General features: G+C 70.6%; 48 protein-coding genes and 1 pseudogene (1 of these 49 running past the window's edge). 36 read left to right on the forward strand and 13 right to left on the reverse strand.

The window, feature by feature from the left end; genetic code table 11:
• The 8 genes from AB0A74_RS00005 to AB0A74_RS00040 form a co-directional block, all read left to right on the forward strand.
• On the forward strand, positions 1-1,436 hold a 1,436-nt coding region (locus tag AB0A74_RS00005; RefSeq protein WP_358246637.1), incomplete at its 5' end, for a ribonuclease domain-containing protein.
• Complete coding sequence (locus AB0A74_RS00010) at positions 1,433-1,903, forward strand: barstar family protein (RefSeq protein ID WP_358246638.1); 471 nt, start codon at positions 1,433-1,435, stop codon at positions 1,901-1,903. The genes AB0A74_RS00005 and AB0A74_RS00010, both read left to right, overlap by 4 nt.
• Positions 1,904-3,791: 1,888 nt before the next feature.
• Positions 3,792-3,929 (forward strand): hypothetical protein, encoded by a 138-nt coding sequence (locus AB0A74_RS00015; protein WP_358246639.1) that lies wholly within the window; start codon positions 3,792-3,794, stop codon positions 3,927-3,929.
• Complete coding sequence (locus AB0A74_RS00020; protein WP_358246640.1) at positions 3,926-5,728, forward strand: hypothetical protein; 1,803 nt, start codon at positions 3,926-3,928, stop codon at positions 5,726-5,728. The genes AB0A74_RS00015 and AB0A74_RS00020 overlap by 4 nt, the downstream gene beginning before the upstream one ends.
• A 142-nt stretch (positions 5,729-5,870) precedes the next feature.
• The gene (locus AB0A74_RS00025) at positions 5,871-6,383 is read left to right on the forward strand and encodes a DUF6884 domain-containing protein (protein WP_358246641.1); all 513 of its coding nucleotides are present in this window, start codon (positions 5,871-5,873) and stop codon (positions 6,381-6,383) included.
• A gap of 149 nt (positions 6,384-6,532) precedes the next feature.
• Entirely contained in the window at positions 6,533-7,783 is a 1,251-nt protein-coding gene (locus tag AB0A74_RS00030) for a hypothetical protein (protein WP_358246642.1), read from the forward strand.
• A 236-nt stretch (positions 7,784-8,019) separates the two neighbouring features.
• Positions 8,020-9,438 (forward strand): hypothetical protein, encoded by a 1,419-nt coding sequence (locus AB0A74_RS00035; protein WP_358246643.1) that lies wholly within the window; start codon positions 8,020-8,022, stop codon positions 9,436-9,438.
• A gap of 250 nt (positions 9,439-9,688) precedes the next feature.
• Positions 9,689-10,549, forward strand: a complete 861-nt coding sequence (locus AB0A74_RS00040; protein ID WP_358246644.1) for a bifunctional DNA primase/polymerase — start codon at positions 9,689-9,691, stop codon at positions 10,547-10,549.
• A 674-nt stretch (positions 10,550-11,223) separates the two neighbouring features.
• Here AB0A74_RS00040 and AB0A74_RS00045 read toward each other — a convergent pair.
• A complete protein-coding gene (locus AB0A74_RS00045; protein WP_358246645.1) occupies positions 11,224-11,655 on the reverse strand; it encodes a hypothetical protein in 432 nt (143 codons plus the stop codon).
• Between the two features lie 885 nt (positions 11,656-12,540).
• Positions 12,541-13,248 (reverse strand): hypothetical protein, encoded by a 708-nt coding sequence (locus AB0A74_RS00050; RefSeq protein WP_358246646.1) that lies wholly within the window; start codon positions 13,246-13,248, stop codon positions 12,541-12,543.
• Between AB0A74_RS00050 and AB0A74_RS00055 the strand changes: the two genes are divergently transcribed.
• Together AB0A74_RS00055 and AB0A74_RS00060 are read left to right on the forward strand one after the other, a co-directional pair.
• Entirely contained in the window at positions 13,223-15,490 is a 2,268-nt protein-coding gene (locus tag AB0A74_RS00055) for a hypothetical protein (RefSeq protein ID WP_358246647.1), read from the forward strand. The two genes, AB0A74_RS00050 and AB0A74_RS00055, sit on opposite strands and share 26 nt — an antisense overlap.
• Complete coding sequence (locus AB0A74_RS00060) at positions 15,487-15,933, forward strand: hypothetical protein (RefSeq protein WP_358246648.1); 447 nt, start codon at positions 15,487-15,489, stop codon at positions 15,931-15,933. Before AB0A74_RS00055 ends, AB0A74_RS00060 begins: the two co-directional genes overlap by 4 nt.
• 95 nt (positions 15,934-16,028) lie before the next feature.
• Here the strand turns inward: AB0A74_RS00060 and AB0A74_RS00065 are convergent, their stop codons facing one another.
• Both AB0A74_RS00065 and AB0A74_RS00070 read right to left on the reverse strand, forming a co-directional pair.
• Complete coding sequence (locus AB0A74_RS00065; protein ID WP_358246649.1) at positions 16,029-16,331, reverse strand: hypothetical protein; 303 nt, start codon at positions 16,329-16,331, stop codon at positions 16,029-16,031.
• A 551-nt stretch (positions 16,332-16,882) separates the two neighbouring features.
• Complete coding sequence (locus tag AB0A74_RS00070) at positions 16,883-17,299, reverse strand: hypothetical protein (protein ID WP_358246650.1); 417 nt, start codon at positions 17,297-17,299, stop codon at positions 16,883-16,885.
• A 381-nt stretch (positions 17,300-17,680) separates the two neighbouring features.
• Between AB0A74_RS00070 and AB0A74_RS00075 the strand changes: the two genes are divergently transcribed.
• The 8 genes and pseudogenes from AB0A74_RS00075 to AB0A74_RS00110 all read left to right on the forward strand — a co-directional run bounded on the left by AB0A74_RS00075 (position 17,681) and on the right by AB0A74_RS00110 (position 28,731).
• The gene (locus AB0A74_RS00075) at positions 17,681-18,421 is read left to right on the forward strand and encodes a hypothetical protein (protein ID WP_358246651.1); all 741 of its coding nucleotides are present in this window, start codon (positions 17,681-17,683) and stop codon (positions 18,419-18,421) included.
• A 763-nt stretch (positions 18,422-19,184) separates the two neighbouring features.
• Entirely contained in the window at positions 19,185-21,005 is a 1,821-nt protein-coding gene (locus AB0A74_RS00080) for a hypothetical protein (RefSeq protein ID WP_358246652.1), read from the forward strand.
• 1 nt (position 21,006) lies between these two features.
• Entirely contained in the window at positions 21,007-21,714 is a 708-nt protein-coding gene (locus AB0A74_RS00085) for a hypothetical protein (protein ID WP_358246653.1), read from the forward strand.
• Positions 21,715-21,720: 6 nt separating this feature from the next.
• Positions 21,721-23,778, forward strand: coding sequence for an ATP-binding protein (locus AB0A74_RS00090; RefSeq protein ID WP_358246654.1), 2,058 nt, complete (start codon positions 21,721-21,723; stop codon positions 23,776-23,778).
• The gene (locus AB0A74_RS00095) at positions 23,775-24,614 is read left to right on the forward strand and encodes a hypothetical protein (protein WP_358246655.1); all 840 of its coding nucleotides are present in this window, start codon (positions 23,775-23,777) and stop codon (positions 24,612-24,614) included. Before AB0A74_RS00090 ends, AB0A74_RS00095 begins: the two co-directional genes overlap by 4 nt.
• Positions 24,615-24,640: 26 nt before the next feature.
• On the forward strand, positions 24,641-25,138 hold the full coding sequence (locus AB0A74_RS00100) for a hypothetical protein (RefSeq protein ID WP_358246656.1): 498 nt from the start codon (positions 24,641-24,643) through the stop codon (positions 25,136-25,138).
• Positions 25,139-27,141: 2,003 nt separating this feature from the next.
• Positions 27,142-27,531 carry a hypothetical protein gene (locus AB0A74_RS00105; protein WP_358246657.1) on the forward strand — a complete coding sequence of 130 codons (390 nt, stop codon included), beginning with the start codon at positions 27,142-27,144 and terminating at the stop codon, positions 27,529-27,531.
• A gap of 585 nt (positions 27,532-28,116) precedes the next feature.
• Positions 28,117-28,731 (forward strand): annotated as a pseudogene (locus tag AB0A74_RS00110) (transposase).
• Positions 28,732-29,225: 494 nt separating this feature from the next.
• On the opposite strand, the gene AB0A74_RS00115 reads toward AB0A74_RS00110, so the two are convergent.
• The gene (locus AB0A74_RS00115) at positions 29,226-29,819 is read right to left on the reverse strand and encodes a hypothetical protein (protein ID WP_358246658.1); all 594 of its coding nucleotides are present in this window, start codon (positions 29,817-29,819) and stop codon (positions 29,226-29,228) included.
• Positions 29,820-30,159: 340 nt separating this feature from the next.
• Between AB0A74_RS00115 and AB0A74_RS00120 the strand changes: the two genes are divergently transcribed.
• A complete protein-coding gene (locus AB0A74_RS00120; RefSeq protein WP_358246659.1) occupies positions 30,160-32,946 on the forward strand; it encodes a BTAD domain-containing putative transcriptional regulator in 2,787 nt (928 codons plus the stop codon).
• A gap of 261 nt (positions 32,947-33,207) precedes the next feature.
• Positions 33,208-33,615, forward strand: a complete 408-nt coding sequence (locus AB0A74_RS00125; RefSeq protein WP_358246660.1) for a hypothetical protein — start codon at positions 33,208-33,210, stop codon at positions 33,613-33,615.
• A gap of 36 nt (positions 33,616-33,651) precedes the next feature.
• Here AB0A74_RS00125 and AB0A74_RS00130 read toward each other — a convergent pair whose 3' ends face one another.
• Together AB0A74_RS00130 and AB0A74_RS00135 are read right to left on the reverse strand one after the other, a co-directional pair.
• Positions 33,652-34,533: a PhzF family phenazine biosynthesis isomerase gene (locus AB0A74_RS00130; RefSeq protein ID WP_358246661.1), complete on the reverse strand. Its 882-nt coding sequence runs from the start codon at positions 34,531-34,533 to the stop codon at positions 33,652-33,654.
• A gap of 204 nt (positions 34,534-34,737) precedes the next feature.
• A complete protein-coding gene (locus AB0A74_RS00135) occupies positions 34,738-36,165 on the reverse strand; it encodes a leucyl aminopeptidase (protein WP_358246663.1) in 1,428 nt (475 codons plus the stop codon).
• A gap of 68 nt (positions 36,166-36,233) precedes the next feature.
• Between AB0A74_RS00135 and AB0A74_RS00140 the strand changes: the two genes are divergently transcribed.
• The 4 genes from AB0A74_RS00140 (at position 36,234) to AB0A74_RS00155 (ending at position 40,243) form a co-directional block, all read left to right on the forward strand.
• Entirely contained in the window at positions 36,234-36,881 is a 648-nt protein-coding gene (locus AB0A74_RS00140) for a PAS domain-containing protein (protein WP_358246664.1), read from the forward strand.
• Between the two features lie 121 nt (positions 36,882-37,002).
• Positions 37,003-38,508, forward strand: a complete 1,506-nt coding sequence (locus AB0A74_RS00145; RefSeq protein ID WP_358246665.1) for a serine hydrolase domain-containing protein — start codon at positions 37,003-37,005, stop codon at positions 38,506-38,508.
• 14 nt (positions 38,509-38,522) lie between these two features.
• On the forward strand, positions 38,523-39,593 hold the full coding sequence (locus AB0A74_RS00150) for a histidine kinase (RefSeq protein ID WP_358247012.1): 1,071 nt from the start codon (positions 38,523-38,525) through the stop codon (positions 39,591-39,593).
• On the forward strand, positions 39,590-40,243 hold the full coding sequence (locus tag AB0A74_RS00155; protein WP_358246666.1) for a response regulator transcription factor: 654 nt from the start codon (positions 39,590-39,592) through the stop codon (positions 40,241-40,243). The genes AB0A74_RS00150 and AB0A74_RS00155 overlap by 4 nt, the downstream gene beginning before the upstream one ends.
• 15 nt (positions 40,244-40,258) lie before the next feature.
• On the opposite strand, the gene AB0A74_RS00160 is transcribed toward AB0A74_RS00155, so the two are convergent.
• Positions 40,259-41,071, reverse strand: a complete 813-nt coding sequence (locus tag AB0A74_RS00160; protein WP_358246667.1) for a TetR/AcrR family transcriptional regulator C-terminal domain-containing protein — start codon at positions 41,069-41,071, stop codon at positions 40,259-40,261.
• A gap of 34 nt (positions 41,072-41,105) precedes the next feature.
• On the opposite strand from AB0A74_RS00160, the gene AB0A74_RS00165 reads away from it, so the two are divergent.
• On the forward strand, positions 41,106-42,824 hold the full coding sequence (locus tag AB0A74_RS00165) for a right-handed parallel beta-helix repeat-containing protein (RefSeq protein WP_358246668.1): 1,719 nt from the start codon (positions 41,106-41,108) through the stop codon (positions 42,822-42,824).
• A gap of 261 nt (positions 42,825-43,085) precedes the next feature.
• On the opposite strand, the gene AB0A74_RS00170 is transcribed toward AB0A74_RS00165, so the two are convergent.
• Together AB0A74_RS00170 and AB0A74_RS00175 are read right to left on the reverse strand one after the other, a co-directional pair.
• Positions 43,086-43,487 (reverse strand): Imm1 family immunity protein, encoded by a 402-nt coding sequence (locus AB0A74_RS00170; RefSeq protein ID WP_358246669.1) that lies wholly within the window; start codon positions 43,485-43,487, stop codon positions 43,086-43,088.
• On the reverse strand, positions 43,478-44,269 hold the full coding sequence (locus AB0A74_RS00175; protein WP_358246670.1) for a DddA-like double-stranded DNA deaminase toxin: 792 nt from the start codon (positions 44,267-44,269) through the stop codon (positions 43,478-43,480). The genes AB0A74_RS00170 and AB0A74_RS00175 overlap by 10 nt, the downstream gene beginning before the upstream one ends.
• 512 nt (positions 44,270-44,781) lie before the next feature.
• Between AB0A74_RS00175 and AB0A74_RS00180 the strand changes: the two genes are divergently transcribed.
• The 3 genes from AB0A74_RS00180 (at position 44,782) to AB0A74_RS00190 (ending at position 47,513) form a co-directional block, all read left to right on the forward strand.
• Positions 44,782-45,297, forward strand: coding sequence for an OsmC family protein (locus AB0A74_RS00180; protein ID WP_358246671.1), 516 nt, complete (start codon positions 44,782-44,784; stop codon positions 45,295-45,297).
• Positions 45,298-45,365: 68 nt separating this feature from the next.
• Positions 45,366-46,622 carry a serine hydrolase domain-containing protein gene (locus AB0A74_RS00185; protein WP_358246672.1) on the forward strand — a complete coding sequence of 419 codons (1,257 nt, stop codon included), beginning with the start codon at positions 45,366-45,368 and terminating at the stop codon, positions 46,620-46,622.
• Between the two features lie 33 nt (positions 46,623-46,655).
• On the forward strand, positions 46,656-47,513 hold the full coding sequence (locus tag AB0A74_RS00190; RefSeq protein WP_358246673.1) for a MerR family transcriptional regulator: 858 nt from the start codon (positions 46,656-46,658) through the stop codon (positions 47,511-47,513).
• On the opposite strand, the gene AB0A74_RS00195 is transcribed toward AB0A74_RS00190, so the two are convergent.
• The gene (locus AB0A74_RS00195) at positions 47,455-47,979 is read right to left on the reverse strand and encodes an alpha/beta fold hydrolase (protein ID WP_358246674.1); all 525 of its coding nucleotides are present in this window, start codon (positions 47,977-47,979) and stop codon (positions 47,455-47,457) included. The two genes, AB0A74_RS00190 and AB0A74_RS00195, sit on opposite strands and share 59 nt — an antisense overlap.
• A gap of 186 nt (positions 47,980-48,165) precedes the next feature.
• On the opposite strand from AB0A74_RS00195, the gene AB0A74_RS00200 reads away from it, so the two are divergent.
• The 7 genes from AB0A74_RS00200 to AB0A74_RS00230 all read left to right on the forward strand — a co-directional run bounded on the left by AB0A74_RS00200 (position 48,166) and on the right by AB0A74_RS00230 (position 55,657).
• On the forward strand, positions 48,166-48,945 hold the full coding sequence (locus AB0A74_RS00200) for a TerC family protein (protein ID WP_358246675.1): 780 nt from the start codon (positions 48,166-48,168) through the stop codon (positions 48,943-48,945).
• 211 nt (positions 48,946-49,156) lie between these two features.
• On the forward strand, positions 49,157-49,750 hold the full coding sequence (sigK, locus tag AB0A74_RS00205) for an ECF RNA polymerase sigma factor SigK (protein ID WP_358246676.1): 594 nt from the start codon (positions 49,157-49,159) through the stop codon (positions 49,748-49,750).
• Entirely contained in the window at positions 49,747-50,502 is a 756-nt protein-coding gene (locus AB0A74_RS00210; RefSeq protein ID WP_358246677.1) for an anti-sigma factor, read from the forward strand. Before sigK ends, AB0A74_RS00210 begins: the two co-directional genes overlap by 4 nt.
• Positions 50,503-50,537: 35 nt before the next feature.
• Positions 50,538-52,139 carry a molybdopterin-dependent oxidoreductase gene (locus AB0A74_RS00215; RefSeq protein ID WP_358246678.1) on the forward strand — a complete coding sequence of 534 codons (1,602 nt, stop codon included), beginning with the start codon at positions 50,538-50,540 and terminating at the stop codon, positions 52,137-52,139.
• Positions 52,140-52,319: 180 nt separating this feature from the next.
• On the forward strand, positions 52,320-52,712 hold the full coding sequence (locus tag AB0A74_RS00220) for a hypothetical protein (RefSeq protein ID WP_358246679.1): 393 nt from the start codon (positions 52,320-52,322) through the stop codon (positions 52,710-52,712).
• A 43-nt stretch (positions 52,713-52,755) separates the two neighbouring features.
• Entirely contained in the window at positions 52,756-54,909 is a 2,154-nt protein-coding gene (locus tag AB0A74_RS00225; protein WP_358246680.1) for an NB-ARC domain-containing protein, read from the forward strand.
• A 109-nt stretch (positions 54,910-55,018) separates the two neighbouring features.
• On the forward strand, positions 55,019-55,657 hold the full coding sequence (locus AB0A74_RS00230) for a carbonic anhydrase (RefSeq protein WP_358246681.1): 639 nt from the start codon (positions 55,019-55,021) through the stop codon (positions 55,655-55,657).
• 40 nt (positions 55,658-55,697) lie between these two features.
• On the opposite strand, the gene AB0A74_RS00235 is transcribed toward AB0A74_RS00230, so the two are convergent.
• Positions 55,698-56,666: an L-threonylcarbamoyladenylate synthase gene (locus tag AB0A74_RS00235; protein WP_358246682.1), complete on the reverse strand. Its 969-nt coding sequence runs from the start codon at positions 56,664-56,666 to the stop codon at positions 55,698-55,700.
• A gap of 220 nt (positions 56,667-56,886) precedes the next feature.
• On the opposite strand from AB0A74_RS00235, the gene AB0A74_RS00240 reads away from it, so the two are divergent.
• Complete coding sequence (locus AB0A74_RS00240; protein ID WP_358246683.1) at positions 56,887-57,381, forward strand: hypothetical protein; 495 nt, start codon at positions 56,887-56,889, stop codon at positions 57,379-57,381.
• A gap of 76 nt (positions 57,382-57,457) precedes the next feature.
• On the opposite strand, the gene AB0A74_RS00245 is transcribed toward AB0A74_RS00240, so the two are convergent.
• On the reverse strand, positions 57,458-57,671 hold the 3' end of the coding sequence (locus AB0A74_RS00245) for a GAF and ANTAR domain-containing protein (RefSeq protein WP_358246684.1). 536 nt of this gene lie beyond the right edge of the window; the window shows 214 of its 750 coding nt (coding positions 537-750); its start codon lies off the right edge, out of view; the stop codon is at positions 57,458-57,460.

The following is a 57,671-nucleotide window of genomic DNA, read 5'->3' on the forward strand; positions in this document are numbered from 1 at the left end:
CCGCCCACACCGCCGCCACCGCCCCCGACGCCGCCGCCGAAGCCGACCACTGGGCCACCCAAGCCGCTGCCAGCGCCGCCGAAGCCGACCAGTGGGCCGCCCAGGCCGCCGCCAGCGCCGACCAGGCCACCGCCAGCGCAGCCCAAGCCCGCGCGGCCGCCGCCACCGCCACCGCAGCAGCCGCCACTACCCAACACTGGGCTGACACCGCCGATGCCTCCGCCGCCCAAGCTGGCTACGCCGCAGCCACCGCCGCCCAACACGCCGCCCAAGCCCGCCACGCCGCCACCACCGCCCAAACCGACGCCGATCACATCGGCCACGCCTACGTCGACACCCTCCTCGCCGGCTACCAAGCCGAAGCCGCCGCCGCCGGGAAACAGGCCCTCACTCAAGTTCGCACCACCCTCGCCGACAGCCGCGAAGGCGTCGACAAACTCCGCGAAGGCCTCGTCGAATCACTGGAACAACACGGCGTCACCGACGACGTCCGCGCCGACCTCGAACACGCCCTGGCCACCGTCGAACACCTGCTACGCCTGATCGACCAGGTCCGCGACGGCAGCCTCGACGACATCCGCGCTCACCTCGACGAGATCCTGGCCATCACCGCCCAGGCCTCCCGCGCCCTGCCCACCTACCCCGAGGCCATCCCCGACGACGTCCGCAACGCCGCCCCCACCGTCCGCCAACAGTGGCTCTACCAACGCTGGCAAACCCTCGCCACCACCCCCGGCAAAGCCGCCACCGCCACCCGCTTCGGCGCCGCCTACTGCACCGAATACGCCGGCCGCGACAAAGTCTGCACCGACAACCCCGAAGCCTTCGCCGAACTCGTCCTCGAAGTCGGCCTCGCCTTCTTCCCCTACGGCCGACTCGCCAAACTCATCGGCGACATTGGCTACACCGCACTCGCCGGCCGCGGCCTATTCGGCCGGGCCCTCCAGGAAACAGCCGCCAGCAACGCCCTCCTCCCCGGAATACAGCTCGGGGCAAGCACAGGCTCAGCACTCGGCCTTCTTAAGCGCACTCAGGAGGCCGCAAGCGCCTCGCAGGACGCGGGCAGGTTGATTCCCGGAGCCGTCCTTGGTGACTCTACGAAGTTGACCGGCTGGAATCCCCAAATTCTTCCCGACGAGACGGTTCGCGTAATCCGAGATGTTGAACGATTCGGCGTCGAGGCGCAAGGCGCTGGAGAACAGTTCGCCGGGCCCAGCGTGTGGAAAGAATTTGCGAATGATGGAAGAAGTGGTGGATATCGGCTACCTTCAGTCGACTCGACGGGGCGTCGCATCTCATACCGAGAGCTTGGTACGGTACAGTCAGCCTCGAACCCGAGGCCCGGTGGGGAAAGAATTGTGACCGGGTCTGATGGCTCGATATACTACACCGGAACACACTATCAGACCTTTATCGTCGTTCGGAGTGGATCGTGATCCGAGATTCCTGGTGGACCAGCGCCTCGCCTTTCGTTCATGTGATCGCACGAAACGCTCCCGCATTGTCCTTGGATAAGAACCCGCCAGCGGGGCTCAACCACGTTGTAAGGGTTGACGGGGCCCTGATGTCCGATGAAGATCAGGTTTTCGAACAGCTGTCTGACGCGTACGGGTTTCCCTCCTACTTCGGGTGGAACTGGTCGGCACTGAACGACTGCCTGGGCGACCTCAACTGGATCAAGGCCGACAGCTACCTCCTCATCTGCAACAATGCAGAACGAATCCTGAAAGCTCACGACGACGAGTGGGAGACGCTTATCTCAACCCTAATCCGAGTGTCACGGAACTGGGCTAACCCACTCGGCAAGAGGTACGCAAAAGAGGTGCCTTTCAATACTATTATGCTGTGCGAAGCGGATGTGTCCGACGTGATGACCGCGAGGGTGTCCACAGTGCTAGAGTAAATGCACGGCAAGAGTGGTAGGGGTCACCGCGATTTGTTCGATAAAAGTGATCGGTAACCGTCTTTGATTATAGAGTAAGATTGAAGGTGGTGAATCGAGAACGAGGGCAAGGAGTGGTAGTGGACGGCATGGAAACCATTACCTAGATTCATATCGGCGACCACGTCACCACCACCACCGGAACCGGCGCCAAACACTTCGTCGACATCACCCTCGACACCGACATATGTTCGATTGGCGCGCGTTGGGCCGACCTACTCGGCGATGTCGTCGGCGAAGGGCAGGGGCACGTCTGCTTCCGGGATGCCGCGGGGCGAGTCCAGGTTCTCTGACGAACCCATCTCCGTAGTCGAGGGCGCGAACCTCCTGTAGGGCGCGGAACTTGGGCTTGTCGTTGTTGATGATGATCAGTTGGAACGGCCGTTCGAACCGTCCATCGCCGATGGTGTTGCGTGTTTGGAGGGCGTCGAGGAACTTCGGGTACACCTGCCGGGCCAGCTCCCGGTCCAGCGCAGCAGCAGTTCCACGTCCTTAACCACGGGTGGACGGCTGAGCGGAACCGGCCAGTCACCGAATCGGACGAAGATTAGGTAGAGCAGCGTAACGCCACACCTCACGATCATTCCGTGGAGGTCTAGCGTGAGCGATCGTCGCAGCTCAGCATGCCAGTGCCGAGGTTTTGACACCCCACGGCGCGTTGCACCCAATCAGCACGGTGTTGATCACGCAACGAACGCCTTCTGCTGGAGCGCTATTCCACCTCATCGTCGGCCGTGGCAAAGCGCGCCGCCGCCGGGTGACAGCGGGGTACCGGTGTTGGCAGCGGGCCTGACGTCGCCGCCCTTCAATACGTCGCGGACCCATCAGCCAACGAGTCGACGTTGACCGTGCCGACCTGATCCAGTCGGCCCAGCCTCCGCCGAAACCCGAGCCCGGCCGATCTCCGCAGACGAAGCGCGTTGAGCAGGGAAGTCCGCTGCACCGGGCCGGTAGTGCCGCCCCTGTTCGGCGGGGCGTGCGCACTCTGCGGCACCTCCGGGGAAGGGACAAGCCGCGAACTACACGCGGCTTGTCCCTTCCTCCGGCGGCACCGCCGTCCGTGCGCGCCCCGCCGAACAGGGGCGGCACCACCGATCCGATCCGGTGCCGCGGGTCGAATCGGCCTCGACGGAAGCGACGCCCGCCACGACTGACCGCGCCGCAACGACGACCGAGGTCACCGGTTCCGTGCTGGAGCAAGCCAGAGAGCGATCCCGCGTCGATCACGACGCAGTGAGGATGCCTCCGGGAAACCGCAGGACATGCGGTCGACGTGAAGGCGGGCAAGCAGATCACCCCTGTACGGCCTGACGCTCGCACGGTCCACCCGCGTAGCACGACGCGCCGGACGTGCCGCTAACGCGAAGCATCGAGGGACGTCCCACCGCGAGGGTTACACGAGGCCGACGAGGCACGGCTCGCCGAGTAGCCGAGCCCGCCCCCGATCAGACACCGACCCGATCGCGCAAAAGCGGTGCCCGCAGGCCGAACGCGCCAAGGCCAAAGACTCGATGCTGCCTGCGCGCGCACCACTGACGAGGTGCCGGCCGGCGACCGGTGACCACCCCGCGACGCCACTCTCCGCACCGATTTGTCCCGCTCGAACTCGCCCCATTCACCGCGCCGAACCGCCCGCGGCGCTCGGCTAATCGCTTTCACGTCGAACACCCGGTCAACGACCTCCCACGGGACCACGCCACGTGTCCCCACCTCACCGGCACCGCAGACGCCACTCGGGCGCGACCACAGCGGTCCCCACCCCATCAGCAGGCACGCACCGACCACGGCCCGTGCAGGCCATGGCCGCACTCACCCCTGGCCCCGGCCCCAACACGAGAGGAACATCTCCATGCCCGCCCTGCCCGACTACCACTTCGACCACGCACAACGGCTCGACCACCGCTGCCAGGCACGGGCGAGCAGGACCGCCACGGTCACGAAGCCCGGCGCCGACCGGGCCACGGTCGTCCTCCGCAGGCACTCATGACCGACGTCCTGTTCACCCTGCCCGATTTCCACGACGCGGACGCCGAGTGGATGGTGTGGGGCTACGGCATGGGCGCGGAATCGACGGCCGGGCTGGTGCGCACCCTGGAAGAGCCCGAGTTCCGTCCGCCGGAACTTCGCGACGACCTGTCCAACCTCGTCGTGCTCATCGCTCAGACCGGCGACGAGTGGAGTTCTCTGATCGCCTTGGTGGAGAAGTACGTACTTCCGTTGCTGCGGGACAGGAACGTACGCCTGGTCGAGGTCGCCCGAGCCCGGCCGCAGAACGGTGGCGGCATCGTCGTGCTCCAGGACACCCGCCAACCGCACCGGCTGCACGCCGACCCCGACGAGAACGACTTCTACGCCCTGAGCGAGGAACACCGCGTCAACGGGGTCCTGCCTCAGCGCGGTGGAACCCGGAAGTGTTCGCTGAAGGCCAAGGGCCACCCGTTGGACGTGTGGCGCTCCGCAGAGATCGGTGCCACCCGCTACCTGCACGCCATCGGCTTCAACGCCCAGGAGGAAAGCCGGATCGAGGGCGACAAGGCGATCACCCTCGGCGGGCGACGGCAACCGATCTACCCGATCCACGCCGCAGGCTGGTCACGGCAGCAGTGCCTGGAGTACCTATACGCGCGCTTCGGCATCACGTGGCACAAAAGCTTGTGTCGGCAATGCTGCTTCGTCTCACGCGCCGGGTGGCCCGAGCAACGCGAGCGGTTCGTCCGGCTGCCCGAGGAGGCCGCCAAGCACGTGGTCGACGAGTTCGTCGCCATCGCCCTCAACAAAGACGCCGCGCTGTTCGGCCCCGGCAACAGCCTCGCCGACAGGCTGCGCGCCGACGGAGTCCGCGAGGTACTCGACCTCGCGCACAACCACATCAAGCACGCACGGTGGTCGCTGTACCGAGTCCGCCGCATCTACTCCGGCCCCGGCCAAGCGTGGCGTTCGGTCCACGCAGTACACCACGGCGACCGCGTGGCCATGGAGCATCTCCTGGCCGACCTCGCTCACCGCATGGAGCTCACCCTGCGAGCCGAGGACGAGCACCCCCGACTGTGGCTGGCCGAGCGACAGCCCGACACCTATCCGGCGTTGGAGGAGTTCTACGTCGCGGCACCAGCCCAGGTTCGCGACAAGGCGCGCCCCGCCTTCCTCCAGCGCTGGTCCCGGCACGCCCCGCAGTCACTGACACTGCGGGAGGCCGACGCTATCGCGAGGGTCGCCGAGCTGACCCTGCACCCCGTGCTGCTGGCCCTGTGGAACGCCGCCGTCGCCTACCCACCGTCCAACACCGACCCGGACGCCCACGCCGCCCACCTCCACCGGGCAGCCGCAGCGCTGACCGCGACCGCGCTCACGCATCCAGGCAACACCGCCTCAGCCACCGCCGAAGCACAGGCCGCGGTGCTCCGGGATCGAGCACGCCACCTGTCCACTTCCGGCAGCCGAGAAGCACGACTGAGTCCCTGCCGGGCCTTGGCTCCCGCGAACCGCATAGGCGAACCCAACCTCGCCAGGGCCGAACCGGCCCGGCGATCGACCAGAGCAACAGGCCGTGATTTCCCGGTGAGGAGTCACGGATCACGCATCGGGCCGCCGCAGGTCCGGCGCGCTGAGGCGATGGTGCGCACTCTCCCCCTACTCGCGGGCGGGATGTCCAGCCACATCACGACCGAACATCCCGCCCGCGGCGTGACGCAGGAGCGCGCCCCACCACCCCGGTGGTCACCTCATCGTCGGCCCGGTACCCGCAACACGAGCCTGCGGCCGGGGATCACCCAAGACCGCACGTAAGCAAGAGCACCGCAATGCCCACAGGAACCCCTGACCTTCCGCCGCGTGGTGCCGACTCTCGCTGTCCGCGCGGTGGACACCCCCGACCGGCACGCCGCTATCGGCAGACGCCCGGCCCGGCCGAGAAAGGCGGATGAGACCCATGCCCGACACCGCACCGACCGATGTGCCGCGACAGTTGTTCGTGGTGCCGTGCGGCCGCGCCAAACTCGACATCCCGGCACCGGCCAGGCAGCTCTACACCGGGCCGATGTTCCGGTTCTGCCTCGCCGTCGTCGAGCAGGAAGCAGCTCTCGTCACTGAAGCAGGCATCCCCGCCAGAGTGTTGATCCTGTCGGCACGTCACGGACTGCTCGATCCCGATACGCAGATCGCACCTTACGAGCAGACGATGACGGCACCGGGAGCGGTCACCGCCCGGCGGTTGGCCGATAACTCGCGGCCCTCAACGCCGATCACAACTCCGAGATCATCGCCTTCCTGCCCGCGGCATACCTGGCCCGACTCCGCAACGCCGTCGAACTGGTCCAGCGACGCCCGGCACGCCATGCACCTACGCGACGCCTACGACGCAGCGCCCGGCATCGGCCACCAGCGGCGAATCCTGAGCCAGCTGCGCCTGTCACAGGCAGCTCGACGGCCTCGGCTTCGGTGAACACCGGACCCGATGCCACCACACCGAATCATCCCCTCGGCGCGGTCCAACAGGTCACAGCGAATCAACGCCCGTGCACCGATCCCCGGGTTCACGCCGCCGAACCGACTGGCCGAAAGTCGACCAACCCTACGAAGAAGGAGCCCTTCGTGTCTCTGACCAGCACCGTTCGCAACGCCACCTTCGACCACATGCTGCACATGGTCAAGGCCCAGCACGCAGCCAAGATCGACGTGGTCGCCCCGGCCACCGCGTTGCGGGCCCGCAACGGGGCGATCGAAGTGTCCGGCGTGGAGCCCGTCGTCGACGACCACGGGGTCACCCTGGTCGACGGGCTGTACGTGCCGACCGCCGCCGCGGACGCCACCATTGCCGCCAAGCTGAACATCGGCCAGAAGTACCTGCGCCGCCTGCGCACCGAGCGGCCCGATCTGTTCGACCTCAACATTAACGGGTTGCTGCACGGCAAGTCCAAGCGCACCGCCGCCGGCGCGACCAGCGTGATCCACCCGGCCGACCCGCGGTCGTTCCTGCTGAGGCTGTTCCGCGGCCAGGACGGCGAGCCGGGAGTGCTGCGCGCCATGCTGTCGGACCGGTTCGGAATGATCGACAACCTCGACCTGCTCACCGCCGTGCTCGATGGCATCCGTCAGGCCGATGTGCAGGTCGAGATCCGTTCCTGCGACCTGACCGACTCCTCCATGCACTGCAAGGTCTACTCGCCCGCCGTCGAGCGACTGGCACCGCGCTTCCTGGCCGGCTACCGCGACCCGTTCGCCGACCCCGGCCTGGCGGCCGACCGGCAGCGCGTCACCACCGACCTGGAAGCCGGACGTCGCATCGCCGCCGCCGAGGGCCTGGGGTACGAGCGCGGGACGGAGCCGGTCGTGTTCGCCGGATTCCGGTTCTCCAACTCCGAGATCGGCGCCGGGTCGGTGACCTTCAAGCCCGAGCTGTACGTGCGGATCTGCCGCAACGGCCTCACCCTGCCCGCGCTGGCCTTCCGCAAGGTGCACCTGGGGCAGAAGATGGAGGACGGCGCGGTGAGCTGGTCGCAGGACACGATCGCCAAGCAGTTGCACGTCATCGCGGCCCAGGCCCGCGACCACGTGCGACGGTGGTTGTCGCCGGAGTTCCTCGACCAGCAGGTGGAGTTGTTGGAACAGCAGGCCGGGGCACCGGTCACCGAGCCGCACTCCACCGTGCGGGTCCTGGGCCGGGAACTCGGCTTCACCGAGACCGAACGCGACGGCGTCCTGAGGCACTTCATCGCCGGAGGCCAGCCCACCGCGGCCGGCATCGCCCACGCGATCACCAGCTACAGCCAGACCGTGGCCGACCCGATCCGCGCCGACGCACTCGACGACCTCGCACTCCGCGCGATGACCCTGGCCAAGTAAACCAACCTTGTCGGCCGCAAGCCGGCCAACTCGACCACCGGGACCGCATCGATCGCAGGGCCGGCACGGGTCGGACGGCGGCTAGGCGGAACCGCGCACCTCCCAACCGGCCGTTATGTCGGCACTGCGATCACAGGCTCGAACACCAGCACACGCCACGCGAGCCGGCTTCCGGCTCGCGTACCGACACCACGCCCACCCGAACAACACCACCACGACAGAGAGCACTTCCAGCCGTGAACACCACACCCGACTTCGATCCCCTACCCGTCACCGACGCCCCACTGCCACTCCTGCAGCGACGCGCCCTGATTCGCGAGGCGTCCACGCCAGCACCGTGGACCAGCATCAGCGAAGTGCTGCGTGCCCTGCGCGACGCCACCCCGCCCACGCCGGACTACGGCACCACGTCCTGGGAAACCGGCAGAGCACGCACGCTGAGCATGATCGGCTCCGCCACCAACCTGCGCCTGTCGCCCACTGGACACCTGCTCAGCTTCACCGCGCGGTCCACCAGCGCCACCCGGCTCGGTCGACGCCACGTCGTCCACATCACCACCGCCACGCACCTTCCCCGATTCGCCGACCTCGCCGAGGGATGCGCCGACGCTCAGCACGCGGGCTTGGACTTGTCCGACGAGGCGTTCGCCGACTACATCGACGCGCTGGAACGACTGCCCGGCACCACCGGAACACCGGTCGACTGGAGCTTGCCCCCGCAACAGGTCCTGAAGCAGGTCGCCTCCTGGCGCGATCTACTGCAGGCGACCAGCACCAGCACCGAACCGGACCTGGCCACGGGAGCGCGGGCACTGCACACCGCGGCGATGCTGCATGCGCTGGCCGCCGCCCCCGCCCGCGACGCCGCGAGCCACAGCGTCGTCACCCTCGTACGCACGCTGCTGGACGGACCGCTGCCCTGGGTGCACGGCCGCAAACCCGAACCGTTCCTGCGCTCGATCAGCGCCGCGCTCGCCGAACTCAACGGCGGTCGCAAAACCGGACGCGGTGACCAGCGCCCCACCGAAACCCGCGTCGAGGATGGCGTATCCACCGCGGTCATCGTCGAAGCGACGCTGACCGCCCTGGCAGGACGACCGTGGCGGGCCGTCCACGTGCTGCGCGACCGCGCCCGGCAACTCGACGACGCCGATGCCTGGTACAACCCCGCCGACCGCGCCGCGACGCTACGCGAGCTGGCACTGTCACTGGCCGAGCTGTTCTCACCCGCGCCGACCGAACTCCAACTTCTGCGCCGCGTCGGACCCGGCGACGTCATCGCGTTCCTGAACCAACCCACCTGGGCACCGCCGGTGCGGGTCCTGCAGGTGACCGGTCCGGTGCAGTACCTGTCGCTGGGCACGGTCGCCGGCGCCGAACGCATCGTCATCCCGGTCAACGACATCACCACGCTGCCCGTACGCGGCAGCGGGCTCCTCATGGTCGACCCGAAAGCGCGCCACATCCCGCCGATCGATCTCACGATCACCGACGGCCTCCTCGCCCCACACCTGAAGGCGGGGCACGCCGCCACCGACCTGTGGGCGATCCTGCCGCCCACCGTCGCCGGAACCCACCACGACGACATCATCGCCCAGGTTCGCGCGCTGTCACACCGTGCCGTCCACGAATTCGACAACGCCGCCCGCCCCTGACCTCCAGTTCCCACCGTGCGAACCAGTGATCCTTTGCCAACACCGCGTTCGTTCAGCGCCCTGGCCGGTTCGATCGCGGCCCACCCATCCCACGCTCGGCACGCCGAGCCGCCATACCCGGACCAAGCCCGACAAGGCGCGGTCCGACGTCACGGACACCGATGCGAAGCACAGGAAGGCAAGACCCGACTTGAATCTCGTCAGCACAGCACGTACTCCGAGAACACGCGTACGCGCTCTACCGCGACTGATGCGCGTCGCGCTCGACGCCGCACGCGACGGCCACCACGTCATCCCGCTGTGGCCACGCAGCAAAGTCCCCAAGGACAAAGGATGGGAGTCGGCCGCCACCCGCGATCCGAACCGAATCCGCGCGATCTGGCGATCGCTGCCCTACAACGTCGGCATCGCCTGCCGTCCCAGCGGGCTGTACGTACTCGACCTGGACGACTCCCACGGCCACGAACCACCCCCCGACTGGGCAGGTGCGCGACACGGCCGCGACGTCCTGGCCCGCCTGGCCGACATCGCCGGCCACCCCTACCCGGCTAACACCTACACCATACGAACCCCGAACAACGGCCTACACCTGTACTTTCGGGCGCCCGCCGAACCGGAGCTGCGCAACACAGTCGGGCGCCTCGGCTGGCGTATCGACAGCCGAGGCGCGGGCGGTTTCGTCGTCGCCGCCGGATCCGTGAACACCACCGGCATTTACCGACCAGTCAACCACTCGCCAATCGCGGCACTACCACCATGGCTGGTGCCCTTGCTATTCCCACCCGAACCACCAAGGACACCCCGCGCACCACAGAGGACACCACGCCACCCGGCCGCCTACCTCGACGCCGTCGTCGCCGGCGAGGCCGACAAGGTGCGCACCGCCCCTCCCAGGCAGCGACACCACACCCTGCTGCGTGCCGCCGGCCGACTCGGGCGATGGGTCGGCGGCGGCGAACTCGACGAGCACCACGCCCGCGCGGTGTTGCACGCCGCTGCCGCCGAGCACAACGGAGTCGACGGCTGGAGCGTGCGCGAAGCCGAAGCGACCATCAGCGACGGGCTCGCCTGGGGCAGCGCCCGACCACGCAGCCTGACCGATCACCGCTGACCCGCCGGCTGCCTCTACACAGAAACCGTGCCGGCTTTCCAATTCGATGCCACCTGCTAGCGGTAGCCGCCCGGTTGGGAGCGGGCCCGCGGTCGTGAGGTGCGCCGCACCGTACAGGACCTTGGGCAAGGCGGCACACTACGCCACACCACACACTGCCCCTGTTCCGGCGGACGCACCTCACGACTGCGGCTACCCCAACACGCGATGGGTGCAACACATTGACAAACCCGACCAGACTCGACGTCGGGTCTCAGACGAGGGCGTGGTCCACCTCTGGCCCGCCGACGCACAGCACCTCTTGCATGTCCACGCATCACGCTTATGGACTGTGGCAACGAAATCCGGGGAAGCCGTAGTCGCGATTGATCACGCATTCCGCCGCCCGCGGTTTGGATTGGCTGCCTCACACCTAAGCGGCAGTGTCTGTCGCAGCCGGCACCGGACGCGAAGGTCCGGTGCGGGTGTTGCTCGACCGCGCGGATTGTGCTGGCTCCGTCGCGCTCGGTGAGCGTACACGCGTCGATGGATATCGCACAGGTTGCGTGACTGCCCTGTTGCGCGTCGGCGGCGAATGCGTCCATGCTGACGGTGGCTGGCCTGCTTATGCCTGCATCGCGCTCGAGGGGCCTTCCGACCGACCGTATCGGACGCGACGCCGGGGCAGCCCCCGGTTAGGTCGACACCAAGCCGTCGCCGTGCGGCACGAAGTCGAATCGCTCACCCGTGACGTCGTAGGGCACGACATAGCCGTATACCCCGTCATCGTCCCACCTCGGCAGGTTTCTGGCCGCGACCCACAGCGTGGGCGATGCCTTGTCGTCCAGGAACCCGGCCTCGCCGTGGACGTTCACCGACCGGCCCCGCAACGTTGCATGGTCCACGTCGTCCACCTGTAGCGCGGCGCCCCCTACACCCGCGCGCATGACCAGTCCCCTGACCGTGGAGTCCATCACCATGATCAGGAGGCGGTTCCACACGCTTATCGGCACCGGCCGGGCCATCGGCATCGCATGGCGGGTGTAAAGGAAGTTCCCGGTCCTCGCGTTGGCCAGCACCTCCCAGCATTCTTGGAGGCTCAGCGTCCCGGGCCCGACGTCGTTCACTGCGCCCCCTCCTGGGATGAGATGACCAATGATCCTCGCCGCCTGTGGCTCCCGGTAGGTGCGAAAGACCCTGCTTCGTCGTTGCGACTGCTCCGTTCCTGGCCGTCAAGCAGATCACCGTCGGATGTGGCCACGACGTGCTATTCGCCTCGGTGAGGTGGCGTCTCCGCGTGGGGCGCGTCCGCACTGTTGACACCGCACCACGGCGACGGTGTGCACCTTCCGGGGCGGGGACAGTACCTGGAGTTCCGCCCTTCGGCCCGGACCAGATCGATGACTTGACAAGCGCAGCGGCGCGGCATGCCCGGCTGCTCGCGACCGTCACCACACCGCCGGCCGGCAGCGCGCCCGCCGTGAGGGCGGCGACCATCGGTTGCCCTCGCCCCACGTCGGGGTCATCACGACACGGGTGATCCGCCACCCGTCGCCCGCGCGCACCACGTCGAATGCGTAGGTGTCGCCCGACCTCCTCAGCGGGAGCCGAAGTCGGCCTCTTTCGGTGCGTGGCCTGGAACGAGGCCGTGCACACGGCGGTATCGCGCTCCGCAAACCCTGGTCACGCGCTTGGCCGCCGAAGTTCGAACCGTCACTGGCCACGACCAGGCGTTTCTTGCGGCGTGACCGCGATCGGCACCGGCTGAGGCACGGACGGACGCTGTAGCTGGTCGTTCGCCTGCCGGCGTTCGACGCCCTGTTCCGCCGTGTACCGGGGTTCCACCGGCTTTGTACCGCCGTTGCAACGGCCGATGTGATCGTCCTCGCTCAGGAGTCCGGAGACCTGAGGGAGGAGCGACATGGAGGAGTTCGGCACCAGGCCGCAGGGGGTCGCGGCGTGGGGGAGTCCGTCGTGACTTCCAAGGGGAGGGTGATGCGGCAGGCGGCGCTCTATGCCGCCTCGGGTGGATTGTTGACCTTGGCCTTCGGCGCGTTCGGTGCCCAGGAGGCGGAGGCCGCGCCGAAGCAGGGCAACACCACGTCACGGCCGGCTGCAGCGAAACCCAAGCCCAAGCAGGCACCCAAGAAGAAGGCCGCCCCGGCGAGGAAGGCGCCCGCGAAGGCCAAGAAGCCCGTCGCCAAGCCGAAGTCCGCGCCGAAGCCCAGGCCCACCGCCAAGCCCAGGTCCGCCGCCAAGCCGAAGCCGCCACCCAAACGGAGCCCAGCACGCAAGCCGAGGGCGGTTCCGAAACCGAAGGCCGCTTCCCCGCCGAAGGCCACGCCCAAGCCGGCACCCAAGCCCGCCGCCAAGCCGAAGCCGGCACCCAAGCCGAGGGCGGTCCCGAAGCCGCCACCGCCCAAGCCGCCGCAGGCGTCGAAGCGCAAGCCGACACCGCCTGCGCCGAACCCCTCGCGGTCGAGGGCACAGCGACCGGCGCAACCGCCCCGAGCCGTGAATCCACCGAGAGTCACACCGCCCCGGGTCGTGAAGCCGCCGAGGGTTGCGCCGCCGCGGGTTGTGAAGCCGCCGCGGATACGGTCGGTGCTCAAGCCGGCCAACACCAAGGCCGTGGTCGGCAACCCGGCCAAGCGGTCCACGGCCGCGGTTCCGCCCGCGCCACGTCCACTCGTCGTGTCGAAGCCGATCGGCGTCACCACACCGCAGGTCCCCCGGGGCGGCCCACGCGACGAGGCGGTGCGTCGGAATGCGGCCAAGGCGACGAAGTCCAAGCCGGCCACCGGCAAGCCCTTGGCGCAACGGGTGCCGTCACCGCTGGCGAACCCCAGGCCGGGCACCATGCCGCAGTCGTTGCGGTTAGCCGAGGCGGCGGCGCAAAAGGAGTCGCAGACGGCGCGTGAGTATGCGGCTCGTCGTAAGGCGATGGATGACCTTCAGCGTACGGCGGCCGGTCGTGCGGCGTATGCGGAGTCGCAGCGTCCGAGCGGGCAGAAGCCCACTGTTCGGCCTGCGCCCAAGCCGACTGTGGTCACCCACACGCCGGCCCAGCCCTCCGTCTCGCAGTCGCTGCACATGGCGGAGGCGGCGGCGCAGAAGGAGTCGCAGACCGCGCGTGAGTACGCGGCTCGCCGTAAGGCGATGGATGACCTCCAGCGTACGGCGGCCGGTCGTGCGGCGTATGCGGAGTCGCAGCGTCCGAGCGGGCAGAAGCCCACCATTCGGCCCGCGCCCAAGCCGACCGTGGTCACCCACACGCCGGCCCAGCCCGCCGTCTCGCAGTCGCTGCGCATGGCGGAGGCGGCGGCGCAGAAGGAGTCGCAGACGGCGCGTGAGTATGCGGCTCGCCGCAAGGCGATGGAAGACCTCCAGCGCACCGCGGCCGGCCGTGCCGCGTACGCGGAGTCGCAGCGTGGTGGGGCGCCGGGAACGGCCGCGCGGAAGGCCAAGCGTGACCTGGAGATGCAGATCGCCCAGGGCATGGTGGACTACCACGACGCCATCGCGGGACGTCCGGTCGGCCAGCGCGACGCCCAGATCGTGGAGAAGGTCGACGACAAGCACACGCGGGTCACCAACGCGCGCACCGGCCAGTCGGCGGTGCTCGACATGCCGCTCAGCGGCTACCTGCACCCGACGTCCAAGTCGGTCGAGGCCGACATGAACACGGTCGTCAACGGCGAACCCGTCACGCAGCGCCAGACGCTGAAGGTCGAGGACTGGCGCAAGCCCCGCGATCCCCGCCACGCCGGCGTCTCGATCGGCGAGACCGCCGACGGTCGGACGGTCGCGGTGTCGCAGGGCAACCTCGCTCCGCAGGTGAAGGACCAGTTGCGGGACAGCTGGATGCTCGGACCGGAGCACGGTAAGTCCACTTCGGACGGTCGCACGGTCACGGTCTTCCAGCGCAAGCAGCAGATCGAGCACAACACCGAGGACCTCGGCAAGCAGTGGGGCGAGTCGGTCAAGGACGGGAAGCTGCGGCCCGGTGAACTGGGTCAGGCCGTCGCCGGATCGGCCGCCCTGGCCTCGGACTTCGCCCTGGGCATGGGCGGGACCAACGTCTACGGCACCGGCAAGGACTGCCTGGGCAGCGGCAAGAACTGCGGCGACTTCGCCGCCGAGGCCGGGCTCATGGCGGTCGGCGCCACACCCCTCAAGGGCGTGAACCTGGCGCGCCCCGCCGTCTCCGCCGCGACCCGGGGCGGGTCGGCCGCCGTCCGTGCCGAGAGGGCCGCGGAGAAGGCCGCCGAGAACGCTTCCCGGACGCGTCGGTCGTCAGCACCGCGGGACCGGAAGCAGACCGAAACACCGTCCCGCCCGTCGCCGACCCCCGAGAACCCGCGCACCTCACCGACCCGCGAGAACCCGCAGCGCACCTCACCCGACCGCCCGGTCGCGGAACCCCTGCGCGCGTCACCCGACGCGCCGAGGACGTCCCCGAACCGCGACCCACTGCAGACACCACGGGCCACCCCGCGCACCCCGTCACGGAACGCCGCCCCGGACAACGCGCCCAACCGCCCGAGTCCCAGGGCCTCGAAGGATCCCGTGAAGCCGCTCGATGTCGGGACGTACGCGGATCTCAAGAAACGCGAGCGGGTCGGCGACGGGCTGGAGCACGACCACATCCCGTCCTCGGCCGCGCTCAAGAAGGCCAGGGAGAAGCAACTCAACCGCAAACTGACCAAGGAGGAGGCTCGGGAGATCCACCGGCAGGGGGTCGCGATCGAGGTGCCGAAAGAGGTGCACGCCAGAAGTGAGACGTTCCGCGGTAGGAACACGCCGGAGCGGATCGAGATCGACGCGTCGGATCTCACCGCGGCGGCGGAGAGGGACTATGCTGCGGCCCGCAGGAACCTCATCGATCACGGCTACTCGCCCGAGTTCATCGAAGCGGCCATTGACCTGATGCGCCAGCTGAATCGGAGGAGAGGGATATGACCACGATCACCGGTGAGATGGCCGTGATGTTGGACGTGCTGGGGAACCGCCAGGGCGACGATCGCATCCTCGACGCGATCGCCCTCGTGGGCCCCCGGATGGAGGTCGAGGAGTTCGATTTCGACGGCGAGAAGTCGACGTACTTCACCTTCAAGCCGGCCGGAACGGAGTTGCTCTTCGAAGACGACGTCCTGGTTTCGATCATGGTGCGCACGCAGCGAGACGACCAGGACGAAACCTACGGTGTCTACCCGCGGCCGAGCGCGCTCGTGGAGGGATTGTCGCCCACTGCCACCCGAGCTGAAGTCGCGGCATTCCTGGGTCGTCCGGAACGCGTCGGACCGAATTTCGACCGGTACGAGGTCAACGAACGTTACCTGTACTTCGAATTCGATCCGGACGGCCGGGTGACCAGGCTTTCCGCACTGCTCGAACCGGTCTGAACGGGCAGGGTTGCGTGAAGACCGGCCACGGGCACCCCGTGGCCGGTCTCGATCGGACCACGTCGTGTCCCCTGACTGCCGACTCGCTCGCGGCCCTACGCCGGGCCTGACTTCGGTGTTGTCGCCGCTCGCCGGATCAGCAGGATCGCGGCTCCCACGGCGATGACGACGACGCCGTTGCCGAACGCCCACAGCACCGCGTGGTCGTGTACCAGGTCGCGGGTTGCGGTCGGGTCGCGGAAGACCGGGTTGATCTGCGTGATCAGCACGATCTTCAGCGCGATCGACACCGCGAGGCACGCGAGCGCGGGTCGTGGCGCGCGCGTGACGACGGCCAGCAGAACCGCGAGCGGTCCCCACGGCAGGTAGTAGTAGACCGGGCTGCCCGCCTCGAACACGCCGACGACCGAGCCCGGCCGTGGGTCGGCCAGCAGTTGCGGGGTTCCACACGAGCTGTTCGTAGAGGTTGCCGAAGAACCACATGCTCAGCAGCGGCACAACGAGCTTGGCGGCGCGTGTCGTCGAAGGATCGTGGCGCAGGACGGATCACCCCCAGGGTCGGACGCCGCTGTCACCCGCGGCGCTTGGCGAGTGCGTGCAGGTACGGATTTTCCCGGGCGCGGGGTTGGGTGGTGAAGATCAGGGCGACGCCGTGACCGATAGCCGCCGGCAGCGCCACCTCCTGGTCGCCGCAGGGAAGTGGCCCGGGTGCTGGTGCCGCCGTCCGAGACCCTCGCTTGGCGGGAGGGTGTGGAGGTGGTCGTCGGGGACGTGGCGCGGCAGACGGTTTTGGTGCCGGTGTTCGCCGGCGTTCGGCTGCTGGGTCGGCCGCTACGGGGGATACGCCGAATGGCTGGCCGACAACGTCGACCTCCTCCGCCGGTGATCGACGGATTGTCTCTGGATTGCGGGTGGCGAGCAGTTCATGCAACCGGCTCGCCACCTGCCCTCAACCCTTGACCAGAGCCGTCGCCGATGTGGCCGGGAGGCTGTTCGGCAGGGCCGACCCGGTCGCGCCCACGAACCCGTACGTGTCCCCGGTCAGCTCGTAGACACCCTGATCGCCTGTGATCATGAACCGCGTGGGATCACCGGTCATGGACGGCTTGAGGAACAGCAGGTACTGGCGCTGTTCCGCGAGCCGCTGTGACGAGTTCGGCGAGGCGACGTCCGGGCCGCCCAGCTGGGAGACCGTGAAGGTCGCCGGTGGTGCCGCGCCCGCGATGACGTCGTTCAGGCTGACCTGGGTCAACGTGAACGGGATGTCGTTGACGCGCTCGACCTCTGCTCGGCCCGCGGTGGCCCGGACGACGGTCGTGCTTTCCGCACGCAGTTCCGCGAACGTCGTGAAGTACGCGTCCAGCAACGCGGCTGCCAGTGGCTCGATGCCCGCTTTCCGGGTGGGCAGCCTGCGGTTCTGGGACAGCCGGACCCGGTGGGCGAACCTTCACCCACAGCCGGACACCTACGACTGGACCGTCCTCGACCGGCTCGTCGTAGCCGCCCAGCAGGCGGGTATCCCGGCGACCTTGGTCCTCGGCGGGACGCCGGGCTGGGCGGCTCCGAACGGACCGAAGGCGCCCTACGACGACGGATCACGCTCCGCGCCACCCGACGACCTCGCAGGTGGGACCAGTTCGTCGGTACGCTCGCCGCCCGGTACCGGGGCCGCATCGAAGCGTACGAGGTGTGGGTCCACGCCAACGATCCCCGCTACTACTCGGGCTCGGTCGAAACACTGGTGGAGTTGACGTCGCGAGCCGGCAGGGCCGTCAAGGCCGTCGATCCGGAGGCCGTCGTGGTCTGCCCCTCGGTGGCGCGGCTGTGGACGGCCGAAGGGCGCGGGTTCCTCCGGCGGTTCGCCGAGCTGCGCGCTTACGACCACTGCGACGTCGCGGGCGTCAACCTGCACCAGCGGCAGGCGTCCGATCCGCCGGAGACCATGATCGAACTGTTGCAGCAGACCTGTGACGCACCGCACGACGCCGGTGTGCACCCGCCCCTGTGGAACACCGGTGTCACCTACGAGTACGCCCGGGAGGAACGTCTGGACGAGCAACGGGCGGTCGACTACGCGACACGGTTCTACCTCGTCGCGATCTACGGCACCGACGTCAGTCTCCAACGCACCTACTCCTACAACTGGGGAGGCGCCCGGCTGCCCATCGCGTTGCAGGCCGTCGGCGGGCCACCAACCCGTGCCGCCCTGGCGGTGGAGGAGTTGCAACGCTGGCTGTTCCGCACCACCACCCGCTCCTGCGGCCACGGCCTGACGGGCAACCTGCCGGGCAACGTTTGGCAGTGCGAGTTCACCACTGCGGACCGCCGCCTACTGGTCCGCTGCACGCTCGACGGTGCCGCCACGACCACCGCCGCCAAGGACGCCGAGGAACTGCGACGTCTCGACGGCACCCGCAGCCCACTGCACCCCGGCGACACCGTCACCGTCTCCGAAACCCCGATCCTCATCGTCCACCGCAAGCCATGACTAGCGTCGCGATGACCGGTGGATCGAGCGCCCCCGGTTCTCGGCACCCGGCCACTCCATCCGCGGCTACGGGACGGCGTCTCGCGGAACCCAGCGCAGCGACCCGTCGCGTGCGGCCAGCACGAGGCTGCCGCCTCGTCGAACTGCGCGTCGTCGATCGCGGGGTAGCGCGCGAGACCCCTCCCGGTCAGGTTGTGGACGGTGGTCGTGGCGGCGTCCAGCAGCACGACGCGTGAGTCGCCGACGTCGGCGCGCACGCGGGTCTCGCCATCGAGGTGCCGGATCGTGAGCACGTTCGGATAGCTGACGGCAACCGGGTCCGAGCTCGACCAGATCACGCTCGAAGTGATCGTCGGCGGGCGACGATGACGAGGTTCGGGGCAGGATGCGGTGCGGGATTTCGTTTCACCGCAATAATGCGGGCCGTCGGTAGTCCGTCTCCGTGATCGACAGAACGGTCATGTGCTGTGCTACAAATCTGCACCGGCAGATCATTCTCGCGCAATCTTGGCGATGCGCGGCGAGTGTCGGTGGTCCACGGTGCGCAAACTTGGAAGTGGAGGGGGATTCGTATTCCATCCCGACAGGAAGGTTGTCCCGTGCCCGTCGTGGACACGACGTCCCGAGGTGCCCGACGTGATCGATTACTCGAACGCTCGGGCGCTCCGTCAGTTCTTCTGTGGCGGCCTGTCTCGTGGTTCGCCTCGGAGAGGGGGTTGTCTTGACCAGTTCGACCAGTGTTGTGTTGGCCGAGCGTCTTTTCGTGCTGCAGGAGCGGTGGGGGTGGGAGTACGTGCCGCCGGCGCCGGTGTCGCCCAGCCCCGAGGCTGATCGGATGCCGGTGTGGTACGAGCCGCCGGCGCCGGACGTGGGCGTGTTGCGGCAGAAGGTGGCGGTCGCGAAGGCGAAGCTGCCCAAGCGGTTGGCGATCACCGTGGTGGCGTGGATCGTGCTCTCGGTGGGCTCGACCACCTTGGGGTTCGTCGCGTTGGCGGCCGGGATCGCGGCGTTCGTGGTCCTCCCGATCCTCGTGCCCAACTCACAGATCAAGTCCGCCTTGGCGCAGGCGAGGACCGAGCGTGAGGCGCGGTACAACCAGTTCCTCCAAGCCCATCAGGACTGGCAGTCCCGGATCACCGCGCACGACCAGGCGGAGTGGGCGCGCCAGTCCGCCGCGATGCTGTGGCACCCCTTGCGGTTGGGGTCGGGGCCGAGCCGGGTGGATGTGTTCGGCGGCACCGCGGAGGGGTGGACGAGCCTGTTGGCCACGCTGGGGTGCTCGCTGGTGCAGTCCGGGGCGAGGCTGACGGTGGTCGACTTCAGCGAGCAGTACGTGGCCAGCGCCCTGGCCGGGCTGCTGTACGAGCGCGGCCACCGGGTCGTCCAGACGGAGTTGCCGCTGCACGCAGACCGCTACAGCGTGTTGGCCGGGTTGGAGTCCGACGAGGTGGCCGACGTGCTGGCCCAGGCCGTGCACACCATGCGGCGTCCCGGAGACCACGTCGACCTGCGCGCGCTGGACACCGACCTGCTGGAGACGGTGTTGCGCCGGCTGGAGGGGACTCCCACCTTCCGCAGGATCGTCGCCGGACTGGAAGTGCTGCGCCGCACCTACGACATCGGCGCCGACGAGACGCTGAGCACCGAGGAGATCACCCGCCTGACCTCCGCCGTGGACACGATCGGCCAAGGCGACCGGGTGCAGCAGGAGTTGCAGTTCCTGGCCAGCTCGCTCGGTCTGCTCGCCAAGGACGAGGTCGCCGGACCGGATGCCGAGCCGCTGGGCGGGTTGTGGAACTCCGAGGGGCTGACGGTCGTCGCGACCGCCCACGCGCAGACCCGGCGCAAGGACTTCCTGGACCGCGTCGTGTTCCACCGCTTGCTGCACGACGTGCGTGATCAGCGCGACGGCGGGGACAACGTGCTGTTCGTGATCGGCGCCGACGGGATCGGGCTGGAGGGCCTGGAGTCGTTGGCCAAGCACTGCCGCCGCGCCGGCCTGCGGCTGATCCTGCTGCTGGAACGGCTGCGCGGCGACCTCAAGGAACTGCTGGGCAGCTCCGACAGCGCCGCCATCCTCATGCGGCTGGGCAACGCCCAGGACGCTGCGGCGGCTGCAGAGTTCATCGGCCGCGGTCACAAGTTCGTCCTCAGCCAGATCACCACGCAGACCGGCACCGCGATCGGCAAGGGCACCGCCGCGACCGAGGGCACCACCGAGACCACGAGTGAAACGGTCGGCTTCTCCACCACCAAGGGCCGGTCCTGGAACAGGGACGTGGCGCACTGGTTCGCCGACACGGTCGGGGGCTCCAACAGCACCACCCGGTCGACGTCGTTCACCGAATCACTGGCGCGCAACTGGTCGACCACGGCGACCGAGTCGACCACCGAGTCGGTCAACCACGGCAGCACCCGGCAACGCGTCTACGAGTTCGCCGTCGAGCCCACGACGATCCAGTCGCTGCCCACCACGGCGTTCGTCCTGGTGGAGAACCCGCCGTCGGGTCGGCGCGTGGTGATCGGCGACTGCAACCCCGGCATCACGCTGCTCGAACGCGTGGCGCTGTCCCCGAGGAGCTGACGTGACGGGGCTCCTGGACGGGTTCGCTTGGCACCGGGTGCTGTCCGCGCCGGCACCGCCGGAGGACCCGGCGGTGCCGGACCCGCTGCCGGCACAGTTGTTCGCGGCGTTGTCCGGGGCGCACGCCGAACTGGTCGACGAAGGTGGTGCGGCGATCGCCGTGGCATGGTGCCGGGTCCCCGGTGACCCGCGGTCGCGCTTCCTCGTCGGCGGCCGACCGTACTTCCCGCCCGCCGGCAAGGGAGCCGGCCCGCTGCTGTACCCGCCCGGCGCTACCGGTGAGAGCGCCGAGGTGGACGTGGCGGACTTCCCCCACTGGATCAGGTGCCCGGGACGGGTGGACCCGTTGTGGACCGCGGACGACAGCGGCGCCAGAGGGGGTTTCGACGACTACGTCTCCCATTTGCGCGACCCGTTCGCCTGGCTGGTGGTGGCCGAACCGCTGCCCGCGTCGACCGTGGACCGCGAGCTGCTCCACCTGTCGAATTCGATCCCGCGCATGCGGCAGAAGGAGAACTCCGAGGCGGACAGGGTCGCGCTCCAACGGGCCCAAGCGCGCTACCGCGAGCTGAGCCGCGCGCGGGTCGGCGGCATGTGGAACGTCCACGTGCTCGTCGGCGGCGTGACGGAGGTCGGCGCACGCCGGGCCGCCGCGCTGCTGTGCGGGGCCAGCGAACTCGACGAGCTGCCCTACGCCCTGGTGCCGTGAGCCGCTGTGGGGTCCTTCGACGCGATCGCCGCGCCGTTGGTCGGTGACGCGGACGCACCGCGCTCGCCCTTCGCCGCCGGCGCCGAACTGCTGGCCGCGGTGGCCCGGCCGCCGCGCAAGGAGCTGCCCGGAATCCGGTTGGTGGAACCGGCGAGGTTCGACGTGACGCCCGAGCGCGACGGCCCGATCCGGCTGGGTGCGGTGCTCGACGACGCCGACCAGCCCAACGGATCCTTCGGCGTGGAACCCGCCACGCTCAACCGGCACACCTTCGTGGCGGGCGCGACCGGCGGCGGCAAGTCCCAAACCGTGCGCCACCTGCTCGAACAGCTCCACCACGCGGGCGTGCCCTGGCTGGTGGTCGAGCCGGCGAAAGCGGAGTACGCCGCGATGGCGGGCCGTCTGGGCGGTGACCGGATCGTCGTCATCCGCCCGGGCAGTCCGGACGAACCCCCGGTGGGGCTCAACCCGTTGGAACCGGAGCCGGGCTTCCCGATCCAGACCCACATCGACCTGGTGCGCGCGTTGTTCCTGGCCGCGTTCGAGGCCGACGAGCCCTTTCCCCAGGTTCTCAGCCATGCATTGACCCGCTGCTACACCGACCTCGGGTGGGACCCGGTCCTCGGCGACTCCCGGTTGCCCGGGATCACCCCTCGGTACCCGACCCTGGCCGACCTGCAGCGCACCGCGATGGAGGTCGTCGAGGGCATCGGTTACGGTCGGGAGGTCACCGACAACGTGCGGGGCTTCATCGACGTCCGGCTCAGCGCCCTACGCCTGGGCACGCCGGGCCGGTTCTTCGAGGGCGGGCACCCGCTCGACGTGGCGGAGCTGTTGCGACGCAACGTCGTCCTGGAGATCGAGGACGTCGGCAACGACCAGGACAAGGCCTTCTTCATCGGCGCGGTGCTCATCCGCCTGCACCAACACCTACGGACCAGACGTGCCGCCGGCGCTGTGACGCTGCGGCACGTCACCGTGATCGAGGAAGCCCATCGGCTGCTCAAACGCACCGAGGAGGGCTCACCGGCCGCCCACGCCGTGGACCTGTTCACCGCGCTGCTGGCCGAGATCCGTTCCTACGGCGAGGGAATCGTCATCGCCGAACAGATCCCCGCCAAGATCGTTCCCGATGTCGTCAAGAACACCGCGCTCAAGATCGTCCACCGGCTGCCGGCGCAGGACGACCGCGACACGGTCGGCGCGACGATGAACCTCGACGAGAGGCAGTCCCGCCACATCGTGTCCCTGCCGCCGGGACGCGCGGTGGTCTTCGCCGACGGCATGGACCGGCCGATCCGAGTGGCGGTGCCGTTGGGGGAGGACCGGGAGTCGGCCGGCGCCCGTGCCGCACCTCCGGTCCGGGGAAGCCGCGACGTCGCCTGCGGGCCTTCGTGCCGCCGGCGCGTCTGCACGTTGCGGGAGCTGGGTGGGGCCGGTCGGCTGGCGGACACGCCACGACTGGTGCTGTGGATCGAACTGCTGACCATCGCGCATCTCGTCGGCAGGCCCGCACCCCGCCCGGAGCCCGAATGGCTGGAGGAACTCCGCACCATCGACCGCAGGACGTTGGAGTGCGCGATCGCACACCGCGTACGCGCGTCCGTGGACACGAGGTACACCGGACTCACGCCGTACTACCAACCCGAAACGCTCACCGCGCACCTGGCCGACATGGCGCTCGCCGCGGTCGACGGCGGCTCACCCTGCGACGGGTCGGAGGTCGGCTGGCAGGCCGGGCGCCACCGCTGGGGTGACGTGGTGCGGGCGCTCAGAGCGGTCGACCTGCCGACACCGCACCCGGACACCGCCGCGTGGGCCGCCCGCGGCCTGCGGTTGACGGGCGCGACGACATCGGCCCAGTTGACCCAACTGCGGACACATCCCGACATGTGGCGGCCGTCCCGTTCCGTGATCACGGGCTCCCGCGTCTACGAGCCCGCGATGGCCGCACTCAGCCAGTCGCGGGTCCCCGCCACCAGCTTCCTGGAGGCGACGGCCTTCCTGAACCTCGGCACCACGTGGCCCCTGGCGGCGCTCGACCTCAAGGCGGAATCACCATGAGCGTCGACACCCGTCCCGTCGAGGGATCAGATCTCCCGCCACCGCCACCGGTCGAGGAGCCACCGTCGTCGGTGACGGACGCCGAGCGCATGGAGGACGACGAGCAACCGCTGGCGGGATCGGAGCAGCTCGAACCAGAAGGGTCTGAGGAGCTCGACGGCACCTCCGAGCCGGCGTATTCGCCGACGACCAGCGATGCCGACGCGCTCATCGACGAAGAGCAGTCGTCAGAGTCGGATGAGCCCGACAGCGTGGACGAGCCCGACAGCGTGGACGAGCCCCGAGCGGAACCCGAGATCGAGGCGAACGACCCCGAACAGCCCGATGGCGAAACAGACACCACGGCGGACGCCGACACGGAGCCGGACGCCAGCGCGACGCCGCGCGCCGACGGAATGCGGGAACGACGTCCGGACAAGATCCCCGATGGGGCGTGGAACCGGATCTGCGACGGTGTCGCGTTCAACGAGACCAGGGAACCGCACTACACCGAGCGCGGCGGCGGCAATGAGATCACTTTGACCAACGGCAAGCGCCTCGACTCCTACGTGCCGGGGGAGGACATCGTCTCCCGGAAACACAGCCAACTCGCCGACGTCAAAGAGAGCACCGCGAACTCCTACCTGACAGAGGTGAAGAACAAGTACAACCCCGAGCAGACGATTGCCGACACGCCGCGCAACCGGGAACAGTTACCCGACCAGATCGGTAAGAAGCTCAACGGCGACCTCGTTCTGGAGGTGCCCTTCCAGAGCCGGCCGATACCGCAGTCGGTGCTCGACAAGGCCGATGATCTCGGAATCGTGATTCGCGACGAACATGGTAAGGTCCACTAGGTCTGGCCGACCGGAAAGGTGTAGACGTGGAATCCAGCTATTGCGAGCGGTGGAACTTCCGGCGGGTTCGCCCGGTGGAAGAGCTGACCGTGGAGGAAGCCCGCGAACGGGACGAGCGGGGCACGCTCTACACCGCCGTCGTCGGCGATCGGAACGCACCGGATGCGCTGGTCGAGGTGGTGCGGCCGAACTACTTCGGCGTGTACTTCCCGGACCACCTGGGCAGGCAGTGGCAGAAGTTCACCTTCCGCCGCGTCGACGACGACCGGCTCTTCCTTGAATCCATCATCCGCTGGCAGTACGGTGACGACGAAGCCCGCCTTCTCAGCCAAGCCGAACTCATCGAGGAAATCGACTACCGCGAAGACGGCGCCGTCCACCGGCAGGTTCGCGACAAAAAGGCTCAGGAAAAGCAGGACACCGACTACCGGGACGTGGCGCTCGACATCAACTGGGAGCCCGTGCCGGAATTCGGGAACTGGGCATCAATCACCCGCTTCGAGCGCAGCGCGCCAGTGGAGTGACATGCGCCGAGCTCATGGGCGGCCATATCGCCCACCGTGTGCGCCGGGACTACGACGGAATCCAAGGGCGAGTTCGTGGGCACGTGGCACTCGCCACTGCGACGCGGCCGAGTAGGGGTTCTCGCCGTCGGTGACCGTGCTGCCTCCGCGATGGTGGGGTTCGGCGAGGACGGGGGCGGTGGTCGCGGTGGGGCCTTCCCCGGTGGCTGTGGGTTGAAAGAGCCGAGGAAGGAAGAGGACGCGCCTCTGGCATGGGGGCGGGGGTGTCTGCGGATGTTGGGTTGACCGTCGCCGAGGACGAGGTCGTGCTTCGCATTCGGGATGAGGTCTTCCGGCACGTCCGCACCGGGTGGACGACCGCCTCCGAAAGTTAGCTCGCGGTCGTGGCCGTCGGTCGGGGTGGCGGGAGAGCTGGGTGTGTTGCTCGGCAAGGTGTTCCTCTCGGGAGCGGCGGTGTCGCGGTGGGCGGGAGCTGGTCCGGGCTGGTCCGGTGGCGTTGGCGGTCGAGGCCCTCGGTGAGGCGCTCGCCGAGTTGCCCAGGTAGGCCAAGGCGCTGGCGACGGCGGCGCGCTTGGCGTTGAACGTCGCCGGCCGCCGGTGCCTCTACGCGGTACAGATGTTGGTGTGCAGCCGTTCGCGGGCCAGGCCAGGCCGACCCACGTCCGGGATGCCGGGCGACCACATCCCTGCGTTCCGCGGTGTGTTCGCCCAGGCACGGTCGCCGGCACTCGACGCACGCTGGAACTTTCTCCGCAGGATTCGTGCCATGGTCTCGATCCCTGCCCGGTCGGGACGCGGTAGTCCGAAGTGGACGCACTATGCGGTCCGGTGTCCGCGTCGAGCGTCGACCGTGGACGGGCAACGAACGCCTCGACACCGCAAACCGCGGGTGTGACCTCGAACCCACGACCGTTTTCTAGGTCATGTGACGGATGTGCTGTTACTCCGCTCGGGCAAGTGTGGGGCGGTTCATGCGGTCCGGCCCGTCTATGTCAAGACGGTTCGTGGTGCCGCGTCGTGTCTTGCGAGGCCTGGTCGGTGTGATCGGGTCCAGTCGCTGTGTCGAGGTGTCGTTGTGCGGTTGGTGCGTGGTGTGTCACGGTGTGGTCGGTCTCGCGTCGCTGTGCGGCGGGTTGGCGGTGATGCGGGGCGCAGCCTCCGCCGTACCCCGGTCGCGGATGGAGCCGTCGTCGGTGTCCGGGTCGCCCCGGCCGCGTCCAGTGCCGCGGCGGGACATCCGGCTGATCTCCGGTGACGGGCGGATCGTGCTCGTGGACTGTGGCGGGCCCGGGGTTGATCGAGGTCCGCCGGTCGGGGGCGCGCAGGGACACCGACCCTGATCGCGGGCACTACTGCTTCCGTGCGGCCGTCGGGTCGGGGCGGTTGGTGTTCGAGTCCCGGACACCTTCCAGATCCGGGGCGACGTGGACGCCACGGTGCGGGTGGACGGGGCGACCAGCAAGGTCGACGTAGACAGCGGCCGGTGGACCGGCGTGGGTCGCGGCGTCGGCGCGAATTCCGCCGTTCTGTTGGAACTGCGTACCAGCTGACCCGTACATCCGTCGCCGATGCGGTGCGCCCGTCGGTGATGCCGCCACCGGGCGCCGCACAGGCCGGGATTCCCACCTTGCCGCTCGAATGAAAGACGAACTACAACGTATGCGACCGGGCCAATTCCGGAAAAGTAAAGCGGATCGGCGAGGTTGACAGCTTCGAAGAAGGCGTGCTGTGGGAACTGAAATCGGCAACTCGGGCCCTAGGTCCGGCTGAATGGGTTAAGGGAAAGGGGTGATTGCCAAAATCGACATGTACCCAAAGCTACGCCCATACCTCCCCGGAGAGCACGCCGACACTCCCATCGGCATCAGATTCACCGAAGCTAGAATGCGGCCCCAACTTCGGTCGGCACTAACTAAAGCCGTCGAAGTCCGCCGGAAGCTGCACCCGGACGTCTCGAATAGGAACCGTTTGGGCATGGAGAATGGAAGGAAGTGGCTACCGAAATGACACTGAACGTGCATGCCTACATTGCCTACGAAGACGGGAGGATGGCAATCCTAGATCCCCTGGAGGTGGGGCGCGATCTAGCGGGTCCTGAGCAGTGGCGGACGTTGGTGTGGGGTTCACCCGAAGTCCGCACGCTGGGCACGCGGTTCTTCCCCCGTCTCGACGGCGAAGACCTGTACGTCTGCCACGAAGAACTAGAAGCTTTTCGTCAGGAATGCCACCTGCTGCTCGAAAATATCCATACCGTGGCACCCCCTGACAACCCCAAGGACTCCCGTCTGAATCATGAGTACTATGTGGTTGAAGTCACGGAGCGCTTGACCTACATCCTCGAGGCGATTGAGCGGGCCGAACAACTCGAGCGGGGCGCCGTCGTGATCTGGTGATTCTTCGGGCCCAGGCAGGTCGAGCGGCTCCCGCGCGACGGCGGCGACTACGGGGGCAAGGGTGACAAGACCGCATCGCGGTCGAACTCGTGCTTAACACCGGCGGCCTCGAAGTCGGGCCGCTACCGACGCCGCCCTCTCCGACTGTTTATTTCTATCCGGCCCCTGGGCCAGCGTCCGGCAGTTCCTGTGCGTCGGACGCTACCAGGCCGCCAGGCACGACGCCGAGACCGCCCACCACGTCGCCTAAGCCCGCCACGCTGGCACCACCGCCGAAACCGACGCCTAAGCCGTCAAAGCCGCCTACGCGGAGACAAGATACCGGAGGTATACCGTCTCAGCGACGGAACGGTAATGCTATGGAGGGTGACTTCCAAATCCGGCGATGAAACGACAGGCATCGCCCCTCTGGTCGGAAAACGTTCGAAGGTGCATCTGCACAGATGAATCTTCGACCAAGGGCTGGGTGATCAGTGTGCACGACCGCGACTCGAAGCGGGCGTTGGGGCGGTTATCCGGGGTCCGGCGTGAGTTCCACGGTGTCTGTCGCGTCGGGCGGACGGGTTGTTCGAGGTGGGCAATGCCGTGCTGTGTGCCAGCGGGCCGGTGCGGACGCTGGTCGCGTTGTCGTGGGCGCCGGAGCACCGGCGCGGGCACGGCGGGCTGTACGACGCGGTCAACCACGGCCGCGTCGATCTCGACCGGCTGCGGAACACGCTGGTAGGGCTGCCGTTGCCGCGGACGGCCGCCTGGTGCTGGCGGTGGACGTGTCGCCGTGGCTTCGGCCCGACGGCGACACCTGCCAGGACCAGTCGTTCTGCCACACCTACGGCAGCGGCAAGGACGAACACCGCATGATCCCCGGCTGGCCCTACTCGTTCGTGGCCGCTCTGGAGACCGGCACGTCGTGGACGGCGCTGTTGGACGTGGTGCGGCTGCCACCGGGTGCGGACGTCGCCGCAGTGACCGCCGCCCAGCTCTGTGCTCGACGCCGGCTATGACGCGCCCCGCCTCGCCTGGCTGCTGCGCGATCTGCCGGCGCAGGTCCTGGGTCGGATGCGGTCGGATCGGGTGATGCGCCGCCGACCCCGCCCAGGTGCTACAACCCGGTCCGCGGACGCCCGTCCAAGCACGGGGCGCGTTCGTCTTCGGCGACTCCGCCACCTGCGCGGGCCTGGAACCGGCTGCACCCACGCCTGACCAGCCGCGCTGCCTGGGCCGGCCGTGACGGCCGCTGCCGGTCATCGAGGGCACCGTGATCTGGCTGACGGTCGGAGCACCTGCCCTCCGGCGGGGTGGACAAGCCGGTCTGGTTGTGGTGGTCGCGCGTTGACGCCACCCCGCCCGAAGTCGGCCGCGCCTGGCAGGCGTTCCTGCGCAGATTCGACATCGAGCACAGGGTTTCGCCTGCTCAAGCAGACACTCGGCTGGACCAGGCCCCGACTGCACCGAAACCCACCCGTCCGGGACCGGGACGACCCTCCGGATCGAAGACCCGCGCAACTGCGCAACGGTTCGACGTCGGACGCATTCCCGCCACAGGCGAGGCTTACAACCGGCCAACCCACGACCAGAAGGGCACCAGACCCCGCCGAACCGGTTGAAAGACAAGCTGAGTGCCTGTTCTCGAACCCGGACGGCGGCCTGTGGCCGGCCCGGGTGTCGGGCCGGCCACAGGCCGGGGGAGAGAGGGGTCAGCCGGTGATGTTCTTGAGTCGGCGGGGCTTGTAGTCGTCGGTCTTGAGGCCGTAGGAGAGCTTGCGGTAGGTGGTGCCGTACGTGCCGCGCTGTTCGTAGGCCCAGTACTGGGTGCGGGCGGCGTTGGCCCACTTCTCGAAGATCACCACGTGCCGGAAGTCGGGGCCGGGCCGGTCGTCCTTGTCGATGAACAGGTCGCCGGGTCGCATGTCCCGCACCGCGATGGGCACGGTGTGGGCGTTGAACAGGCCGACGGTGTTGGGTCCGGGCTTGGGCAGCTTGGCGGCCATCGACACGTATCCCGAGCAGTCCTGCCGGTAGCCGTCCTTCCAGTTCTTCTTCATGCTGTAGGGCACCGGCTTGCCGTTGTTGGCCGTCAGCCAGCCCCGGGCACGGGCCAGCATCTCCGACCGGGTGACCTTGACCGCCGCGGTGCCCAGCTTCTCCGCCTGGACCTGGGCGATCTGCGTGGACGCGCCGGGGGGACCGGCGATGCCCGCCTGTGCCGGCGCCGCCATCAGCGTCAGCCCGATCATGATGCCCGCCGCGGCGAGCCCGTGCCGGCGCAGCCGGCTGCTCCATTCGCTCATTGCGCTCCTCCACCTTCCGCTCGAACGGGGAAGCGACCCGGTCCCGTCGAGGGGCCGGTCGCGGGGATCGCACCGTCAGCGGTGGCGTCCCGTGTCCAAACCCTGACCGGTCGCGTTGATGCGGCATTGACGCCGTGTTGACCGCGCGCTGTAGCCGCGGCCGGATCGCGGCGTTGTCCCGGTGTGGGCCGGCGGTGTGGCGGGGTGTGGGCCGGATGGGGGTTACCGGCGGGTTGTCCGGCCGCCGCGGGCTGGGCCGACGGCAGGCTCGGGCGGGGGCTTGGGAGGCGGACACGGGTCGGCGGGGGACGCGGTGCCGGAGGGACGGGTGGAGTTCGGGGTGTTGGGTCCGGTTGTGACCTGGCACGAGGGGCGGGAGCACACCATCGCCAGCGGGCGGCAGCGGTGCGTGCTGGCGCTGCTGGTGCTCGAAGCCGGTCGGGTGGTGTCGCTGGACCGGCTGGTCGACGCGCTGTGGGAGGCGGGCTCCGCGCCGCGCACGGCACGCAACGTGGTGCAGCAGTGCGTTTCGGAGCTGCGGAAACTGGTGGCGGTCGATCCCGGGGCCAGGCTGGTGCTCAAGGCGCCCGGGTACGCCCTGGAGGTGGATCCGCAGCGGGTGGACCTGCACCGGTTCCGTTCGCTGGTCGCCGCCGCCCGCGCCGAGGACCCGGCCGTCGGGCGGGCCGCGGGTCTTCGGCGGGCGTTGGCGCTGTGGCGGGGTGAACCGTTGGCCGGCGCCGACGCCCCCGGCCTGGTGCCGGCCCGGCAGGCGCTGGCCGAGGAACGGTTGGCGGTGCTGGAGGAGTGCCTGACCGCCGAGGTCGAGTCCGGGCGGCACGCCGAGGCGGTGCCGGAGTTGACCGCGCTGGTGGCCGAGCACCCGCTGCGCGAGCGGCCCGCGGAATTGTTGATGCTGGCGCTGTACCGCGGCGGCCGGGCCTCCGAGGCCTTGGAGCACTACCACCACACCCGGCAACGACTGGCCGAACAACTGGGCACCGACCCCGGCCCGGCACTGCGGGAACTGCACCAGCGCGTCCTGACCGCCGACCCCGCCCTGACCCTCCCGACCCGCGACACACCCCCTCCGGCGGCGACGCCCCGCCAGTTGCCCGCCCCGCCGGCGCCGTTCACCGGCCGCCGCGACGAACTCGACCGGCTCGACACCGCGCTGCACGCCTCGAACCAGGGCGCCACGGTGACCATCTCCGCCCTCGCCGGCGCGGGCGGCATCGGCAAGACCTGGCTGGCACTGCACTGGGCACACCGCCACACCGACCGGTTCCCCGACGGGCAGATGTTCGTCGACCTGCGTGGCTTCAGCCCCACCGGCGACCCGACGGACCCGGCGGTGGCCGTGCGCGGATTCCTCGACGCCCTCGGTGTCGAACCCGGCCGCATCCCCACCGACCTCGACGCCCAAGCCGCGCTCTACCGCAGCCTGGTCGCGGGCAAGCGGATGCTCATCGTGCTGGACAACGCCGCCACCAGCGACCAGGTCATCCCCCTGCTACCCGGCACACCAACCTGCACCGTCCTGGTCACCAGCCGCCGCAAGCTGGCCGCGCTGATCGACCGGCACGGCGCCCGCCACCTGACCCTGGACGTCCTGGACCGCGACGAGGCCCGCGCCCTGCTGACCACGCGCCTGCCCGCCGACCGCGCCACCGCCGAACCCGACGCCGTCGACGAACTGGTGACGCTGTGCGGGGCCTACCCCCTGGCCCTGGCGATCACCGCCCGCACCGCCGCCATCCGCCCCGCCCTGCCGCTGACCGAGATCACCGCCGAACTCCGCGCACTCGGGCTGGAGGCGTTCGACCACGACGATCCCGCCGCCGGCCTGCCCGCCGTGCTGTCCTGGTCCCTGCACCGGCTCACCGAACAGCAGCGCACCGTGTTCGCGCTGCTCGGTATCGCCCCCGGCCCGGACACCACCCTGCCCGCCGTCGTCGCCCTCACCGGCCTGTCTCCGGCGAACGCCCGCAAGGCGTTGTCGGCGTTGGAGGAGGCGTCGCTGGTGGAGCGGCGACCGGGCGGCCGGTACGGGATGCACGACCTGGTCCGCGCCTACGCCACCACCACCGCCCACGCCCTGCCTGACGACGTCCGCGAGACGGCGCTGACGCGGGTGGTGGACTTTCACCTGCACACCGCCCACGCCGCCGACCGCCTCGTGGACCCCCACGGCACGCTTGTGCCACCCGACCCGTGCACGCCCGGCGTTCGCCCGCTTCCGCTGCCCGACGCCGCGACGGCGATGGCATGGCTGGAGGCCGAGCACGCCACCCTGCTGGCCACCCAACGCACCGCCGCCGCACTCGGCCGCCACCACGTGGTTTGGCACCTCGCCTGGACCCTGGACACCTTCCACCACCAGCGGGGGCACCGGCGCGACGCGCTCGCCGCGTGGCGGACGGCCCTGGACGCCGCCGCCCACCTGCCCGACCCCGCCACCCGCAGCCGCACCCACCGACACCTCGGCCACGCCTGTGCGCGGCTGGGCTTGCACGAGCAGGCCACCGGACACCTGGAGCGGGCCCTCGACCTGGCCGTGCGCCACCACGACCCCGCCGAACAGGCGCTCACCCACCGAACGCTCGCGGTCGCCTGGGAACGACGGGGGAACGTCCGGCGGACCCTGGAGCACAGCCGGCACGCCCTCGACCTCTACCGCAGTCTCGACCAGCCGGTGCCGGAAGCCCTCGCGCTCAACGCGGTGGGCTGGTACGCCGCGCGCCTGGGCGACTTCGACACGGCCCGCGACCACTGCCACGCCGCCCTCACCCTGCACCGACGCCACCACCACCCCGCAGGCGAGGCGGCGACCCTCGACAGCCTGGGCTTCATCGCCCACCGCACCGGCTCCCACAGGCAGGCCCTCGATCACTACCACCAGGCCCTCAACCTGTTCCGCGCCCTTGGCCACACCGTTGAGATCGCGGACTCCCTCAACGGCGTCGGCCACCCCCACGCCGCGCTCGGACACCACGAGCAGGCCCGCGCGGTGTGGCGGGAAGCGCTGGAGCTGTACCGGGACCAAGGCCGCGACGCCGACGCCGACCGCGTCCAACGGCAACTGGACGACCTCGACAACCCCACGACCACCAGCGGATCGACCTGACCGGGACATCCGGCACACCGGACCGACATCGGAAAGAGCAGGATCAGGGAGCCGGTCGAGTTGCCGAGCGCCTTGGCGAACACGTCGTTCCGGGCGATACGAACGGATCCCCGCGTGCTCGCGGTACCGCCGCCACGCCCGCGTCCGGCAGCGCGGCGAACAGAACCGCGCGTCCGTCCGCCGCTACCACTCCACCCCGCACGGCAGCAGGGCGTAGTGGTAACCGACTGCGGGGCTTGCGGCTGTGGCACGATCACGCCTGTGCTGGACGAGTCCCTGATAGGTCACTGGACCGATCGTGACCTGTACCCGCACGATCCCGAGTACTCCGAGCTCGTGTTCCGCGCCGACGGCACGGGCTGGACGTACTGGTGCAGTTGGAGCACGGCCTTCACCGTCGAACGCTTCCGGTGGCGGCAGGCCGCGCCCGGGGTGGTGGAGGTGAGGCTGGTGGCGCAGTTGTCCGGCACGTGGTCGACGGTCGATGGTCAGACGCGGCATGAGGTGCAGGACCGGCAAACGCTCGACACGACGTTGTCCCGGACCTACCGGACAACCGGTGACCCGCTCGCACTGGAACTCGACGGCCCCATTGAGACGACCCTCGGCGGAACGCGATTTACCCTGGTGTCCCGCGAAGCCGTTGACCCGGTGCCCGCATACCGCTGAGCCCGAGTCCGGCGTCACGGCCGCGCGCCCGAATGCTCATTCCACCGGTCGTTCCGCGAGTTCGCCGCGGAACGCGATGACCGCCTCGCCCGAGATGGTCACTTCCAAGCCACCGGCCGAGACGACCCGGACGCGTACGTCGCCCGGTCGTCCCATGGCCACGCCCTGTCTGCCGGTGAACTCCAGTGCGCCGCCGGTCAGTGGGGCGAGGTCGTGGTGGGCCAGGTAGGCACCCAAGGGGCCGTGGCCGTTGCCGGTGACGGGGTCTTCGGTGATGCCGATGGCCGGCGCGAACATGCGGGACCACGTCAGCAGGTCCGGGTGGCCGGTGTCGCGGGTGAAGATCATGAAGCCGTTGCTGCCCACAGCTCTGCTCAGGTTGGTCAGGGCTGCCATGTCGGGCGCTAGAGCGTCTACGGTGTGGCGGCTTTTCAGTTCTACCAACACTTTGGAGTGGCCGGTGGACACGATCTGGATGGGACTGCCGGGGAGGTCGCGTGTGTGTACGCCCAGGGCCCGGACCAGCCGGTCGGCTTGTGCGCCGGTCAGTTCCGGGCCGAACTCGGGTTCCCCCTGGCGCATGGCGATGTGGATGCCGTCCTCGTGGGACACGTCGATGCGTTGCAGCAGGCCGGTTCCGGTCTTTTGGACCAGCGAGCCCGCCGGTAGGCCGTACTCCACCGTGCGGGCGTAGTGCGCGGCGACGGTGGCGTGGCCGCAGGTGGGGACTTCCGTTGTCGGGGTGAAGAAGCGCACGCGCACGTCGTGGTCGTCGCCGTCGGCGGGTAGGACGAAGGCGGTTTCGGAGTTGTTCAGCTCCCGCGCCACGGCCTGCATGTCGTGTTCCGTCATGCCTTCCGCGTCGAGCACTACCCCGGCGGGGTTGCCGGTGAACGGTGTGCGGGTGAAGGAGTCCACTTGGTACAGGGTCCTCACGGCATCTCCCCGAAGCGCACGCGCCACGCCACCGTGTCCCAGTCGTCGATGGCGGTCAGGTAGAGGGTCACCTTCGCCACGGACCCGGCCTCCGCGCCTGCGCCTCGGACCACGGCGAGCAGGTTGGCCAACGCCTGCCGCGCCTGGGTGGCGGCGCGGCGGTAATCTCGACCCGGTCCAGGTGCGTCATGCCAGGTCCTCGGCGAGGTTGACCAGGGCGCGCACGGCCGCGCCCGTTCCGCCGCGCGGGGTGTAGCCGTGCGGGGCGCCCTCGTTGAACGCCGGGCCGGCGATGTCCAGGTGCGCCCACGGCGTGCCGGGCGGCACGAACTCGCGCAGGAACAGCCCGGCCGCCAGCCCGCCGCCCATCCGCTCGCCGGTGTTGGCCAGGTCGGCGATCGTGGAGTCCAGCCCTCGCCGCAGCACCGGCGGCAGCGGCATCGGCCACGCGGACTCGCCGGCGCGTTCGCTGGCGGCCAGGACCTTCGCGCGGAAGTCGTCGTCGTTGGACATCACGCCGTAGGTGTGGTTGCCCAGGGCGATCCGCATCGCCGCGGTGAGGGTGGCCACGTCCACCAAGGCGTCCGGCCGCTCCTCGCCGGCGCGGACGATCGCGTCGGCCAGCACGATCCGCCCCTCGGCGTCGGTGTTGACCACCTCGACGGTCTTGCCGCCGTACATGCGCAGCACGTCACCGGGCCGGACGGCCGATCCGGACGGCATGTTCTCGGCCAGCGCGAGCCACGTCGTCACCCCGATCGGCAGGTCCAGGCGGGCGGCGGCGACGGTCGCGGCGAACACGGCCGCCGCGCCGGACATGTCCCGCTTCATGATCTCGTTGGCGCCCACGGGCTTGAGCGAGATGCCGCCCGAGTCGTAGGTGATCCCCTTGCCCACCAGGGCCAACGTGGTGCGCGCCGCGCGGTGGGCGTGCGCGATGCGGACCAGCCTGGGCGGCGAGGCCGAACCGCGTCCGATCGCGAGGATGCCGCCGAAACCCTGTTCCGCCAACGCGTTCTCGTCCAGCACCTCGACGGTGAGCCCGTGTTCCCGGCCCACCGCGGCGACGGTGGCGGCGAAGGCGTCCGGGGTCAGTTCGTTGGCCGGGATGTTGATCAGGTCCCGGGCCCGGTTGACCTCCTCGGCGAGCACGGTGGCCCGGTGGACGGCCGCGTGGTGCGGTGTCGGCACGACGGCTTGGGCCGGTGGCGCGGCGGTGTCGGTGCGGTAGCGGGCGAAGGTGTAGCCGCCGAGCAGGTGCCCGGTCGCGATCGCCTCCACGGCCTCGGGGTCGGGCGCGGGCAACGCCACGACGGCCCGCTCGACGCCGGACAGGGCACGCGCCGCCTCGCCGGCCGCTTGGCGCAGCTTCTCGGCGTCCACCGGTTCCGCGCCCAGGCCGACCGCGAGCACCAGGCCGCCGTCCCGGCCGACGAGCTTGACCACCTCGCCGACGCTGCCGGTGGCACCGAGCACGCGCAGGGCGGCGGTGACGTCGTCGCCCAGCACCTCTGTCGCGCCGGGCGCGAGCACGGGCCCTGCGGCGGTGTGGACGACTCCGACCACGACCGCGTCCGCTGTGGTGGTGTCCGATGCTGCTCTGACCATCGTCATTGGCGTCCCCCAGGTGGTGATGATAGAAAGTTATCAACGATGATAACCAGCTCTCAAATCGGGGTGGGATGAGCGACAGCCACTTGATCCGCACGGCGATGACGGTCGCCGACGGCATCGGCGCGATGTTCGGCAGCGACTGCGAGGTGGCGGTCCACGACCTGAGCAAGCCGACGGAATCCCTGGTGCACCTGGTGAACGGGCACATCAGCAAGCGGGAGCTCGGGTTCCCGATCCGCGACCTGATCCGCACCGTGCTGCCCAACATCGAAGGCGGCGACGTGCTGGCGAACTACCCGACCCCGCTGCCCGACGGCCGGGTGCTCAAGTCCACCACCTGCCTGCTGCGCGACGAGTCCGGCGCGCCCGCGGTCGCCCTGTGCATCAACTACGACGTCAGCGGACTCGGCGCGTTGCGGCACAAGCTGGACGGCTTCCTCGCCATGGCGGAAGTCGGGGACCGGCCGGCGGCGGAACCGCGTCTCGGCGACGCCGAGGTGCTCGACGTGCTCAGGGTCCTGGTGCGCAACACGGTGGCCGGGTTCGGGAAGCCGCCGCGGGAGCTGGGCAAGGAGGAACGGCTGCGCGCGGTGGACTTCCTCGACCGCAAGGGCGCGTTCCTGATCAAGGGTTCCGTGCCGCTGGTCGCGGAGGTGCTGGGCATCTCGGAGCCGTCGGTCTACCGCTACCTCGACCAGGCGAAGTCCCGCCGCTGACCGGCCGACCGGTCCACCCCTGACGAAAGTCGGGGGTCCGCCCTGCCGTTCGGGTCGGGTCGCGAGGCCGCCGGGTTTCTAGCGTTCTGCGTCGTTGACATCGACGGGAACGGAGAGCGCCGTGTGGCAGCGCGGAACGTGGTGGCGGGGACTGTTCGTGGTGGTCGTGGGGCTGGTGTTGGGTGCTGTGCCCGGCGGCCCGGCGCTCGCGCGGGAGCGGTTGGACACGGCGGCGATCGACCGGTTCGTCGTGGAGTTCGCGCGGAAGGCCGCGTACCCGGGCGTGGCCGTCGCCATCACCAAGGGTGATCAGGTGCTGCACGTGGCCGGGTACGGCAAGGACTCGTCCGGCGCGCCGGTGACCGCGGCGACGCCGATGCCGGTGGCGTCGGTCAGCAAGTCGTTCACCGCGCTCGCCGTGATGCGGCTGGTGGAGGCGGGTCGCGTCGAGTTGGACGCGCCGGTGCGGAGGTACCTGCCGGACTTCCGGGTGGACGACCCGCGCGGGGAGAAGATCACCGTGCGGCAACTGCTCAACCAGACGTCCGGGATCACCGACGGCACACTGGCGGAGAAGAGCCTGCCGCAACCAGGCTCGCTCGCCGAAGCCGTGGTGCGCGCCGGCCAGGCGACCTTGGCCACCGAGCCCGGCACGAAGTACGCCTACACCAACACCAACTACCACCTGGCCGCGCGGCTGGTCGAGGTCGTGTCGGGCGAACCGTTCGCCGACCACCTGCGGCGGCACGTGCTCGACCCGATCGGCATGCGGGCGACGAGCCACGTCGCCCTGACGCCGCGCGACCTCCCGGACGCGGTGGCGAAGGGACACGTCTACGCCTACGGGGCGAGCGTGCCCACCGCGGAGCCGGAGCGGTTCGTCGCCGGCTCGGACGGCCTGGTCAGCACGGCGGAGGACATGGCGAAGTGGTTGGCCGTGCACAACAGCGGGGGCAGGGCGGTCTCCGGCGAGCGGGTGCTGTCCGAGCAGGGCATGGCCACGATGCGTCGGGCCGAGGGGGACTCGACCTACGCCATGGGCTGGGACACCGAGGACGACGGCCGGGTGCGGCACGGCGGCATCTGGTTCACCTACACCGCCGGTCAGGTGCTGCTGCCCTCCGGCCACGGGATCGCCGTGCTGGTCAACACCGGTGTCGCCTTGACCCATGAGGGCACGACCGCGCTGGAGGACGGTCTGGCCACTTTGGTCACCGGCGGCACGCCGGACTTGGGCGGCGGAACGCGGTTGATCGTCGACCTCGTGCTGGCCGGCCTGACGCTGGTCAGCCTCGCGCTCGGCGTGCGCAACCTGCGGCGCGTCGGCCGGTGGGCGCGGCGCTTCGGCGACCGTCCGTGGTGGCGGCTCGCGCTGCGGTTGGCACCGCGGCTGGTGCCGCTGGGCATCCTGGTGGCGCTGCCGGCGGTCACCACGCTGGTCGCCGGCGGGCGGGACATCAGCCACGTCCAGCTCGCGCACTACTCGCCCGCGTTGGTGGCGTGGGTGGTGGTGGCGGCCGTGCTGAACCTGGGTGTGGGCGTTGCCAGGGGTGTGGCGTTGGTGTGGTTGCGGGGCGCGGTCCGGCCGGGCCCGAGCGTGCCGTCACCGCAGCTCACGGCGAGGTAGGGTCAGTGATCGTGATGTGCTCCGAGGGCAGGCGGCCGGCCTGGCCGCCTGCCCCGCGGTGGGCGTTGGTCCTGTTCGCGTTGCTGCTGGTGGCCGTCGCGCTGGGCGCGACCGACCTGCCGGGGTGGGTGGTGGCGGTCGCGCTGCTCGCGCCGGTGGCGGCCTTGGCCCTGCTCGCCGTGTTCCCGCCGGGTTCGCTCGTGGTGTGCGCGGGCGCGAGCCAACTGGCCGCGCTCGCCATGGACGACTCGGTCCCGCCCTGGAGCGTCGCGCTCGCCGCGGCGGTGGGCGTGGTCAGCGTCCTGGCCGGGCGGGTCGTGGTGCGGCCGGCGATCCCGCTGTTGGTCTTCGCGGTCGGGGCGGTGGTGGGCGCCGGGGTCGCCGCGCCGGCCGGCCGGGAGTGGGGCGCGGGGCCGTTCGTGCTGCTCGTGGCCGTCGTCCTGCCCTGGGGCGTCGGCCGCTCGATCCGCCAGCAGACCGAGGTCGCGCGGCTGCGTGAACGCAACCGGATCGCGCACGACATGCACGACACCCTCGGGCACGAGCTGAGCCTGCTCGCGTTGCGCGCCGGGGCGCTGGAGATGGCCGCGGACCTCGCCGAACCGCATCGGCGGGCGGTCGCGGAGTTGCGCTCCGGGGCCGCCGCGGCGACCGATCGGCTGGCGGAGATCATCGGGGTGCTGCGCGACGGCGAACCCGCGCCGCTGCGGCCCGCGGACGGCTCGGTCGACGAGCTGGTCTCGCGGGCGGCGGCGGCCGGTCTCGCGGTGACCCTGGAGACCGACGGCGAGACCGCGCCGCCGGTGGTCGAGCGGACCGTCGTGCGGATCGTCCAGGAGGCGTTGACCAACGCCATGAAGCACGCTCCCGGCGCGACCGTGCGGGTTCGGCGGGTGACCGCGGAGGGCAGGACGGTGGTGACCGTGACCAACACGGTGGCGGCCGGCGGGCCCGGCACGGGCAGTCGTCGCGGGCTGGCGGGGCTGCGCGACGGTGTCCGCGCGGTCGGTGGCACGCTGCGCGCCGGTCGTCGCGGCGAGGTGTTCGAGATCGTGGCCACGCTGCCACACGGGGGAGAACGGTGATCCGGCTGCTGTTGGCCGACGACGAGGCCATGATCCGTGCCGGGGTGCGGTCCATCCTCGGCTTCGACCCGGACATCGAGGTGGTGGCGGAGGCCGCCGACGGCCGGGCGGCCGTGGACCTGGTGTTGGCGCACCGCCCGGATGTGGCTTTGCTGGACATCCGGATGCCGGTGATGGACGGGCTCGCGGCGTGCGCGGAGATCACCCGCGCGGCACCGGCCACGGCGGTGGCGATGTTGACGACGTTCGGCGACGACGCCTATGTGTCCCGGGCGCTCGACGGTGGCGCGCAAGGGTTCCTGCTCAAGTCGGGCGACCCGCGCGAGTTGATCGCCGGTGTGCACGCCGTCGCCACCGGGGGCGCCTACCTGGCCCCCAAGGTGGCCGCTCGGGTGATCTCCCGGCTCCGCGGCACCGGGCTGGGCCGTGCCGCCGCCGCCCGCGCGAAGGTGGACGCCCTCACCCCGCGGGAGCGCGATGTGCTCACCCTGGTGGGCGCCGGCATGTCCAACGCGCAGATCGCCAAGCGCCTCGACCTGGTCGAGGGGACCGTCAAGGGCCACCTCAGCGCGATCCTGTCCCGCCTCGGGCTGGACAACCGGGTGCAGGCCGCGGTCCTCGCCCACGAGGCCGGTCTCGTGGGGTCGTGACGGCGGGCGCTGCCGCTAACGGGTTCGGTTGCGGTAGGCGCGTTGTTGGCAGCTGCGGGAGCAGTAGGCGCGGGGGCGGCCGGATGCCGGTTGGGTGATGGGGGTGCCGCAGACCGCGCAGGTTTCGTCACGGCTTTGCGCGCGTTGGACGCGGAGTTCGATGGCGTCGAGCAGGCGGGCGAGGCCGAACTCGAACGGGTCGGGCTGGTCGAAGCCGCCGGACTCCCACAGCGCGGTGAGCGTGGGGTAGTCGCTCATCCTGGCCCACAGGCCGTCGCGGGCGGCCCAGAACTGTTCGTCGCTGATGCCGGTGTCGCGTTCCGCGCGGGCGGCCTCGACCAGGGCGAGGGCCTCGGCGTCCAGGAAGCGGCCGAGCAGGCCTGCGGTCGCGACGACTTCCGCCGGGGGCAGGGCGGTGCCGGCCAGGATGGCGAGCAGGTGTTCGTAGTGCGCCAGGGCGTTGGGGCCGGGGACGTGGCGGGTGCTGTGTTCCTCGGCCAGCCACGGGTGGCGTCGGCGCAGTTCCCACCCGTGGCGCACGCAGGTCTCCAGGCGTTGCCGCCACGGGGCTTCGGGGTCGTCGGGGGCGGGGTCGCCCAGCACGGCGTCACGCATGAGGTCGACCAGGTGGTCGCGGCCGGGCACGTGCCGGTACAGCGACATGGTCGTGAAGCCGAGGTGTTCGGCGACCTTGCGCATGGACAGGCCGGCCAGTCCTTCGGCGTCGGCGACCGCCACGGCGGCGGCGATCACCCGGTCCCGGCTCAGCCCCGGCCGCGCGTCCTGGTCCCGCCACAGCAGTTCGACCCGCTCGTTGTCCCGCGTCACCCAGCACCTCCCTGTTTATAGTATAAACGCGTTTATGGCATACACACGTGAGCTGTACGTCTCCCCGACGGGCGATGACTCCGCCGCCGGCACCGAGGAGCACCCCTTCGCGACCGTGGATTGGGCGCGGCGGGCGGCCCGGGAGGTGGCGGGCGAGGTGGTGGTCCACTTGAGAGCGGGGACTTACGCCGGGCCGTGGGCGTTCACCGAGGACGACTCCGGCACTTATCAGGCATACGGGTTCGGCACTTCCGCGCAGGAGGAGGTGGTGGTCGGTGGCGGACGGGAGATCACCAGGTGGCGGCAGGGTTCCGGTGGGGTGTGGGTGGCGGACGTCGGCGCGCTGGACACCCGGCACCTCACCGTGGACGGCCGCCGGGTCGAGCGGGCCGGGATCGACGGCATCCCCGGCGATGTGAGTGAAAACAGCGAGGGTTACGTCACGAACGTGGTGTTGGAGTGGCGGGCGGGCGTCGAGTTCGTCCACCGGGGCGTCTACCCGTGGACCGAGGCGCGGTGCGCGGTCGAGTCGGTCGAGGACGGGGTGATCAGGATGAAGCAGCCCGCGTTCGGCTGGGCGCGGGAGCTCTACAACTCGACCTGGGACGGTCACACCTCCCGCGGGCCGGGCCTGCCCACGCGGGTGGAGAACGACCCGTCGTTCCTGTGCGAGCCGGGGACGTTCGCCCTGGACCGGTCCCGTCCCGGCCACCACGTCCTGCACTACCTGCCCCGTCCCGGCGAGGACCCGGCCACCACGCGGGTGGTCGCCCCGGAGCTGGAGACGCTGGTGAGCGTGACCGGCGCGTCGGGACTGTCCTTCCGCGGCCTGGTCTTCGCCGACACCACGTGGCTGCGTCCCGTGAGCGACCGGGGTTTCCTGCACTACCACGGCAGCGGCTACCACGACGGCGGGCGGATCGACACGGTCGTGGTGGTGGAAGGCCAGTCGTGGCTGACGGTGGCGGGGGAGCCGGAGACCGTGCCGGCGTGCGTGACCGTGGTCGATTCCTCGTCCGTCGGGTTCGAGGACTGCCGTTTCACCCGCCTGGGCGCGACGGCGCTCGGCGTCACCGGCGGCGCGGACGTGCGGGTGCGCGGGTGCGGCTTCGACACTCTCGCCGCCGGCGCGCTCACCCTGACCGGCACGCGCGGGGCGGTGGTGGAGGACAACGTCGTCCGCCGCGTCGGCCTGGACCACTCGGGGTCGCCCGGCATCTCGTTGCTGGGCACGGAGGGGTGCACGGTGGCGCACAACCTGGTGGACGACGTGCCGCACTGCGGCATCGTGGCCGGCCCGGCGCGGGGAACGCGCATCCTGCACAACCACGTGACGCGGTCGATGGGTGTGCTGGCCGACGGCGGCGGCATCTACCTCTCCGGTCCGCAGGGCAGCTCGCACGACGACGGGGCGCAGGTGCGCGGCAACGTCGTCACCGACACGCGCACCCCGTACAACTTCGCGCTCTACACCGACTACGGCGCGTCCTGGGTGACGGTGACGGACAACGTGGTCCGCCGCGCCGACAACACCGCCGTCCTGCACGTCAACCCGCCTCTGGAGAACGTGGTCTACCGGGGCAACGTGTGGGACGCCGATCCGGTGGGCAGCGACACTGTCCCGGACACGGTGACCTACGAGGACAACAGGACCCTGACGGACCCGGTCGAGTTGGACGCGGCGCAGACCCTTGCCGGGGCAGGCCCGCGCCGCGCGGCTCCCATCCCGATGGTCACCACGGGATCGGACTAGACGGACATCGTGGTCCAAGACGTACTTCACGTGGCGTGTCTGCGCGCGCTGCCCCGATACCAGTAGCGCCACGACCGCCTAGCGGCTCGCTGGGCGGGGTAGCGGCCGGGGAGGGAGTGATCCCAACCCCGGCCGCTTTCGTCATCCAGGGATCCGTATTCGCCGGGCTGACCCGTTGACGTACCGGTCACGCGCGTACGTCAACCCGGTGGCGTACCGGCCGGGCCCGGGGGCCTACGGTGGCCCGGCCGTGAGCAACGATCAACGCGGTTGCCACTCGATACCGGTTGGCCTCGCGCCCCCACTGGTCATGTACTCGTGCGCGGCCCGTCGAACCACGTCCAACGGGAGTTCCGCATCCGCCGGGTATTCGGTGTCCGAACCGGTGAAGTAGTAGATGGGCAGCGGGTCGGCCACGTCCGGCCCTTTGCTGGTGACGCCGTCGGGCGCGTCGGGGCCGGAGTAGTAGAGGACTCCGCGCCCGTATTCGGCATCCAATCCCACATCCAGAATGGCGCGGCCGGGATCGTCCGCGATCAGGAGTTGAACGGTGTTGGGCCCCGGCCACCCGGCGACGGTGTCCAACACAGCGTCCAGCTCGGCGGGGGTGTCCACGATGGTCGGTTCGGTCGCGTCCCTGTCGAACCACGCTTCTAGCGCCACCACGGGCGGGCCCCTCCTGTGTATCGCTTGCGGAACCGCTCACCTTGGGCGTTCACGCCGTGCACGGTGAGCGTAGACCCCGGTGGAAGCAGGATCGGCACGAGCGTGTCACAGCCGAACCGGCCCACGCACGGCGTGTTGTTGATCACGACGGTGGCGTGCTGGACACCTTCGCGCACCATGCGCGCTGCCAGCTTGATTTCCACGTCTGCCGTCTTGGCCGACGCCGCACGCATTCCCATGTTCCTCAACATGGCGTCGGCGGCGTCGGAATCGTCGTCTTTGCCACTGACGATCGGTTCCGCGTCGCCGTCGGGTGTGATCCAGCGACCATGCGTTTTCCGGCCGCGTTCCCCCGGCGTTATCGGCGGGGGAAGTTCATGACGTAGGCCCTCGACCCGGTCCGGCGGGACTACGGGCGGCTGGCCGGCTGGGGCCTGGCGGACCGGGGATGGCTGTTGCAGCGGTTGTGCGGGCCGCTGAGCGATCGGATCGGGTGCCGGTGCCGTCTGTCCGGTCAATGCGGTCAGGGCGGCCTGTGCTCGGTCCATACCCGCCCCGAGGACCTTCCACAGGTCTTTCACCCCGTTGATCACTTCGTGGAAGTTGGCCAGCATCTGTTCGGTGTCCGACTCCAGTTCGATGGCCCCGCGCAGGTGGGCCGCCAACAGGTCGTGCGCCTCTTCAGCCAAGTCCTGGGCCTGTCCCAACGCGTCCCGGCACTGCGACGCCTTGTCGCACGCCTGGGACACGCTCTGAGCCACTTCCCCGATCGAGGACACGCCGCCCCCTCTCCCGCGCGCCAGCGTGGCACACGGGTACGACAGTGACCCCGCTGCGACAGTCCGTGACCCAGTTGCCCACTTGCCCCAAGTAGCCGTGTCCAGGGCCGGTGATCCCGCGACCTACGCGGGCACTACCAGGACGGCCGCGTGAGCCCACCGGGGGCACTGCCAACTTGGGTACCTGTCCCCACTCGGCCATCACGGCCAGGTGGGGACAGGTACCGACCAGCCCGTGTTACCCGTGAAATCACCGACCGGCCGCTACCCGCCAGCCAGGCCAGGCCTGGCCGCTACGGACCGCCCCGACCAGCGTCAACGCTGGTGGGCCGCCGGGGGACCACAAAGGTCACCCCGGGTCCGCGCCGTGAGACGGTCACTGTCCGCATCGTGGACCCGCCCGGCTATTCCCGACGTTCACCGGCTCCCACAGGGTGGTTCACCCTGGCCGGTCCTCGGTGGCGGCCCCCAGACTGCGTGCACTGACCACGGTGAGTGAGGGAGTGTTTTCGATGACGGTGGACGTGCGGCTCAACGACGTGGACGTCGAGGCGGTGGGCGGTCTGGTGGAGGCCGTCCGCGCGGACGAGGCCAACGCGCGCACGACGTGGGCGGCCCACGTGACCTGGCGCGGCGGGTTCCGGTCGGAGGCGAAGGTGCGGGGTTTCGCGCCCACGCCGTCCGACGAGCCGGTCGCGCTGGGTGGCGGGGACACCGCCGCCAACCCGGTCGAGCAGCTGCTGTCCGCGCTGGGCAACTGCCTGGCGGTCGGGTACGCGGCCAACGCCACGGTGTCCGGCATCCCGCTCACCGACCTGACCGTGGACCTCAAGGGCGACATCGACCTGCGGGTCTTCCTCGGGTTGGCCGAGGGGCACGCGGGGTTCGACTCGATCACGGCGAAGGTCCGCATCACCTCGCCCGCCCCGCGCGCGGACCTGGAAGCGCTGCACGAGCGGGTCGTCCGCAGCTCGCCGGTCGGCCACACGCTCGCCGCGGCGGTCCCGGTCCGGATCGACCTGGCCTGAGGCCGGCACTACCGGGGGTGGGCGGAAGGGGTTGACCCCGCCCCGAGGTCAGGCCGGAGCCTGGCCGCATGAGGCACAACAGCACTGGTTCCACGGCTCGGTTCGCCGCGCCGGTCGGCGGGTTCGGGAAGAGGGTGCGGGTCTTCCGGCGCGTGGCGGTCACCGCGCTGGCGGTCACGTTGCTGGCCGGAGGGTCCGCGCCGGGGACTGCCGCCGCTGCCCGGCAGTACCGTCCGGCGTTGCAGGAGGCCATGCAGGGGTTCATCGACATCGGGTTCACCGGGATGCAGTTGCGGGTGCACGATGAGCAGGGCGAGTGGGTGGGCAGCGCCGGACTGCGCAAGGTGGGTGGGGAAGCGAAGCCGCCGACGAACGGGCGGTTCCGGATCGGCAGCAACACCAAGACCTTCGTCGCGACCGTGGTGCTGCAACTGGTGGCCGAGGGCAGGGTCGCGCTCGACGCCCCGGTGGCCGGCTACCTGCCCCGGTTCGAGCTGGACCCGGGGATCACGGTGCGGATGTTGTTGCAGCACACCAGCGGGCTGTTCAACTACACCGGCGACTACTACGACGGGAAGGCCATGCCGGGCCTGCCCTCGACGGGCCAGGAGTGGGTGGACAACCGGTTCCGCACCTACCAGCCCGACGAGCTCGTGCGGTTCGCGTTGTCCCGGGAGCCGCTGTTCCCGCCGGGGCGGGACTGGAACTACTCCAACACCAACTACGTGCTGGCCGCGCTGCTGATCGAGGAGGTCACCGGCCACTCCTACGCCGAGGAGATGCGGCGGCGGATCCTGGAGCCGGTCGGGTCCGATCGGGAACCACGGCCGCTGGGGTTGTCGGGCACCGAGGTGCCGGGCACCCGGACGGGAATCCGCGGGCCCCACGCCCACGCTTACTACCGCTACCCGGACGCCGGCCAGTGGAAGACGGTCGATGTCACCCGCCAGAACCCCTCCTTGGTGTTCGGTGCCGGTGACATGATCTCGACCACCCGGGACCTCCACACGTTTTTCTCCGCGCTGATGAGCGGCAAGCTCGTGCCGGCCCCGCTGCTGGCCGAGATGCGCACGCCACACGACAGGAGCGGTTTCGGTCTGGGGGTGCGCGTGGAGAACTCGGTCCCGTGCGGCGGCACCCTCTACTTCCACAACGGCAACACCATCGGCTACGGGGCGCTGATGTATAGCACGGCGGACGGCAGCAAGACCCTGACCGCCTCGATCACCGGCGTGGACACCGAGGTGGACCTGGCCACGAAGTTCCCGCAGGCGTTGGACAAGCTGCTCAAGGCGGTGTTCTGCGGCGAGCGGGCCGCGGGTTGACCTTGACCTCGGGTCAGGCCGCACACTCGTCGCATGGCTCCCTCGACGGGTACGACCGGCGGCGTCACGACCGGCGGCGTCACGACCGGCGGCGTCACGACCGGCGGTGTCACGGCCGGCGGTGTCACGATCGGCCAGGCGGCGGCGTTCGCCGGTGTCACGGTGAAGACCGTGCGGCACTACCACCGGCACGGGTTGCTCGCCGAACCACCCCGTGACAGCTCCGGCTACCGGCGGTACGGGTCGGCCGACCTGCTGCGGCTGGTCCAGGTCCGCACTCTTGCCGCCGCCGGGGTGCCGCTGGCCGAGGTCGGGCCGCTGCTCGACGCCGACACCGAGCGGTTCGCCGCCGCGCTCACCGACGTCGAACGACGTCTCACCGAGCGGATCGCCGAGCTGGTCGCCCGGCGTGACACCCTGCGCCAACTCGCCGACGGCGAGCGGCTCCTGCTGCCCGACCGCGCCCTGGCGGTCCTGGACCGGCTGTCCGACCTCGGTTTCGGCGACGATTACGTGGCCGGCCAGCGGGAAGCCCTGGTGCTGGCCAAGGCGCTGGCGCCGGAGTTGTTCGACATCTTCCTGGCCCAGCTCGAACACCGGCTGGACGACCCCGAGTTCGCCGACCTGACCAAACGCGGCTGGGAGGCGCGGTCCTGGGACCCGGACGACCCCCGGATCGAGGAGCTGGCGTCCGCGCTGGCCGAGAACCTGCTGGCCCACCGCGAACTGCTGGCGACGCCGACCGGCTACCAGCCCGGTCCCGACGCCGCCACCCGGTACGGGCTGATCAACCACCACCTCGAAGACGGGGAGTCCACGGCGTGGACACGGCTCAACGCGCTCGTGGAGGCCGAGCTGCGCGCCGCGGGCGTACCCATCCCGCACCAATGACGGCGGTCAGGGGAGTCCGTCGACGAACTCGGCGATCTCCTCCGGCGGCATCACCCCGGACTGGCCCACGACGAGCGCGGTCGGGCACGACACGCGCTCCCACTCCGACCAGAACGACCGTCGGGAAGGGCGCCGGCCACGACGCGAGCCACCCGCCGACCGCGCCGGGCAGGTCCGGCTGCGGACCGCGGGGCCCGGCCTCCACCAGGACCAGCCCGCTCACCCGGTCGGGGTGGGCGGCGGCCGCGAGCATCGCCGTGTGCCCGCCCAGCGACTGTCCGACCAGGACCGCCCGGTCGAGCCCCAGTTGGTCGAGCACGGCGATGACGTCGGCCGCATAGGCGGCGCGGGAAACCGGCCTGCCCGGCCCTTGCCAGTCACGGCAGAACAGCCGGGCACCATCGCGCACCACCGAGCGCGCAACCCATTGCTGTGGGCTACCTGCCACCGAGGATCCGTCCGACACCCGAGGCGGTCGTTCACCTGGCTCGGGATGGTAATGGGTCCGATCCGGGTGGCGGTGTCACGGCTTGCGTCCACAAAGGACGCACGAGTTGTCGCACGATCGGGTGAACAGTGGTGTGGCTCGCGGATCGTCCTTCGGGGTGGGGGAGTCTCGGCTATCGTCCGCAGGCGGCCGTCGTGTCGTCGCGTGTGGACGGAGGACCCGAGCGTGGAGTGGATGCTCAGCCCGGAGCTGTGGATCGCGTTCGCCACCTTGTTGCTGCTGGAGGTCGTCCTCGGCATCGACAACATCGTGTTCATCTCGATCCTCGCCGGCCGCCTGCCCGCCGAACTGCAACGCCGCGCCCGGCTGGTCGGCCTGTCCCTCGCGTTGATCACCAGGCTCCTGCTGCTGGCGTCGTTGTCGTGGGTGATCGGGTTGACCGCGCCGCTGTTCACCGTGTTCGGTCAGGAGATCTCCGGCCGGGACCTGATCCTCCTGCTGGGCGGCCTGTTCCTGCTCGTCAAAGCGACCTACGAGATCCATGAGCAGCTCGAAGGCGCCGAGCGCGCCGCCACGCGCAAGGCGGCGTCGTTCGCGTCGGTCATCGCGCAGATCCTCGTGCTGGATGTGGTGTTCTCGCTCGACTCAGTGATCACGGCCGTCGGCATGGTGGACGAACTGGGCGTGATGGTCGCCGCGGTCGTCGTCGCGATGGTGGTCATGCTCGTCTCCGCGGGCAGGATCAGCGACTTCGTCAACCGCCACCCGACGGTGAAGATGCTGGCCTTGTCCTTCCTGCTGCTGATCGGCGGCAGCCTCATCGCCGAAGGGTTCGACCAGCACATCCCCAAGGGCTACGTCTACGGCCCCATCGCGTTCTCGATCTTCGTGGAGTTCCTCAACCTGCGCGTCCGCGCCAAGCGCGCACCCGAACCCGTCCACCTCCACCCGACCTACGTCAAGGACGCCGACACCACCGCCTGACGGCCCGCTACCCGCGGTCGGCCCTGGGCGGGGACGCCGCTGGACAGCCGATGACGTCTCGTGCGGACCGCGCGTGGCTGGGGGGCACTTCGCCGGCGCGGGAGCGGTGGGGGAGTCGGGACCGCCCGATCGGGTTGATACGGCACTCGGACGATCCGGTGCGGGGGTTGTCGCGAACACCTGTCGAGGGTGTCGACGGGAAGGTGACGCGATGGCGACCCGTGAGCGCAAGCTCCAGGCCGTGCCCGACGTCGGGGCCGAGCGGTCGGTCGAGGAGCTGTTGTGCCTGGTGGCGGGCGGTGACGAGAAGGCGTTCGAGCGGCTCTACGACGTGGTGGCGGGGCGGGTGTTCGGCCTGGTGTGGCGGGTGGTGCGCGATCACGCCCAGGCGGAGGAGGTCGCGCAGGAGGTGTTGCTGGAGGTGTGGCGCACGGCGGGTCGGTTCGACCCCGGGCGGGGGAGCGGGACGGCGTGGGTGATGACGATGGCGCACCACCGGGCGGTGGACCGGGTGCGGTCGGCGCGGGCCGCGACGCGGCGGGAGGACGTGGCGGCCCGGCGGGACGTGGAGACGCCGTTCGACGCGGTGAGCGAGCAGGTGGCCACGCGGATCGAGCGCCGCCAGGTGCGGCGGTGCCTGGCGACGCTGACCGAGGTGCAGCGGGAGTCCATCCTGTTGAGCTACTTCCAGGGCCACACCTACCCGGAGACCGCGTCCCTGTTGGGTCTCCCGCTGGGGACGGTCAAGACGAGGATGCGCGACGGGCTGATCCGGCTGCGCGACTGCCTGGGGGTGACCCGGTGATCGACGACATCGCTCGCATCGAGGCGCACACGCTCATCGGCGCGTACGTGCTCGACGCCGTCACCGAGGCGGAGCGGCGGGTGTTCGAGGAGCACCTGGCGGGCTGCTCCGGCTGTGCGCAGGAGGTCGCCGAGCTGCGTGAGACCACGGCGCTGCTGGCCGGTGGGGCGGAGGTGACGCCGCCCGCCGGGTTGAAGGACCGGGTGCTCACGGCCGTCGCGCACACGCGGCAGGTCCCGCCCGACCTGCCTCGCGCGACCGGTGGCCGGGCCGAGCGGTGGCGGCGAGCGGCGGCGGTCACCGCCGCGGCGGCGGTCGCGGTGGTGGTGGCGCTGGGCGTGCACACCGCGGCCGCCAACGACCGGCTGGAACGACAACTCCAGGCCCTGCGCCAGGTGGAGGCGGAGTCCGGCCGGTTCGCGGCGGTGCTGGCCGCCCCGGACGCCAAGCTGGTGCGCGGCGAGGTGACCGGCGGCGGCAGCGGCACCGCCGTGGCGTCCCGGACCCGGGGGCAGGTGGTGTTCCTGGCGCACGGTCTGGCCGCGCTGCCCGAGGACCGCACCTACCAGCTGTGGCTGATCGGCCCCGGCGGGCCGCGCCCGGCGGGACTGCTGTCCGGCTCGGGTGACCGGCCACTCCCGTTGCTGGCGAACGGGTTCACCGGTGGAGAGGCGGTCGGCCTCACCGTGGAGCCGCGCGGCGGGTCTGCCCGGCCCACCACGGCGACGGTCGTCGTGCTGCCGATGGTTTGAGCAATCCGCGGCGCGATCGGCTCCGAACACCGGGTGTGAACGCATCCACCCGCAGGCAGAGGACCGATCCCCGACCGCCGCGGCTGCCGTTGTGGGCAGCCGCGGCGGTCGGGCTGATCGCGGTGGCCGCCGCGTTGGCGGCGGGCCACCTGGTGGCGGCGCTGATCGACCCGTTCGCCTCCCCGTTCCTGGCGGTGGGCAACACGGCGATCGACCTGACGCCCCACCCGCTCAAGGACTTCGCGATCCGCACCTTCGGCGAGAACGACAAGGTCGTGCTCCTGGCCGGCATGGCGGCGGTCATCGCGGGCGCGGCGGTCGTCGCCGGGGCGTTGTCCCGGCGCACCCCGGTGCCGGGCACGGTCCTGGCCGCGGTGCTCGGCCTGGTCGGCGTCGTGGCCGTGCTCGCTCGCCCCACCCTGGACACGGTCGCCGTGTTGGCCCCGTTGGCGAGCCTGGTCGTGGGCGTCGGAGTGTTCCTGTGGTTGCACCGGATCGCGCCCCGACGCTCGTCGCGCAAGGCCGCGGTGGACGACCCGCGGCCGGTGGAGTGGGTGGTCCCCGGTCTGGGGCGGCGGCGGTTCCTGATCACGTCCGGTGTGGTCGCGGCGGGCGCGGGGGTGGCGGCGGCCGGTGGGCACCTCATCGGCGGCCGGGTGGACGTGGAGGCCTCCCGCCGGTCGATCCGGCTCACCCCGGACGTGACCGCGCCGCCCATCCCGGCGGGCGCGGACTTCGCGCGCGACGGGACGCCGGGCTTCATCACCCCCAACTCCGAGTTCTACCGGGTGGACACGGCGCTGTCGGTGCCCAAGCTGCTCGCGCAGGACTGGCGGCTGCGCGTCCACGGCATGGTGGACCGCGAACTCGTGCTCACCTACGACGACCTGCTGGGCCGTGAGCTGGTGGAGAAGACGATCAGCCTGTGCTGCGTGTCCAACGAGGTCGGCGGCCCGTACATCTCGACCACCAACTTCATCGGGGTGTCGTTGCGCGACATCCTGGCCGAGGCGGGCGTCCGGCCGGGGGCCGACCAGCTCGCGACCCGCAGCGTGGACGGCTGGACCTGCGGGACCCCGGTCGTCGACATCATGGCGCCGGACAGCGACGCCTTGTTGGCGATCGGCATGAACGGCGAGCCGCTGCCGGCCGAGCACGGGTTCCCGGTGCGCATGGTGGTGCCGGGCCTGTACGGGTTCGTCTCGGCCACCAAGTGGCTGGTCGACGCCGAGTTGACCACGTTCGCCGACTTCGACGCCTACTGGGTCAAGCGCGACTGGGCGCGGAAAGCCCCGATCAAGACCATGTCCCGCATCGACCGCCCGAAGGGTTTCGAGCAGGTCCCCGCCGGGAGGTTCGTCGCCGCGGGCGTGGCCTGGGCGCAGCACAAGGGCATCGACAAGGTCGAGGTCCGCCTCGACGGCGGCCCGTGGCGACCGGCCACGCTCAGCACCGAGGTGAACATCGACACCTGGCGCATGTGGCGGGCCGAGTTCGAGCTGTCCGCCGGGTCGCACACCCTCGACGTGCGCGCCACCGACCGCACCGGCTACACCCAGACCAGCGACCGCGCCGAACCGATCCCGGACGGTGCGAGCGGCTGGCACTCGATCTTCTTCACCGCCACGCCCGGCTGACCGGGGACTGACGCCATTGCTCTTCGACCACCTCCTCAAGCTCGTGATGGAGCTGTCCACCCCCTCGCCCCGGCCCGGGCGATTGCCACACGATCAGGTGAAACTCGTCCGGGAGCGGTCCCTGGGCGGACCGTTCTGCCACCTTCGACAGGGGGAGAGAAGTCGAGAGGGGGGCTTCAAGTGGACGAGTTCCTGACCGCCGCGGCGACGACCCTGGTGGAGAGGTTGGCGGGCGAGGCCTGGGAGAGCGCGGTCGCCGCGATCGGCGGGTTGTGGCGGCAGGCGCACCCGGATCGGGGGGACACCGTCGAAGCCGAGGCGGTGGACACCCGGACCGCGGCGTTGCGGGCGCGCACCGAGCGGGACGACGCCGTGGCCGCCGACCTGGTGGGCGAGTGGCGGAGCCGGCTGCGGCGGCTGCTCGCCGAGCACCCGGAGGCCGTCGACGAACTGCGGCGCCTGCTGGACGACGGGCCGACCGCCCGGGGCGCCGGGCGCCTGTCCCAGCGGGCGGAGGCGTCCGGTCGCAGCCGGATCGTCCTGGCCGGACGGGACGTGCACATCACGAGATGACCGGCGGCGGACGCCCGGTCCTCGCCCTTCGAGGGGGAACGGCGTGAACTGCGAACAGGTGTGCGACGAGCGGGTGGTGCGCAACGTCGCCGAGTCGCTCGCCGCGGGCGTCGTGGTCCAGGCGGGGTCGATCGACGGAGGCGTGCACTACCACCGGCCTTCGCCCGTGGTCGTGGTGCCGCACCAGCTCCCGGCCGATCCCGGGGCGTTCACCGGCCGGGCGGCCGAGCTGGCCGGGTTGGACGACGCGCTCACCGGGCGGGGCGAGATGCCGATCTGCGCGGTCGTGGGCACGGGCGGCACCGGGAAGACGTGGCTGGCGTTGCGCTGGGCGCACCGCAACCTGGACCGCTTCCCCGACGGGCAGTTGTTCGTCGACCTGGCGGGGTTCAGCGCCGACACGCCGGTGCGCCCGGAGGACGCCGCGCGGGCGTTCCTCGGCGCGCTGGGCGTCGAGCCGGAGTCGATCCCGGCGGACCTGCGCGCCTGCTCGGCGTTGCTGCGCAGCGTGGTCGCGGCCAGGCGCGTGCTGTTCGTGCTGGACAACGCCGCCGACTCCGCGCAGGTCGCGCCGCTGTTGCCGGGCAGTCCGACGTGCGCGGTGCTGATCACCAGCCGCAACCGCCTCACCGGCCTGGTCACCGGGCACAGCGCGCGGCACCTGGCGCTCGACGTGTTGAGCGGGGACGAAGCCGAGGCGCTGCTGGAAGCGAGGATCGGATCGGACCGCGTGCGCGCGGACGCGGCGGCCCTCGCGGTGATCAGGCGAGCGTGCGGTGACCACCCGCTGGCGCTCAGCGTCGTGGCCGGGTGGGCGCAGACCCACCCGCGAGCCTCGACGGCGGCGCTGGCGCACACGTTGCTCACCTCCGGGCTGGCCGCCCTGGCCGGACCCGACACGTCGGCGGACCCCGGCGTCGTGCTGTCGTGGTCCTACCGCGCCCTCGACCCCGGCCAGGCCCGGCTGTTCCGGCTGCTCGGCCTGTGCCCGACGACCCGGATCGGCACGTTCGCCGCCGGGGCACTGGGCGGACTCCCGCACGCCGAGGCGCGCAAGCTGCTGCGGGACCTCGCCGACCGCTCGATGCTCGCCGAGGACGACGACGGCCGGTACCGCATGCACGACCTGGTCCACGAGTACGCCGTCACCCTCGCCCGCCGCGCGCCCGCGCGGGCGCACGAGCCCGCCGTCCGCCGCCTGGTCGACTTCTACGTGCACACCTCCTTCGCCGCCAACCGCCTGCTCGACCCGTCGCGCCGACCGATCCACCTCGACCCGCCCGCGCCGCACTGCGCCCCGGCGCGCTTCACCGACGCGACCGCCGCCGCGGCGTGGTTCGCCGAGGAGTACCGGGAACTGCGCGCCGTGCAGAACCTCGCCGGCCGGCACGGGCTGCACGAGGCGGTCGGCCGGCTCGCCTGGACGATGAGCACCTTCCAGCACCGCCAGGGCCTCCTGGCCGACCAGGTCGTCTGCTGGGAGTCCGCGCTGGACTCCGCCCGGCGACTCGGCGATCGTCGCGAGCAGACCCGGGCGCACACCGTGCTGGGCTACCTGTGGGCGCTGGCGCGCGACCACAACCGGGCGCTGGACAACCTGAACACCGCGCTGCTGCTCGCGGACGACGCGTTGGGGCGGGCCCACGTGCACCGCAACCTGGCACGGGCGTGGGAGTCGCACGGCGACGCCCGCCGGGCCTGCGGGCACGCCGCCCGCGCCCACACCGCGTACCGGAACCTGGGCGAACCCGTCTGGGAGGCCGAAACCCTCACCATGCTCGCCCGCCACACGGCGAGACTGGGCGACTACGAACGGGCCGCCGCGCACTGCCACGCGGCGCTGGTGTTGAACCGGCGGCACGGCAACGTGACCGGGGAAGCCGACACGCTGCACGTCGGTGGCCACATCGCCTACCGCACCGACCAGCACCGGTCGGCGGTCGCCTGCTACGAACGCGCCCTGGCCCTGCGCCGCGCCCTGGGCAGCACCAGCGCGCAAGCCGAAACCCTCGACGAACTCGGCCGCCCGCTGCTGGCCCTCGGCCGGCCGCGCCACGCCGCACGGGCGTGGCGGGCCGCGGCGGACCTGTACGACCGGCTGCACCGGACCGCGGACCGCGAGCGCGTCCTGCGTGACCTCGACGCGGTGCCCGACACCCGGCGGGGCCGTTCGGCACCGCGGGGCGGCGGTCGGTGAGCAGCCGGCGGCCTCGGCGTTCGGCGCACGGTCGCGCACCTCGGGACGGTCTCTGATTGGACGTTGCTCACACCGACGAATGGCGGCGGTCTGAACTAGGCTGCGGGTCATGCTTGAGACGCAGGCCCTCAGCCCCGCCGAAGCCTTCGACCTGCTGCTCACCGGGAACCGGCGCTTCGTCGCCGGCTCCCCGGAGCACCCGAACCAGGACGCGGCGCGCCGCGCCGAGATCGCGCCGGGTCAGCGCCCGTTCGCGGTGCTGTTCGGCTGTTCGGACTCCCGGTTGGCCGCCGAGATCATCTTCGACCGGGGCCTGGGCGACCTGTTCGTGGTGCGCACGGCGGGCCACGTGGTCGGCTCCGAGGTGCTGGGCAGCGTCGAGTTCGGGGCGGAAGTGCTGGGGTGCCCGTTGGTGGTCGTGCTCGGCCACGACTCGTGCGGCGCGGTGGCGGCGGCGTGCGCCGCGGTGGACGGCGGTGCGACGCCGTCCGGGTTCGTCCGGGACGTCGTGGAGCGGGTGACGCCCAGCGTGCTCGCGGCGCGGGCGGCGGGTCGGGTGCAGGCCGACGAGATCCTCGCCGAGCACGTCCGGCACACGATCGACCTGCTCTTGGACCGTTCCCGCGTGCTCGCCGACCGGGTCGCCGCGGGTGACACGGCCGTCGTGGGCCTGTGCTACCGCCTGGCCGACGGCCGCGCGGACGTGGTCGCGGCACGCGGACTGGACGTCACCGCGTCGGCGTCCTGACGCGCTCGCGTCGGCGTCCTGACGCGCTCGGGGGCGGCGGTCAGCGCGGTCCTGCGGCGCGGCGGAGTCGGTTGGCGATCGCGAGGCCCAGTCCCCGCTCCGCCGGCAGGGAGGCGATGATGAGGTCGCACCCCCGCAGGTCCAGTTCGCGCAGGTAGCCGTACAGGCCGCGGGCGTAGGCGGTCGTGGAGGCGGGGACCGGCACGACGGCGTGTGCCGTCACCGGGGTGTCGGCGAGGGCGGGTGGGAGGAAGACGCCCACCCGGCGCCCCTCCTCTTGGGCGCGGCGCGCTTCGGCGAGGACCAGTTCGGGCTCGACCAGGACGACCTTGGCGCGGGGCGCGTAGTGCGACGGGTGCTGGCCCGGGACGCGGACCCGGCTGCCCGAGCCGTCCGCGACCGGGCGGCCCAGCACGTCCTCCAGGTCTTCGCGGGTCACGCCGCCGGGCCGCAGGATGCTCGGGGTCTCGCCCGTGGCGTCGACGATGGTCGACTCGACGCCGACCTCGCAGGGCCCGCCGTCGAGCACGAAGTCCACGGCGTCGCCGAGTTCGGAGCGGACGTGGTCGGCCGTGGTCGGGCTGACCGAACCGAACCGGTTGGCCGACGGGGCCGCGACCGCGCCGCCGAAGGCGGACAGCAGCGCCAGCGCGACGGGGTGGTCGGGCACGCGCACGGCCACCGTCTCCAGTCCGCCGGTCGCCGCGAGGGGCACCCGGTGGCCGCGCCGCAGGACCAGGGTGAGCGGCCCGGGCCAAAAGCGCTCGGCCAGCAGCCGCGCCGTCGCCGGGACCTCGGCGACCCAGTCGCCCAGGTGCTCCGCGTCGCCGATGTGGAGGATCAGGGGATGGGTGGGCGGTCGGCCCTTGACCTGGAAGACGCGGGCGACGGCGGCGGGGTCCTCGGCGTTGGCACCCAGCCCGTACACGGTCTCGGTGGGGACCGCCACCAAGCCCCCGGCGCGCAACACGCCGGCCGCCTTGTCGATGTCGCTGATCGTCGCCGTCACCCTGGACCCTTCCACGTTCCGTGCACCCGGATGGCCGTACCAGCGTAGAGGGGCGGGTGAACGTGCCGTCGTCGGCGCTGCGTTGTGCGGCGAACCCCTCGTTCGGGGGGTGTCGGCGTGATGTCGAACCGGGTGGCGGTCCCGTGGGTACGTCGGGTGACGGGATCGATACGGGAACACGGGGCGCGCTGGGGCCCTCGGTGCGGAGGTGGGTTGGAACGTGGTTGACGGGCGGCTGGGCGTGGTGGGCACGGGCGTGGTGGACGGCGTCACGAGCGGGTGGTCGTCCGGGGCGGGTGGTGTCGCGTACGCGGATCGACCTCGTTGTGGGCGTCCGACGCGGACGGGTGAGCCTTGCCTCGCGGCGGTCCGGTACTCGGTGCCGTTGGGCCGGTTCGCCCCGGCGTGCCCCAGGCACCTCGACCCGCGGGAGCGGCGGAGGTTGGACGACGAGCCGTTGTGGTCCGCGCGCGGGCAGGTGCACTGGGCGTTGGTCGAGGCGTCGGCCGCGGGCAGCCCGGTGGCCGCATTCCGGATCGCCGCCCGCCTGCAGATCCAGCTACCGGTGGTGGTCGAGGCGTTGCACCGGCTGGCGACCGAGGGTCGGGTGGGCTCGGTCACCGCGCCCCGAGGACAGGTGTGGGGGACGCCCGAGGTCGTGGAGCGGTGGGCGGCCGAACGCGACCTCGCTCCGGCGTCCACCCGTGATGGGTGACGATCCGCACGGTTGACGATCCGCACGGGTGACGATGCGCCGGACCACGCGCCGGCGGGCGACGTGGCGTGGGCCGTCAGGCGTCGGGGCCGGTGATGCCGTGTTTGGCCAGCGCCTCGGTCAGCTCGCCGTCCTCCTGGGCGGTGACGAGGGTGCGGGCCAGGTCGCGGAGCTTGATGTTGGCGTGCTGGGAGGCGCGCTTGAGCACCGCGAAACCGGTTTCGGCGTCGATGCCGAACCGGTGCATCAGCACGCCCTGGGCCTGGCCGATCGTGTGGCGGCTTTGCAGG

The organism is Saccharothrix sp. NPDC042600 (genome assembly GCF_040647305.1).
Taxonomy (GTDB): Bacteria; Actinomycetota; Actinomycetes; order Mycobacteriales; family Pseudonocardiaceae; genus Actinosynnema; species Actinosynnema mutabilis.

What these genes read in the sequence shown, in the direction of transcription:
- AB0A74_RS00015 (WP_358246639.1), top strand. Translation starts at nt 3,792, where the DNA reads ATGCCCGCCCTGCCCGACTACCACTTCGACCACGCACAACGGCTCGAC.
- AB0A74_RS00020 (WP_358246640.1), top strand. Translation starts at nt 3,926, where the DNA reads ATGACCGACGTCCTGTTCACCCTGCCCGATTTCCACGACGCGGACGCC.
- AB0A74_RS00025 (WP_358246641.1), top strand. Translation starts at nt 5,871, where the DNA reads ATGCCCGACACCGCACCGACCGATGTGCCGCGACAGTTGTTCGTGGTG.
- AB0A74_RS00040 (WP_358246644.1), top strand. Translation starts at nt 9,689, where the DNA reads ATGCGCGTCGCGCTCGACGCCGCACGCGACGGCCACCACGTCATCCCG.
- AB0A74_RS00060 (WP_358246648.1), top strand. Translation starts at nt 15,487, where the DNA reads ATGACCACGATCACCGGTGAGATGGCCGTGATGTTGGACGTGCTGGGG.
- AB0A74_RS00095 (WP_358246655.1), top strand. Translation starts at nt 23,775, where the DNA reads ATGAGCGTCGACACCCGTCCCGTCGAGGGATCAGATCTCCCGCCACCG.
- AB0A74_RS00105 (WP_358246657.1), top strand. Translation starts at nt 27,142, where the DNA reads ATGACACTGAACGTGCATGCCTACATTGCCTACGAAGACGGGAGGATG.
- AB0A74_RS00115 (WP_358246658.1), bottom strand. Translation starts at nt 29,819, where the DNA reads ATGAGCGAATGGAGCAGCCGGCTGCGCCGGCACGGGCTCGCCGCGGCG.
- AB0A74_RS00135 (WP_358246663.1), bottom strand. Translation starts at nt 36,165, where the DNA reads ATGACGATGGTCAGAGCAGCATCGGACACCACCACAGCGGACGCGGTC.
- AB0A74_RS00140 (WP_358246664.1), top strand. Translation starts at nt 36,234, where the DNA reads ATGAGCGACAGCCACTTGATCCGCACGGCGATGACGGTCGCCGACGGC.
- AB0A74_RS00150 (WP_358247012.1), top strand. Translation starts at nt 38,523, where the DNA reads ATGTGCTCCGAGGGCAGGCGGCCGGCCTGGCCGCCTGCCCCGCGGTGG.
- AB0A74_RS00165 (WP_358246668.1), top strand. Translation starts at nt 41,106, where the DNA reads ATGGCATACACACGTGAGCTGTACGTCTCCCCGACGGGCGATGACTCC.
- AB0A74_RS00180 (WP_358246671.1), top strand. Translation starts at nt 44,782, where the DNA reads ATGACGGTGGACGTGCGGCTCAACGACGTGGACGTCGAGGCGGTGGGC.
- AB0A74_RS00185 (WP_358246672.1), top strand. Translation starts at nt 45,366, where the DNA reads ATGAGGCACAACAGCACTGGTTCCACGGCTCGGTTCGCCGCGCCGGTC.
- AB0A74_RS00190 (WP_358246673.1), top strand. Translation starts at nt 46,656, where the DNA reads ATGGCTCCCTCGACGGGTACGACCGGCGGCGTCACGACCGGCGGCGTC.
- sigK (WP_358246676.1), top strand. Translation starts at nt 49,157, where the DNA reads ATGGCGACCCGTGAGCGCAAGCTCCAGGCCGTGCCCGACGTCGGGGCC.
- AB0A74_RS00230 (WP_358246681.1), top strand. Translation starts at nt 55,019, where the DNA reads ATGCTTGAGACGCAGGCCCTCAGCCCCGCCGAAGCCTTCGACCTGCTG.